Consider the following 55,855-nt stretch of genomic DNA (forward strand, 5'->3'; position numbering starts at 1 on the left):
TTTCAGCCCATTGAACGGCAGGTTCTCCACAAAGTTATCCACAGGGCGCGGGCGGCCTGCGCACCGACGGCTAATCGACTTTCTCCCGCCGCGCGACTTGCCCGGCGACACGCCCGCGCGCTAGAGTGGCGGGTTCAACAGCAGGTCGGGCGGTCGCGGCGGGTGGTGTTGCGGCAACGACGCGGCAACTGCGTGCCGACTGGGTGGACAACCGCGTGCCGACTGCGGCGGCCCAACCGCGAAGTCGCCCGGTTGCCCGTTGCACAGCGCTCTTGCATGTGCGTGACGCGCTGCACTGCGCCATTCTTGCCCTCACCTTCCATTCTCCGGAGAACTGCGTCGATGCTGAACCCGCGTACTGCGCACGGCGCCTCCACGTTGCCGTGCCGCCCCGTCGCTGCGAACCGCGTGCCGCTCGGCGCGGCCACTTGCCCATGAGCGAACTGAAAGGCCGTCTCGAAGCCCGCCTCGCGCGCGAGTGGCAACAACGCGGCGCGTTCGCGTGGGCCCTCACGCCCTTTGCCGCCGTGTTCGGCGCGCTCGCCGCCGCGCGCCGCGCCGCGTTTTCGCTCGGCTGGTTAAAGGCCGTGCGAGTCGGCGTGCCGGTGGTGGTGGTCGGCAACGTGACCGTCGGCGGTACCGGCAAGACGCCCACTGTGATCGCGCTCGTCGAAGCGCTGCGCGCTGCCGGCCTCACGCCCGGCGTCGTGTCGCGCGGCTACGGCGCGCGCGTGAGGACGCCGACGCCGGTGACGCCCGCGTCGGCGGCGCGGGTCGGCGGCGACGAACCTTTGCTGATCGCACGCCGCACCGGCGCGCCGGTCTGGGTGTGCCCGAACCGCGTCCGCGCCGCCCAGGCGCTCTGCGCCGCGCATCGCGAAGTCGACGTGATCGTCAGCGATGACGGCTTGCAGCATTACCGGCTCGCGCGCGAGGCAGAACTGGTCGTGTTCGATCACCGGCTCGGCGGCAACGGCTTTCTGTTGCCGGCCGGTCCGTTGCGCGAACCGCTGTCGCGCCGCCGCGACGCGACGCTGATCAACGATCCGTACGCACGCAGCCTGCCCGCGTGGCCCAATACGTTCGCGCTGCAACTCGCCCCCGCCGACGCGTGGCATCTCGAGAACCCCGCCCTGCGCCGTCCGCTCGCGCAGTTCAGCGGCGAGCGCGTGCTGGCCGCGGCCGGCATCGGCGCGCCCGAGCGCTTTTTCGCGACATTGCGCGCCGCAGGCCTCGCGCCGGCCACCCGCGCGCTGCCCGATCACTATGCGTTCGAGCGCAATCCCTTCACCGACGTCGACGCCGACGCGATCCTGATAACGGAAAAGGATGCGGTAAAATTGGGGTCCTGGCACGATGCGCGCATCTGGGTTGTCCCGGTCGAAGCCGCGCTCGATCATCGCCTCATCGCATTAGTCGTGGAGAAAGTTCGTGGACGCTCGCCTGCTTGAAATTCTCGTCTGCCCGATCTGCAAGGGCCCGCTCAGCTACGACCGTGCCGCGCAGGAGCTGATCTGCAATGCCGACAAGCTCGCCTATCCGATCCGCGACGGCATCCCGGTGATGCTCGTCGACGAAGCGCGGCAGACCGTCGAAGGCACACCGGTCGACCTGAATCCGGGCTCGGTCGCCTGAGTCGGCTTTGTCCGCGCGAGCACGCGTCAACCACCAGCGCCCGCGCCGCGGGTTGGCATCAATCGCCGTGGTTTGTTCATCGCTGTTGTTCATTGCTGTTGTTCCCGTTTGCGTCGCGCTCGCTGCACGCTGAGCACTTACCCCAGTTGTTCCGCCGCCCTTCTTTTCGATGACCCACGCCAATCCCGCCGCTGCCCTCACCGCACCATTTATCGCCGTCGTGCCCGCCCGGCTCGCTTCAACGCGTCTGCCGAACAAGCCGCTCGCCGACATCGGTGGCAAGCCGATGGTGGTGCGAGTCGCCGAGCGCGCGCGCGAATCGGGCGCGCAGCAGGTGCTGGTCGCCTCCGACGCACAAGCGGTGCTGGACGTCGCGCGCGAGCATGGCTTCGAAGCCGTGTTGACGCGCGCCGATCATCCGTCGGGCACGGACCGTCTCGCCGAAGTGGCGACCCGGTTCGGCTGGAGCGACGACACGATCGTCGTCAACGTGCAAGGCGACGAGCCGCTGATCGATCCGGCGCTGGTGCGCGGCGTGGCATCCCACCTCGCGGCAAGCACCGGCTGCGCGATCGCGACCGCCGCGCACCCCATCAGCGATTCGGCCGAAATTTTCAATCCGAACGTCGTCAAGGTCGTGCTCGACGCGCGCGGTGTGGCGCTGTACTTCTCGCGCGCGCCGATCCCATGGGCCCGCGACGCCTATCTGCCGCACTGGCCCGACGTCGCGTCGATGCCCGCGCCGCCCGGACCTGCGGTGGTTCACCGTCATATCGGGCTGTACGCCTATCGCGCGCAATTCCTGCGCACATACCCCGCTCTCGCAATCTCGCCGATCGAACAGGCCGAAGCGCTCGAACAGCTGCGCGCAATGTGGCATGGCGAGCGCATCGCGGTCCTCGTCACACACGACGTGCCGCTGCCCGGCGTCGACACGCCCGCCGATCTCGCACGCGTACGGGCGTTATTCGGGTCTTGAGCACAAAATCCCATGGCATAATCGGACGGTTCAGCGCACCTCCCGTTACCAACGAAGCTCGGGTTTTACCCGGTCGCACCGTTGCGCGTCTTGCAGCGCCGTCGTCATCGGATCGATGTAGACGTGCAGCGCGGCTATCGCAACGGCAACCGATGCGGGTCCTTGGGCAAATCGTGGGAGCATGCCGCGTCCCCAAAGAATTCACATAGATCTGGAGATATCACATGCGTTTGATCCTTTTGGGTGCTCCCGGAGCGGGGAAAGGCACCCAGGCAAACTTCATCAAGGAAAAATTCGGCATTCCGCAAATTTCCACGGGTGACATGCTGCGCGCGGCGGTCAAGGCCGGCACGCCGCTCGGTCTCGAAGCAAAGCGCTTCATGGACGCGGGCGAGCTGGTCACCGACGAGCTGATCATCAACCTCGTGAAAGAACGCCTGCAGCAGCCGGACTGCGCAAACGGCTATCTGTTCGACGGTTTTCCGCGCACCATTCCGCAAGCGGAGGCAATGAAGCAGGCTGGCGTCGCGATCGACTACGTGCTCGAAATCGACGTGCCGTTCGAGGAGATCATCGTACGTATGAGTGGCCGCCGTTCGCACGCCGCTTCGGGCCGCACCTATCACGTCAAGTTCAATCCGCCGAAGGTCGAGGGTTTGGACGACGTAACCGGTGAGCCGCTGATCCAGCGCGACGACGACAAGGAAGAAACGGTTCGCAAGCGCCTGGAAGTGTACGAAGCGCAAACCAAGCCGCTGATCGAGTATTACAACAACTGGGCCACGAACGGCGATCCGTCAACCGCGCTCAAGGCGCCACAGTACCGCCGTATTTCGGGCCTTGGCAGCGTCGATGAAATTCGGGCTCGCGCGTTGGACGCGTTGAAGTAGCTCGCTGCCGACTGTTTGCGTCGTATAAAAACCCGCCCGCGCCGGCGGGTTTTTTTCGCAGTGCGCGGCGCGCGTTGCGGGCACGCGGTACGCATCCCGGCATCGGTTAGTTAGGTCTGCGTATCGGTTTGCGTTCGATCCGCCCGACACCGCGCGCCACTCGCGCCCACTGATGCGTCGCTTTCCGCGCCGCAACATAGCCGCTACAATCGACCATCGAAAAGATATTCCATCGAGACATAGCTGAATAACCGTAGCCAAGGAGAAGACATGGAGATTCGCGACAATGCATTCCTGATCACCGGTGGTGCTTCGGGCCTTGGCGCCGCCACCGCGCGCATTCTCGTCGAAAACGGCGGCAAGGTGGTGCTCGCCGACTTGAATCAGGCGGCTGGCGAGGCGCTCGCGAAGGAACTCGGCGGCGTCTTCGTCAAATGCGACGTCAGCCGCGAAGACGACGGCATGCAAGCCGTCGAAACCGCAACGAAGCTCGGCGCGTTGCGCGGCCTGATCAACTGCGCGGGCGTCGCGCCGGCCACCAAAACCGTCGGCAAGGACGGCCCGCATCCGCTCGACTCCTTCGCGCGCACCATCTCGATCAATCTGATCGGCACGTTCAACATGATCCGGCTCGCCGCCGCGGCCATGTCCAAGAACGAGCCGAATGCGCTCGGCGAGCGCGGCGTGATCATCAATACCGCATCGGTCGCCGCATATGACGGCCAGATGGGCCAGGCCGCCTATGCGGCGTCGAAGGGCGGCGTGGTGGGCATGACCCTGCCGATCGCGCGCGACCTGTCGCGCAGCGGAATCCGCGTAATGACCATCGCGCCGGGCATCTTCGAAACGCCGATGCTGCTCGGCATGCCGCAGGAAGTGCAGGACGCGCTGGGCGCCATGGTGCCGTTCCCGCCGCGCCTGGGCAAACCGGCCGAATACGCGATGCTGGCCAAGCAGATCCTCGACAATCCGATGCTCAACGGCGAAGTCATTCGTCTGGACGGCGCGATCCGCATGCAGCCGAAGTAAGCCGCGCGGCGCCTGCGCGTTGCCCGAGCGCGGCGCACGCAAAAAAACGCCTGCCCATGAATCATGAGCAGGCGTTTTCCGTTTTGGGGCTCTCGCAGCGTAATTCAGCTAGTCGCGATCGTCGTGCTGCGTGCGTTGGCGCAACTCGTGCAACTGCGACTCCACTATGGTTGCGTCCTCTGCATCCGGCCGGTCGCACAGATAGCTTTCCAGGTCTTCGACCGCCGGACGCAGGTAGTCGAGCCGCGCATACGCAAAGCCGCGATCGCGCACCTCTTCGATGTTTTCGGGCAGCAGGATCACAAGCCGTTGCTGGACGCCCAGCAAGCGCTGCCAACGCTCCGTCTGCAGATAAATGGACTTCAGGTTGCGCAGCATCCGCGCGATGATCTCGCGCCGCGTGGCCGGTTGCAGGAGCATGCGCAGCGCCCGGCTCACCGACTCGCCCGCCGACGCCACATAGGGCTCCAGCATCTCCACCATCTGAGCCTCGGTCAGCGAATGGCCGGTGGTAGGGTCGAGCATCACTTCGCCGTCGGGTGTGGTGACACGCAGCAGGAAGTGCCCGGGGAACGACACGCCGCGCACCGGAATGCCGATCTGCTCGGCCATCTCCAGGTACAACACCGCGAGCGAAATCGGAATGCCGCGGCGGCGTTTGAGCACCGCATTCAGATGACTGTTATCGGGGTCGTAATAGTCGTTGAGATTGCTGGCAAAGCCCAGCTCGCGGAAGAAGAACCGGTTCAGTATGCCCGCCTTCTGCCTGATGTCGGCGTCGTCCGGCATACGCCGCCGCAGACGGACCACCAGCTCGTCGATCTCGGCCAGCGCGGCTTGCAGGTCGAGATCGGGATAAGCGTCCTGCGCCAGAGAGAGCGCCGTCTCGGTCAACGGCAGGCTCTCGTCTTCGGCCACGAGCGTGCTGAAATAATCGAGAACTCGCGTCATCGTGATCACTTCACTCGCCTCTTGAAATACGCGTACTTAAAGCCCATCAGCCACAGCATACCGAAATATAACGCTGCGAACAGCACGAGGCACGCGCCCAGCAGCGCCATGCGCTCGACCGGCTGCTGATGCATCGCGATCCAGTCGAAACTGATCGCGAGCCAACGCATCGCGCCCGCCAGCACCAGACAGGCGCCGAATAATTGCACGAAAAATTGGAGCCAGCCGCTCGACGGCATATAGATGCCGCGCTTGCGCAGGCCGAGAAACAGCAGCAATGCATTGACGCAAGCGCCGAGCCCGACGCTCAGCGTGAGCCCCGCATGCGCGAAAACCGGCACGAACACCAGGTTGCTCAACTGCGTGACGATCAGCACGCCGATGCCGATTTTCACCGGCGTCTTGATGTCCTGCTTGGCGTAGAAACCGGGTGCGAGGATCTTGATCAGAATCAGGCCGATCAGACCGACGCCGTACGCGGCCAGCGCGCGGCTGACCATCACGACCGAGTTGCCGTCGAACTTGCCGTAGTTGAACAGCACGGCGGTCAACGGTTGCGCGAAGAAGAACAGCGCCACCGCGCTTGGCGCGGCCAGCAGGAACGTAACGCGCAGCCCCCAGTCGAGCAGCGATGAATACTCGTGTGAATCGGCGTCGACGTGAGCCTTCGAGAGGCTCGGCAGCAGGATCGTGCCGAGCGCGACGCCGAGCAGCGCGGTCGGGAACTCCATCAGCCGGTCGGCGTAATTGATCCACGACACCGCGCCCGGCCCGATGCGCGACGCGATGTTGGTGTTGATGATCAGGCTGATCTGCGCGACCGACACGGCGAACATCGCCGGCACCATCTTCGACAACACCCGCTTCACGCCGCGATGCGCGAGCGCCCGCACCGGGTTCAGGCCGATGCGCGGCACCATGTCGATCTTCTTCAGACCGGGCAGTTGCACGATGAACTGCAGGATGCCGCCGGCGATCACCGCCCATGCGAGCGCATAGACCGGCGTTTGCAAACGCGGCGCGACGAACGCAGCCGCGACGATGAACGCTACGTTCAACAGCACCGGCGCGAACGCGGGCAGCGAGAAGTTCTTGTACGTGTTCAGGACGCTCGAGGCCAGCGAGGTCAGCGAGATGAAGATGATGTACGGGAACATGATGCGCGTCATCGTGACCGCGAGCGCATACGCATGGCCTTCGTGGGCGAGACCCGACGCGACTGCGAACACCACGGCCGACGCGCCCGCCACGCCGAGTAGCGAAAGCACCGCCAGCGCCCATGCGAGCACGGTCGAGGTTGCGTCGACCAACGCCTTGGTGGCGTCGTGGCCTTGCTGGTTCTTGAACTCGGCGAGGATCGGGACGAAGGCCTGGGAGAACGCGCCTTCGGCGGAGATGCGGCGCAGCAGGTTCGGGATTCGGAAGGCGACGTAGAATGCGTCGGTGTATTGACTGGCGCCGAACGCGCGAGCGATCAGCGTTTCGCGGGCCAGTCCGGTCACGCGCGACAGCAGCGTGAAGCCGCTGACCGTCAGCAGGGCTCGGATTAGATTCATGGGGCGCTTATTATACGGGTGCCGCAAGTGCGGACGACGAGCTGGAACGCGAATCGGACCGATTTGCTTCGCATACGTTCGATCGGCCGGGCAAATCGCCGCACTTTTTGCGGCTTGCCGGCTCATGGCGCCTCGCACGAGTTCGCGCGAAGCACCTATGCCGTTTCGCGCCACTGCACTGTCAGGGCCTGGTTTACCGCACGCCCGCCGACCGGCGCGCGACGGCATCGCGCGGTGCCGAGCAGTCCCGGTGCGCAGTGCCGTTGCCACATGACTGATTTTGTTGCTATAATCGCCGGTTTCGAAGCTCGCTCAGTTTTCGGACGCGCCCACGGGTGCAGAGGAAGCAGACAAGGGGTTGGTCTCACGCAGCCTCGCCGAGATCCTCCAGAAGCTGAAAACGCCGGCAAGCCTTCGCGTAGTTTCGATCGAATTTTTCGACACTTTTTGCGCTCTTGGGCAATCGCTTCCAGGAGTTCGGATTAAAAGCAGCACCTCACCACTTGAAGGTCAGGTACTGGAAACAGGAACAGGATAAGGAACCGTCATGGCTAACTCCGCACAAGCACGCAAGCGCGCCCGCCAGGCCGCCAAGGCAAACTCGCACAACTCGGCACTGCGCTCGAAGTTCCGCACGGCCATCAAGGCTGTGCGCAAGGCGATCGACGCCGGCGACAAGGCCAAGGCCGCTGAAATCTTCCTCGCATCGTCGAAGACCATCGACATCATCGCCGACAAGAAAATCGTTCATAAGAACAAGGCTGCTCGCCATAAGAGCCGTCTGGCTGCAGCCATCAAGGGTCTGCAGGCGTCCGCAGCCCAGTAATTGCGGTCAGCCCGCTTCGGTGGGCGACCTCCTGTTTCCGCTGCACAGAAAGGCCCGCTTCGGCGGGCTTTTTTGCTTGGTACTCGGCGCAGACGTGGCGAGGCTCGACTGCCATGTTGCTCGCCGCCGCCCCACGGAACGCCTCGCCTCAGGTACAAAAAAACCCGCCGTTTGCGGGTTTTTTCTTTTGCCTGGCGGGAAGCTTGCGTTAAATCACGTGCCTTTTGGCCTTCGGCTCGGGGTGCTCGAGTTGTAACTCGCACGCTTGCGTCACCACTAGATCGTTGTCTTTCGCAAAATTGAGGACGAAATCGAATGCCATGGGTTCGATGTCGCGCAAGCGCGAATCCAGAATCACGCACTTGAGATCGCCGATCATGGTCGGCCGCACATACGGCGAGTACTGCATGTACGCGTTCGGCCCCTTTCTCACACCGGTACCAAAAGACGCCATCACGCCTGCGAGCCGCTCCGACCAGTCGCTCGGCCGAAACTTTTTTCCCGTCGACGTGATGCCCTGAATGAAATATTCGATTGGAGCTGCTTCGGCCATGTAGGAATACCTGTGTGACTGCCCAACGGGATGACGCAAGCCGACGAGGCGCCCGCTCAACACAAGCCGCCGCCGGTCGCGCCGGGTCGCCGCGCTGGCTATACACCGCGATGCCGAACTGCGCTATCGGGAGAATCGAGGGCGGGCGGCGCCGTCCCTGCGCTGGTCATGACGGTGCACCGCGAGCAAGCCTGGCGCGCCTGCCGAGCCGTCTCCCGCAAACGAAGTACCACCCTGCTGGGCTTTGGGATAACCCGTAGATTATAGCGCAGCGAGGCTTTTTCCGCAGCGCACACAAGCTTCGGCGGAGCGCCTCAAGAGCCTTTCAGACGGCTTGCGCAGCCTTTTGGCCGACTCGTCAAACGTGGCGAAATCCTTTATGCTGCATTGAGTTACCACATCCGACGGCGGCGCCGTCCGGCAATCGTGCCGGGTGAGACCGCCGTATTTTGTTTCATGACCGCCAAGAAAATTCGCCACTATCTGCAGTTCAAGGATTTCTCGCTGGACGACTACGAGTACGTCCTCGAACGCACGCGCATCCTGAAGCGCAAGTTCAAGAACTACGAGACTTACCATCCGCTGCACGACCGTACGCTGGCGATGATCTTCGAGAAGAATTCGACGCGCACGCGCCTGTCGTTTGAAGCGGGCATCTTCCAGCTGGGCGGCCACGCGGTCTTCATGAATACGCGCGACACGCAGCTCGGTCGCGGCGAACCGATCGAAGACGCCGCGCAGGTGATCTCGCGCATGGTCGACATCATCATGATTCGCACGTTCGGTCAGGACATCATCCAGCGCTTCGCGGAGAATTCGCGTGTGCCGGTGATCAACGGGCTGACCAACGAATATCACCCGTGCCAGGTGCTGGCCGACATCTTCACGTACTTCGAGCATCGCGGTCCGATTCGCGGCAAGACGGTCGCTTGGGTCGGCGACGCGAACAACATGCTGTACACGTGGATCGAAGCGGCGCAGATTCTCGGCTTCAAGCTGCGCCTGTCCACACCGCCGGGCTACAAGCTCGACCGGGCGATGGTCGCCGCAGAAAGCGCGCCGTTCTACGAAGAATTCGACGACCCCAACGAGGCTTGCGCGGGCGCCGACCTGGTCACGACCGACGTGTGGACCAGCATGGGCTTCGAAGCCGAGAATGAAGCGCGCAAGAAAGCCTTCGCGGACTGGTGCGTCGACGCGGAAATGATGGCGCGCGCCGATCCGAATGCGCTGTTTATGCACTGCCTGCCGGCCCACCGTGGCGAGGAGGTCAGCGCGGAAGTGATCGACGGGCCGCAAAGCGTCGTATGGGACGAAGCGGAAAACCGTCTGCACGTGCAAAAGGCACTGTTGGAATATCTCCTGTTGGGCAAGCTGAATCACTGAGCGAGCCGCTCTGAGCATCTGCGTGAAGCGTCAGCGGGCCCTGGATAAGAGGCCCGCGTCCTCTTCGGCGCTGCGCATGGAGCCGCGGCCCTCTGTTGCGAAACGGACCCGGCCGCATGGCCGAATCTCAAAAGCGCGGGCACGAGTCGTTTTAGTGTCAAAATAGCGCCTTTCCGCGCTCCGGGAACCGCCCGTGCGCGTTGTTTTCCCGCTTTTTCCAGTCACGAGTTCACCATGAGCGATATCAAGAAAGTCGTGCTCGCCTATTCGGGCGGCCTCGACACCTCCGTCATTTTGAAGTGGTTGCAGGACAATTACGACGCCGAAGTCGTCACGTTCACGGCCGACATTGGCCAAGGCGAGGAACTGGAGCCGGCGCGCAAAAAAGCCCTGCAGCTTGGCATCAAGCAGGAAAACACTTTTATCGAAGACCTGCGCGAAGAATTCGTGCGCGACTTCGTGTTCCCGATGTTCCGCGCTAACACCGTCTATGAAGGCGAGTATCTGCTGGGCACCTCGATCGCGCGTCCGCTGATCGCCAAGCGTCAGATCGAGATCGCGCGCGCCACCGGCGCGCAAGCGGTGTCGCACGGCGCAACCGGCAAGGGCAACGACCAGGTTCGCTTCGAACTCGGCTACTACGCATTGGAGCCGGGCATCAAGGTGATCGCACCGTGGCGCGAGTGGGATTTGCTGTCGCGCGAAAAGCTGCTCGCGTACGCGGAAAAAGCCGGCATTCCAATCGAAATGAAACACAAGCAAGGCGGCGCGCCATACTCGATGGACGCGAACCTGCTGCATATCTCGTTCGAAGGCCGTCACCTGGAAGACCCGAAGGCGGAAGCCGAAGCGGATATGTGGCGCTGGACCGTGTCGCCGGAACAGGCGCCGGACCAGGCTGAATACCTCGACATCGAGTACGAGCACGGCGATCCCGTCTCGATCAACGGCAAGCGTCTGTCGGCGGCGGAAATGCTGACTGAGCTCAACCGCCTGGGCGGCAAGCACGGTATCGGCCGTCTGGATCTGGTGGAGAACCGCTATGTGGGCATGAAGTCGCGCGGCTGCTATGAAACGCCGGGCGGCACGATCATGCTGAAGGCGCACCGCGGCATCGAATCGATCACGCTCGACCGTGAAGTCGCGCACCTGAAAGACGATCTGATGCCCCGCTACGCATCGCTGATTTACAACGGCTACTGGTGGAGCCCGGAGCGCCGTGCGCTCCAGGTATTGATCGACCACACGCAAGAGAAAGTCAACGGCTGGGTGCGCGTGAAGTTGTACAAGGGCAGCGTCTCGGTGGTCGCGCGGGATTCGAAGGAAACCTTGTTCGACAAGACCATCGCCACGTTCGACGACGACGGCGGCGCATACAACCAGGCGGATGCCGGCGGTTTCATCAAGCTCAACGCACTGCGTATGCGGATTGCGGAGAACGCTCGCCGTCAACGCGGCTGATAGCGCTTCGCAGTGAAGGCTGAACCTGCGGCAGGCTCGGTCAGCCGCCATAACGCGCGGCCCTGGCCAGGAAGCGCACGATAAAAGGCGCCCGGAGTTTTCTCCGTGCGCCTTTTTCCATTTCAAAGGTCTGTAACTTCCTCGAGCCGCGCATTCAGCAAGACCAACGCGCTCACAAACACACCGGCTCGGCCTCCAACTCCACGCCGAATCGCTCCGACACGTCGCGCCGGATCGCGCCAGCGAGCGCCAACACTTCCGCGCCGCTCGCCCCGCCGCGATTCACGAGCACCAGCGCCTGCCTCTCGTGCACGCCGGCCGCGCCCATCGCACGGCCCTTCCAGCCGCACCGGTCAATCAGCCAGCCTGCGGCGAGTTTCACCGTGCCGTCCGGCTGAGGGTAGGACACGACGTCCGGCTCATTGCGCTTTAACGCATCGAACTGCGCCGCGTCGACGACCGGATTCTTGAAGAAGCTCCCAGCGTTGCCGAGGTGCAGCGGATCGGGCAGCTTCGCGCGCCGCACGGCCACCACCGCGTCGAAGATGGCCTGCGCGGTCGCCGGCTTGCAGGCGTCACCGGCATAGCCGGCAGCGGCCAGCTCGCGCGCCAGATCGGCGTAACCGGCGCGCGGCTGCCAAAGCTTCGGCAACCTGAACGTCACTGCGGTGATCACGAACCGCTCACGCCCTTCGCGCTTGAAGAAACTGTCGCGATAGCCAAAGCGGCAAGCGTGCGCGTCCAGTTCGACGGCCTCGCCCGTGGCCAGCTCGACCGCGCGCAGCGACGCGAAGCGCTCGCCCATTTCCAGACCGTACGCGCCGATGTTCTGGATCGGCGCGGCGCCCACGGTGCCCGGAATCAGCGCGAGGTTTTCGAGGCCGGGCATCCCTTGCGACAACGTCCAGGCGACGAACTCGTGCCACGGTTCGCCGGCGGCCGCTTCGACGTACCAGGCGTCGTCGTCCTCGCGCAGCACGCGGCGGCCGCGCAGCGCCACGAGCAGCACCAGCCCGGCGAAATCGCCGGTCAGCACGACGTTGCTGCCGCCGCCCAACACGAGTCGCGGCAGCCCGGCCGCGCGCGCGTCGCGCACCGCGGCCATTAATTGCGCTTCGCGCTCGATCCGGCACGCGAACTGCGCACGCACATCGAAGCCGAAGGTGTTGTGCGCCTTGAGCGGATAGCTGGCAGTGAACGCGGCAAAATCGGATTGGGACATCGGAATCGGAACAATGAACCAGCGAATGAAAGATAAAGACCAGATCGCAACCGGGCCGCGCGACAATGCTGCGGGCTTGGGCAAAAGGAGGCGGCGTCGGTAAAATGACGTCCGGTCCGTGATTATAGCGAGTGGCCCCGTGCGTGGCCGACCGGCTGCGTCACGCAGCTCAGCACTATTGGGAGAATGCAATGCCATCGTTCGACGTCGTCTGCGAAGCGAACATGATCGAAGTGAAGAACGCGATCGAGCAGTCCAACAAGGAAATTTCCACGCGCTTCGACTTCAAAGGGTCGGACGCGCGCGTAGAACATAAGGAAAACGAAATCACCGCTTACGCCGACGACGATTTCAAGCTCGGCCAGGTGAAAGACGTGCTGCTGTCGAAGATGGCCAAGCGCAACGTGGATGTGCGCTTCCTCGACTACGGCAAGATCGAGAAGATCGGCGGCGACAAGGTCAAGCAGGTGATCAAGATCAAGAAGGGTGTTTCCGGCGACCTGTCGAAGAAAATCGTGCGCCTCGTGAAAGACAGCAAGATCAAGGTGCAGGCGAGCATTCAGGGCGACGCCGTGCGCATCACCGGCGGCAAGCGCGACGACCTGCAAAGCGTGATCGCGATGTTGCGCAAGGACGTGACCGATACGCCCCTCGACTTCAACAACTTCCGCGACTGACCCAAGGGGCGCTGTGTCGATGCGTGTTCTGGGAAACGGGTGGCGCCGTAACCGTAAAAGCACGCCGAGGGCCGCGCCAGTTTGCTAGTGACCCACCGGTTCGCGGTGCCCGCGCGCCCAGGACGAAGCGCCCGCTATCTGTCGGCGAGCCGCCCCAATGGCATCTGGTTCTCGCGAGGTGGTCCTGCGGCGCGCCACCCGCGCCGAATCTGCTATTGACGCGAGCAAACCGCATCCTCACGGCACCGCCTCGCCGATACACGGCACCCGGCGTCCGAAGACCCCAAAGCCTCGAGCGTCGAAAGCCTCAAGCTTCAAAAGCCCCAGATCGGAACGCTGTCAATTTCAGAGATCGTTCTGCGCCGCCGTACTGGCCGCCTTCTTCTTATCCCCTATCCGGCTTTCCTGCCCGTGCATCAGCTTGGCGATGTTGCCGCGATGACGCCACACCAGAAACGAACTCATCACGACGATCGCCAGCGCGATCACCCGCGGCCCGAACAGGAACGCATAGAAGAGCGGCGCGAATACTGCGGCGGCCAACGCTGCCAGCGACGAATAACGCGTAGAGAACGCGACGATCAGCCAGGTCAGCAGCGTCGCGACGCCGAGCGTCGGATTGATTGCGAGCAGCACGCCCGCCGCGGTCGCCACGCCCTTGCCGCCTCTGAAACGGAAAAACACCGGATACAGGTGACCGAGAAACACGGCAACCGACACGAGCGCCACCGACGTATCGTCGAGTCCGTAGCGTGCGCCGAAATGCACGGCCAACCATACTGGGAGCCAGCCCTTGAGGGCGTCGCCGATCAGCGTGAGAATCGCCGCCGTCTTGCTGCCGCTGCGCAGCACGTTGGTGGCCCCCGGATTGCCCGAGCCATACGAGCGCGGGTCGTCCAGGCCCATCGCAGCGCTCACGATCACGGCGAACGACACGGAACCGATCAGATAGGCAACGACAGCAGCGATCAGGTTTTGCATCTGGGACTCATATAAAAAACCGCGGTCTGAACTTCGACACCCCGACCGCAACGGGGAGCACAGCAGAACATGCAAGTCGAAACGAAGCGGCGCATATTCTACCGAACGCGGCCCCCCCGTAAGACATCCGCGCAAACGTCAATCGACGCTCGCGCACTCGACCGTCTGCGCGCGCAGCAGTTCGGTCAGCACCGTCGGCTCGATGCTGACGAGAAAACCGCGCCGGCCGCCATTCAGCCAGATCCGCTCCATCTCGAGGATGGTCGACTCGACATAGACGGGCATCGACTTGCGGGTGCCGAACGGCGACGTGCCGCCGATCAGATAGCCGGAATGCCGGCTCGCCACCTCGGGCTTGCATGGCTCGACGCGCTTCGCGCCGATCTGTCGCGCGAGGTTCTTGGTGCTGACGGTGCGGTCGCCGTGCATCAGCACGATCAGCGGCTTGGCGTGCTCGTCCTCCATGACCAGCGTCTTTACGACATGATGTTCGTCCACGCCGAGCTGGCGCGCCGACTCGCCAGTGCCGCCCTGCTCGACATAGTCGTAAGGATGCTCGCCGAAGGCGACGCCATGACGGCGCAGAAACTGTGTGGCGGGCGTTTCGGAGACGTGTCTGAGTTTGCTCATCGGCGCATTGTAATGGCCAGTTTGCGCAACGGCTATTCGCCGAACGGCCGATTGTGCGGGTCCGGCGGCTGTGGCACGATCGTTCGGAAATGCGGCGCACCGCGCGCCGCGCAAATCGTTTTCAGGAGACAGCGTTGAGCCCCGTTTCGTCCATCCGCTCCACCATCGACGTCCCTGCCCTGCTGGCCGCGCTGCCCGCGCGCATCGCGGACATTCCGGCGCTCGCCGCCGCGCGCGATCCACAGCACATTGCGTTGATCGAGGATGCGCGCCGACTGACCCGCGCGCAACTGCTGCAAGCCGTCGACGCCGTCACCGCGCTGTTTCGCGAATGGGGTGTGCGCGGCGGCGATCGTGTGATGATCGTCGCGGAGAACAGCATCGCGCAGATCGTGCTGCTGTTCGCGACCGCTCGGCTCGACGCGTGGGCGCTGGTGTCGAATGCGCGGCTGTCCGCCGCTGAACTCGACTCGATTCGCGCCCATGCGCAGCCCCGCGTGGTCGCCTACGCGGCGCAAAGCTCCGCCGATGCCCGGCGGCACGCCGAGCGCCATCGGGCAACGGACGCGCCGTCCTTCACCCCGGACATCGGCGCATGGTCGTACACGGTCGACAAGGCGGTCCAGGCCGAACCGGTCGAAGCCGCGAGCGACCGCCAGTGCGCGGCGCTGATCTATACCACCGGCACCACCGGCGCACCGAAAGGCGTGATGCTGTCGCATCGTAATCTGCTGTACATCGCGGCGGTCTCCAGCCGCCTGCGCAAGGTCGGGCCAGACGACGTGGTCTACGCGGTGCTGCCTATCTCGCACGTGTACGGCTTCGCGTCTGTTTGTCTGGGCAGCCTGCAAGCAGGCGCGTCCTTGCGGCTCGCGCCGCGCTTCGACCCAGAGGCCGTGCGCCGCGCGCTCGCCGACGAACGCGTCTCGATCTTCCAGGGCGTGCCGGCCATGCACGCCAAACTGCTCGAGCATCTGCGCGAGCATGGGCTCGCATGGTCCGCGCCACATCTTCGCTTCGCTTATTCGGGCGGCTCGCCGCTCGACGCCGCGCTCAAGGCGCAGGTCGAAGCCGTCTACGGTCTGCCGCTGCACAACGGCTATGGGATGACTGAGAGCAGCCCGACGGTTTCGCACACGATGCTCGACGCGCCGCGCAGCGACTGCTCCGTGGGCGAGGTCATTCCGGGCGTCGAAGTGAAGTTCGTCGGACTCGACGGCGTGGCTGCCGCGCAGGGCGAGATCGGCGAGTTATGGGTGCGCGGGCCGAACGTGATGCTCGGCTACTACCGCAACCCGCAGCAGACGCGCGCGGCCGTGACCGAAGACGGCTGGCTCAGGACCGGCGATCTTGCGCGGCAAGACCCGGACGGTGCGCTGCATATCGTCGGGCGCAGCAAGGAACTGATCATCCGCTCAGGGTTCAACGTCTATCCGGCCGAAGTCGAACAGGTGCTCAACGCGCATCCGCAGGTTGTGCAGTCGGCGGTGATCGGTCGTCCAGTCGAGGGCAACGAGGAAGTTGTCGCCTTCGTGGAATTGTCCGCGGGTGCGGACGTGACACCCGCTGAGTTGATCGCGTGGTGCGGCGAGCGTCTCGCGCCATACAAGCGGCCCGCCGAATTGAAGGTGCTCGCCGCGCTGCCGGCTGCGTCGACCGGCAAGATCCTCAAACATCGCTTGCGCGAGCTCGTCTGACTCCCCGTGCGTCACCCCCGGGGATGATGCGCCGCATGCAGCGACTTCAACCGTTCGCGGGCCACGTGCGTGTAGATCTGCGTGGTCGAGATATCGGTGTGGCCGAGCAGCAGCTGCACCACGCGCAGGTCGGCGCCGTGATTGAGCAGATGCGTGGCGAACGCGTGCCGCAGCGTATGCGGCGACAACGGCGCATGCACCCCGGCCGCCGCCGCGTGTCGCTTGACGATGTTCCAGAACTGCTGGCGCGTCATGCCTTCGGCGCGGCTCGTCACGAACAGCGCGTCTGCCGCGCGTGCGCCGAGCAGCGCCGGCCGGGCCTCGCGCAGATAGCGTTCGATCCACCCGTGCGCTTCTTCGCCGAACGGAATCAGGCGCTCTTTCGAGCCCTTGCCCATCACGCGCACCACGCCGTCGTTCAACCCCACTTCCACCGTCTTCAGCGTGACCAGTTCGGTGACGCGCAGACCGCTTGCGTACATCAACTCGAGCATCGTGCGATCGCGCAGACCGAGCGGCGTGCCGATGTCGGGCGCGCCGAGCAGCGCTTCGACCTGCGCTTCGCTCAGCGTCGACGGAAAACGCGGTGCTTGCCTGGCCGAGCGGATGCGCAACGTCGGGTCGACTGTCGCGCGATGCTCGCGAACCGCCCACGCGTAATAGCGGCGAAACACGGAAAGCCGCCGGTTTGCCGACGTCGATTTGTCCTTGTACCGCGCCGCACTGTATGCGTTCAGGTCCGCCTCGCTGGCGCTGTCGAGCGACGCGTTGCGTCTGGCCGCGAGCCATTCGCAGAAGAGCCGCAGATCGCGGCGGTACGCGTCGAGCGTGTTGCGCGATAGGCCGTGTTCGAGCCACAGCGCGTCGCAAAACGCGTCGATCGACGCATGGCTCGTCACGAGTTCGGGTGAGGAAGACGACGCGACGCTCGCGCCTTCAGCAGTGATATCGCTCATGTGTAGGGAATGCCTTCATGCGCCAGCAGCCAGCGCTTGACGTTGCGGTAGAAGCCCTCTTCGGCGTGATGCGCGAACCCGCCGATACCGCTGGAACTCACCACCCGGTGACACGGAATTACGATTGGAAAGTCATTGGCGCCGCAAGCCTGGCCCACCGCGCGCGGCACGCTGCCCAACTGCCTGGCCAACTGCCCGTAGGTCATCACGACGCCGGGCGCAATGTCGCAGAGCGCCTGCCACACGCGTCGCTGGAACGGGGTGCCGAGCGGCGCCAGCGGCAAGTCGAACCGCGCGGATGCGCAGTCGAAATAACGCTCGATCTGCTCGACCGCCTGCTGAGCCAGCGGCGTGTTGGGCGCGACGCTTTGCACCGAGCCCGGCAGATAGACGATCTCGCGCACGGCCGCGCCAGCGACTCGAATGCCGACCTTGCCGAACGGCGCATCGATCACTGCGTTGAACATGATTGCCTGCTCCTCATTGATGCGGCGTTCCGGCTTGCAAGCTGGCGGACTTGCGCGCGACGCTGGTGTCGCAGACCAAACGCACCGCCCACACGCCTCGTGCAAACCACTTTCGACAATCGCAGCTCGCCGGTCTGCCGCTACTCTACGCCGCTTCCAACGCCCATTGCACATGCTCGCGCACCACGGCGGACGGGTCGTCGACGCGCTGGCGCAACGCGCGCACGATCGCCTCGCGAGCGTCGGCACTCAAGCTGCCGGGCGGGGTGCGAAGCGCATTGCCCATCCCCACCGCGAGATTGCGCAGCCAGCTCTCATAGCCGATGCGGCGAATCGCACTGCCTTGCATGCGCGTGTCGAACTCGTGCGCGCTCCACGCAAACAACTCGACCAGCGACGCGCGATCGAGCCCATGCCGCACATCGAAATCGGCGACCGGCGCGGCCTGCGCGAACTTGTTCCACGGACAAACAAGCTGGCAATCGTCGCAGCCATACACACGATTGCCGATCAACGGCCGCATTTCCAGCGGAATACTGCCCTTCAGCTCGATCGTGAGGTAGGAGATGCACAGTCGCGCATCGACCTTGTAAGGCGCGACGATCGCGCCGGTCGGACACGCGCCGATGCAGCGCGTACAACTGCCGCAATGTGAGCCCGGCGTTTCGGGTGCCACCTCGGGCACGGTTTCGGCATCGGTCGGCAGCGGCACGTCGACATAGATTTCCCCGAGGAAAAAGAGCGACCCCGCATCGCGTTGCAGCAGCAGCGTGTGCTTGCCGCGCCAGCCGATGCCCGCCTTCTGCGCCAGTTCGACTTCCAGCACGGGCGCGGAATCCGTGAACACGCGATGGCCGAAAGGACCGATCTCGGCTTCGATCTTCTCGGCGAGATGTTGCAAACGGTTACGCATCACCTTGTGATAGTCGCGGCCGCGCGCATAGATCGACACGACCGCCGCGGACGGGTCCGCCAGCCGCGCCTGCTCCGCTGTACGCCAGTCACGCGCGAGCGGGCCGTTGCCGGTCGTGCTTTCGGCGGCGGCACCGTGCAGTGTCTGGGACGGCAAATAGGCGATGCGCGCGGTGATCACGCGTAGCGTGCCGGCCACAAGCTCGGCCGGCCGTGCGCGTTTCATCCCGTGTTTCGCCATATAATCCATCTCGCCGTGGCACCCCGCTTCGAGCCACGCTGCAAGCGGCGCTTCGGCCGTGGAAAGATCGGTGTCGCTAATGCCGATCGCGCCGAAACCCAGTTCACGGCCCCAGCTTTTGATGTTCAGCGCGAGCGCATCGAGCGCCGCTTCATCGAAACGACGCGCGGCACCCGCGGCGTCGACAGACGCGGGCGTGCTGGAAACAGGGGACTCCGGACTTCGGTTCATCACGCCATTTTACGAGAATGCCTGTCAATCCCGATCACGCGATTCAACCGCCCGCCACCGCCCTGCTCGAACGCTACTTCGTGCTCGCGGACGAGGCCGCCACGCTCGCGTTCGGCGAGCGCTTCGCGAAGGCGATCGAAAGCCTGCGCGCGGCAATCGCAGGCAGCGGCGTCGCGTTCCACGGACTGCAGGTACAGCTCGTCGGCGACCTCGGGGCGGGCAAGACCACGCTCGTGCGCGCCACTTTGCGCGGCCTCGGCCATACCGGCCGCGTGCGCAGTCCCACTTACACGCTGGTCGAACCTTATGTGCTCGAGCGGCCCGCAGGGGAACTCGCGCTCTATCACTTCGATCTGTACAGATTCACCGATCCGGCCGAATGGGCCGACGCGGGCTTTCGCGAATATTTCGACAGGGGCGCGATCTGCCTCGTCGAATGGCCGCAACGCGCGGGGCGTCTGCTAGGCGTGCCGGATCTCGTCTTCTCGCTCGACCTGGACAGCGAGAGCAACGGCCGCGTACTCGTCGCACGGGCATACAGCGAATCAGGAAAGGCATGTCTCGAAAGATGTTGATCAAACCGTTCCGCTCGATCGAATCGGCGGCCACCGCAACGCATAACTGGCGGCGCCGGCAGATTCTGCGGGCGGGCGCATCCACGCTCGTGCTGGGTCTCGTCGCCCCGCGTCTGGCCATGGCCAGCTCGGTGCTCGGCGTGCGGGTGTGGCCGGCGCGCGACTACACGCGCGTGACCATCGAATCGGACCAGCCGTTGCAGAACGCCCAGCAACTGTTGCAGGGACCGGACCGGCTGGTGGTCGATCTGAGCGGGCTCGATCTCGATCAGGCGCTCAAGGATCTCGTCTCGAAGATCACGCCGAACGATCCGCAGATTTCATCGGTACGGGTTGGGCAATATCAGCCGCACGTGGTGCGCATGGTGTTCGACCTGAAGGGTTCGGTGAAACCGCAGGTGTTCACGCTGCCGCCGGTGGGCGCCTACAAGTACCGGCTGGTGTTCGACCTCTATCCGGCAGTCGCACCCGATCCGCTGATGGATCTGCTCGCACAAACCGAGCGCAAGCAGCAAACGCTGGACGAAGAAAACGGCGTGCCGCCCGCTACGCTGAGCGGGCCGGGCACGACGCCGCCGATCGCCGACAACAGCGAAGCGTTCTTCGAACGCTATGCGCAAAACGGCGGCGGCAACGACGTTGCGCCGCGTGCGCCGGCGCATGGCGCGCCCGCGCCCGGCGCGCCCATCATCGCCGGCAAACCGGTGGCGCCGGGCGCGCCCTTCGCGCCGCTCGCGCCGCCCACCGCGCTTGCACGCAACAAAGGTAGCAGCGGCAACACCGCGCGCAATCCGGACAGCGGCGACGCAGGCGGCGACGACACGTACGCGTTCAGCACGCCCAAGTCGAGCAAGAGCAACACGGTGCGCCTGTTGACCGTCGCGATCGATCCGGGCCATGGCGGCGAAGATCCGGGCGCGATCGGCGGCTCAGGCACTTACGAAAAGCATGTCGCGCTCGACATAGCGAAGAAGCTGCGCGCGAAGATCGACGCCCAGCCGAACATGCGCTCGATGATGACGCGCGACGCCGACTTCTTCGTGCCGCTGAACGTGCGCGTGCAGAAGGCCCGCCGCGTCGGCGCGGACCTGTTCGTGTCGATCCACGCCGACGCGTTCACCACGCCGGAGGCCAAAGGTTCGTCGGTGTTCGCGTTGTCGGAGCACGGCGCGTCGAGCGCCGCGGCACGCTGGATGGCGAACAAGGAAAATGCGTCGGATGAGATTGGCGGCATCAACGTCAAGTCCGCCGACGCCACCGTGAACCGCGCGCTGTTCGACATGTCGACCACCGCGCAGATTCGTGACTCGATGCGTTACGGCAACTTCGTGCTCAAGGAAATCGGCGGGATCAACAAGCTGCACAAGGGCGCAGTAGAACAAGCCGGTTTCGCCGTGCTCAAAGCGCCGGATATTCCGTCGATCCTCGTGGAGACCGCCTTCATCAGCAATCCGGACGAGGAGCGCCGTCTAAACGACGACGCATATCGCGACAAGATGGCCGACGCGATCATGAACGGCATCAAACGCTACTTCGCGGCCAATCCGCCGCTGGCGAAAAACCGCATGACATGATGCTTCGGCGCGCACGCTGCAGCAACGCAATAAACAAACGGCCGCTCGATGCGGCCGTTTGTTCGTGCAGCGCGTGCACCGGGGCCGGCGTTCAGCGCGCCGGCATCAGCCGCTGCACGACCCAGCCGCCGCCGAACACGTTCACCGCAAGCCCTGCCATCACCAGCAACGCGCCGGCAATTTCCACCGCGTTCAGCTGCTCATCGAGAAAAAGCCATGCCGACGCCAGCCCGACGATCGGCACCAGCAGCGAAAAGGGCGCGACCTGGCTCGCCGGATGGCGCGACAGCAGACGGCTCCACAAGCCATAGCCGAGCAGCGTTGCGATGAACGCCAGATACACGACCGCGAAGATCGACACGACACTGATGCCCGAGAGCGCGGCAACGATGCGCTGCGGCCCTTCGAACAGACACGACGCGGCAAGGAACGGCAGAGGCGGGATCAGACTGCCCCACACCACCAGCCCGACCAGATCGACGTTGCCGACTTTCTTGGTGACGATATTGCCGAGCGCCCACATGCATGCCGCGCACAGCGTGAGCGCAAAACCCGCGACGGTCATCGCGCCCCCGCCTTGCAGGCCGATCACCGCGAGTCCGCCCGCCGCGATCAGCAAACCCCCGATGTTGCGCAAGCGAAAGCGCTCATGCAGAAACAGCGCCGCGAACATCAGCGTGAAAAATGCCTGCGCCTGCAGCACCAGCGAAGCGAGCCCCGCCGGCATGCCGACGTACATCGCCGAGAATAGAAAGGCGAACTGACCGAAGGAGATCGTCGCGCCGTACGCGAACAGCCAGCGCCACGACAAGTTCGGGCGCTTGACGAAGAACACCGCCGGCACCGCGGCGAGCGTGAAGCGCAATGCGCCGAGCAGCATCGGCGGCACGCCATGCAGACCCACCTTGATCACGACGAAATTGACGCCCCACGCGAGGACCACCACAAGTGCGAGCAGCAAATCCTTGGGTGACATCCCGTTCTCCATCTGGTTATCCGATGCGGCAGTTTACCGGAGCCGGCCGCCCCGCGGGATCGCGCGTGCGGCGCGCGCTCAGGGCGCCGGTGGGCGGCGAGCCGTCGACATCACGCGCTGCGCAGTAGAATCGTTCAGTGTCGAGAATCTTCCCTCACCCTTCCAGCCGAGCCGCCCATGACTTCCTCGATCAAAGCAGTCCTCAAACCGCATCTGCGCGACGTCGGCAGCCTGAGCGTGCGGCGCGTGCTGCCCGCCATGGCCGCGCGCCTGATCGGCCCGTTCATCTTCTTCGATCACATGGGTCCCGCCACCCTCGAACCGGGCGTCGGGCTCGACGTGCGGCCGCATCCGCACATCGGCCTTGCCACCGTGACGTATCTCTTCGAAGGCGCGATCATGCATCGCGACAGCCTCGGTTCGGAGCAGAAGATCGTCCCCGGCGACGTCAACTGGATGACGGCCGGACGCGGCATCGTCCACTCCGAGCGCACGCCCGCCGAAGACCGCGCGAGCGGCCATACCATCCACGGCATCCAGACGTGGGTCGCGCTGCCGCTCGAAGACGAGGAGATCGAGCCGTCGTTCGCGCATCACGCGGCCAACACGCTGCCGGTCGTCGAGCGCAACGGCGTCACGCTGCGGGTGATCGCGGGCACGGCGTTCGGCGCGGTGTCGCCGGTCACGACCTTTTCCGGCACGCTGTACGTCGCCGCCGACTTCGCGCCGGGTAGCGCGTTCGCGCTCGAACCGGAACACGAGGAACGCGGCGTTTATCTGGTCGACGGCGATCTGGAGATCGACGGCGCACCGCTCGAGCTGGGCCAGATGGCGGTGCTCGCGCTCGACGAGACAGTCACGCTCGCGAGTACGCACGGCGCGCGCGTGATGCTGCTCGGCGGCGAAAAGCTGGACGGCGAACGTTTTATCGAGTGGAATTTCGTCGCGAGTTCGCGGGAAAGAATCGAGGCGGCGAAACTCGCGTGGACCCGTCAGGAGATGGGTACGGTGCCGGGCGAAACCGAATGGATTCCGCTGCCGGAACGCAAATAGGCACAAGCGATGCGCAATGCCCGGCAAACGGGCGGGAACGGCGCCGATTGAGCACCAGCACGCGCGCCGCATTGAATTCGCGCGGTTCACCCCCACCTCATGACAAACCGTTTTATCGACGAGGAAGCAATGGACACCACTCTGGCCACTTTTGAACAGGACGTCATCGCGGCGTCGACGCTGGCCCCCGTGCTGGTCGATTTCTGGGCGCCCTGGTGCGGCCCCTGCAAGAGCCTCGGCCCGATGCTGGAAAAGCTGGAAGCCGAAGCGGGCGGCAAATGGAAGCTGGTGAAGGTCAACGTGGACGAGAATCAGGAACTGGCCGCGCACTTCCAGGTGCGCAGCATTCCGCACGTCGTGGCGTTTGCCGACGGCCGGCCGGTCGATCAGTTCATCGGCGTGTTGCCTGAGGGACAGTTGCGCGAGTTCATCGACCGCCTGCTGCCGCAAGGCGCTGACGCGGCGCGGCTCGACGCACAGACTGCGCTCGCCGAAGGCCGCCGCGACGATGCGTACGAAGCGCTGGAAGCCGCGCTCGCCTTCGACCCGGGCTTCGACGAAGCACGCATGGACCGCATCGAAATGCTGCTCGAAGACCACCGCATCGACGAAGCGCGCAATGAGGTCGACCTGCTGTCGCCGAAAACGACGCAAGGCATCGATGCGCGCTTCAACGCGATCAAGACGCGCCTCGACGCAGTGGACGCTGCCGCGGACCTGCCGCCCACAGATGCGCTCGAAGCCAAAGTCGCCGCCGCGCCGGACGACCTGGAAGCGCGCTTCGATTTGGCGAGCGCGTTCATCGCGCGTCGCAAATATGCGCAGGCGCTCGAACATCTGCTGGCGATCGTGCAGCGCGACCGGTCGTTCCGTGAGGACATCGGCCGCAAGACGATGTTGTCGGTGTTCGACCTGGCCGCGCATCAGCCCGAACTCGTGTCGCAGTGGCGGCGCAAGCTGAGCGCGTCGCTGTTCTGATTCCGGGCGCATTCAGGCCGCTCGGGGCCAGTCAGATCGATGCGGCGGCCGCCGCGCCTGAAGAAGAAGCACTGCGGGAAGCACTGCGCCGGGCAGTGCGCAACGGCGCCGCGCAGTCTTCGCGCTGTGCCGCAGGTAGAAGCGCCGCACGGTGCCGGCGGCGCTCAGCGTTTCAAGCCACCGCCTGCTTCGCCAACGCCCGCAACACATGCGCGGCCGCCGCAAAACCGAAGCTCGCGGTCACACACACGCTCGAACCAAACCCCGCGCAGTTCAAACCGACCGGTCCCGTGTGGCCCGGCGACGTGCTCACGTGTTCGGCTTGCTCGTCGATATCGCATACGGCGGCTTCCGGGTAGATCAGCGGCTCATCCGAGTACACCGCGCTCACCTTGAACCTGGCCTTCGGCCCGCGCGGAAAACCATGTTGCTTGCGCAACTGGCCGCGTACCTTCGACAGCAACGGGTCCTGAATGGTCAACGCGAGATCGTCGATGCGAATGCGCGTCGGGTCGAGCTGCCCGCCCGCGCCGCCCACGGTGATCAACGGCTGTTTGCGCTCGACGCACCATGCGATCAGCGCGGTCTTGGTGCGCACGCTGTCGATCGCGTCGACGACGTAATCGAAACCGTTGCCAAGGGTGGCCGCAAAATTCTCTGGCTCGACGAAATCTTCGACTAGCCGCACATCGCAGTGCGGATTGATCGCCGCGATGCGCTCGGCCATCGCTTCGACCTTTGGTTTCCCGTAGTTGCCGTCCAGCGCATGGATCTGCCGGTTCGTGTTGCTCTCGGCGACGTTGTCGAGATCGATCAGCGTGAGCGTGCCGAGCGCGCTGCGCGCGAGCGCCTCGGCCACCCAGGACCCCACCCCGCCGATGCCGATCACCGCGACGTGCGCAGCTTCGAACGCAGCGAGTGCAGGCGCGCCGTACAGGCGCGCGATGCCACCGAAGCGCCGCGCGCGGTCGACGGTTTCGCTCCCGTCGAGGCTGGTAGTAAGATCGGATTGCGCGGTCGTGCTGGACATGGTGGCAGGGCTCGGTAAGAACAGGCAAAAACTGGCAAGAAAGGCAACAAGCGGGCAAGACCGAAAGCGTCACCGCCGGCGCGAACATGGCGGTTCAAACGGAATCAGCCCGTATTTTGCCTGAACGCGCCGGGGCTCATGCCGCTGCATCACGCAGCCGAAACGGCGCGCCGCCTTGCGCGGGTCGCGCGCAAAAAACCGGCTCCTTAGCTATACTTGCCTGACTGTAGCGTTTGCATAAGAAGATGACTTCACTCGCGGAACTTCGAAAAAATTATTCGCTGGGTTCTTTGGACATCGCCGATGTCGACCGCGATCCGATTCGTCAATTCGGCAAGTGGTTTCAACAGGCGGTCGACGCCAAACTGCCCGAACCGAATACCATGACGCTCGCCACCGTCGACTCGCGCGGCCGGCCGTCCGCGCGCATCGTGCTGATCAAGGGCATCGACGAGCGCGGCTTCGTGTTCTTCACCAATTACGAAAGCCGCAAGGGCCGCGAGCTTGCCGCCAATCCTTACGCAAGCCTGTTGTTTTACTGGATAGAGCTGGAGCGCCAGGTGCGCGTGGAAGGCCGCGTCGTCAAAACCAGCGCTGCGGAAAGCGATGCGTATTTCGCTTCGCGCCCGCTCGGTTCGCGCATCGGCGCATGGGCATCAAATCAGAGTCAGGTGATTGAAAGCCGCTCGCAGCTCGAAACGCGCGAACGGGAATTCAACCTGCAGTACGGCGACCAGCCGCCGCGCCCCCCGCACTGGGGCGGATATCGTTTGGTGCCCGAAGCGATCGAATTCTGGCAGGGCAGGCCCTCGCGCCTGCACGACCGTCTGCTCTACACTCGCGCAAGCGAAACCGGCGACTGGCACATCTCCCGCCTGTCGCCCTGAATCGGAATCTAGCGCCAGCAGCGCGCCGCCAACGCAGCAGTGCGCGCCGGCCTGATCGTGTCTTGCGGCATGGGAGTTGCGCCGCGCCGAGCCACGATCGACACGAGCTTTGCTTTAATTCAACGGACACGGAGAGATCACATGTTCTGGGAGAAGAAGCTGGCCCAGTGGGTCGAAGAGGTCAAAACCAGGGCTAACCTGCCTGCACGCCTCGTGCTATGGGATGGCCAGCAACATGACTTCGGACAGTTCGCCGCCCCGCAGGTCACCCTGCATGTCAAAAGCGCCACGGCACTGCCCTATCTGCTCGAACCGAGCCTCGACAATCTCGGCGAGGCCTACGTGAAAGGCAAGATCGACATCGAGGGCAAGCTGTCGGACATCATCAATATCGGCTATCAACTGGCGCGCAGCACCGTCACCAGTGCGAGCAAGCTGGCGCGCGTGCGGCGCTACTTCAATCATTCGAAGGCGTCGGACAAGAAGGCGATCCAGTACCACTACGACGTGTCGAACGAGTTCTACAAGCTGTGGCTCGACGAGAACATGGTCTATTCGTGTGCGTACTTCGAGAACGGCAATGAAGATCTCGCCACCGCACAACTCAAGAAGATCGACCACATCCTCACCAAGATCCAGTTGCAGCCGGGGCAGCATCTGCTCGACATCGGTTGCGGTTGGGGCGCGCTCGTGCTGCGCGCGGCGCAGAAATTCGGTGCGCGATGCGTCGGCGTGACGCTGTCGCAGAACCAGTTCGAGCTCGCCACTTCGCGCGTGAAAGCGGCGGGTCTCGAAGGACAGATCGAAATTCGCCTGCAGGACTATCGCGAGATCACGGGGCAATTCGATCGCATCACCAGCGTCGGCATGTTCGAGCACGTCGGCCGCAAGAATCTGCCCGGCTACTTCCAGAAAATGCGCGAGCTACTGGCCGACGACGGCATCGCGATGAATCACGGCATCACGTCGAGCGACTCGGACAGCGGCGAGACCGCGCTCGGCGGCGGTGAATTCATCGACCGCTATGTATTCCCGGATGGCGAGCTGCCGCACATCAGCCTCGCGCTCGAGGCGATGCAGCGCGGCGGGCTCGAAGCGGTTGACGTGGAAAGCCTGCGCCGTCACTATGCGCACACGCTGAATCTGTGGGCCGAAAATTTCGAGGCGCACGCGGACGAAGCCCGCAAGCTGGTCGACGACGAAAAATTCCGCATCTGGCGGGTGTACCTCGCCGGCTGCGCGTACGCGTTCGAAACCGACGACGTGTCGATCTACCAGGTGGTGTGCCGCAAAGCCGGCCGCAGCGCGAAAACCTTGCCGTGGTCGCGCCGCTACATGTACGAAAAGCCGCTGTGAGGCCGGTTGCGTCGCGGCGCCGTGCATGATGTGCGGACGGGCGCGGCGCAATCCTGTTTCGACGATCAGGCCGAATAGTGATGGACCAGTGCAGGACAAGCGAAGTCGAACAGCCGGAAAGCGGCATGAATGACGGCGATGACGCCAGCGGTAAAGCCGCGCAGTTCGACCTGTTCGGGATGCCGGCGGAACCGGCACCTTCGCACGCTCATGACGCACAACCGCGCCGCGCGGCGCCTGTCGATGCGCCCCGCCCTGCCGTGCAAGCGCCTGTCGCAGCGGCAACAACCGGCACCGCGCCGCGATCCGGGCGGCGAAGCCCCTCGCGCGGCCAGTCCCACGAGGCCACGCTCTGGCACGACGAAGACCCACCGGAGCGCACCGCGCCGGAATCTGCCGCGAGCGCGGCCCCTGCCACCGCCGATACCCCACGAAAACGCCGCGCACGCGAAATCCTCGCCGCGCCGCCATCGCCCGAATGGCTCGCGCTCGCGGCAAAGCTGCCGCCGCAAATCCACCTCGGCACGTCCACCTGGTCTTTTCCGGGCTGGAACGGCATCGTCTATGGCGACGATTACAGCGACAGCAAGCTCTCGCGCGACGGTCTCACGGCTTACGGTGCGCATCCGCTGCTCAGGACGGTCAGCATCGACCGGTCGTTCTATCAGGCGCTGTCAGTCACCGACTACCTGCGCTACGCGCAACAGGTCCCCGAGCATTTCCGCTTCATCGTCAAGGCGCCGATGACGGTCACCGAGGCCACCGTGCGCGCCGAACACGGCGAACCGGTCTCGCTGAACCCGTGTTTCCTGAGCGCGCAAATCGCCATCGACGAATTCGTCACGCCCTGCGTCGAAGGGCTCGGCGCCAAAGCCGGCGCGCTCGTGTTCCAGCTTTCGCCGCTGCCTGATCAGATGCTCGCGCAGCCGGCGGTGTTCATCGAACGCCTCGCCGAGTTCCTGACGGCCTTGCCGAAGCTGCCCGACGGCACCTGTTACGCGATCGAAATCCGCGATGCGAGTCTGCTCACGCCGCGCTTCATCCGCATGCTCAAAGCGTCGGGCGTGCGCTATTGCGTGGGCATTCACGCGCGGATGCCGGACCCGCTGCGCCAGGCCGCCGCGCTGGCGCTGCTGGACGGCGAGCCGGCCGGACCGCTCATCGTGCGATGGAGTCTGCACGGCGGCTTCAAATACGAGCAGGCAAAGGCCAGGTACGAGCCGTTCAACCAGTTGATCGACCAGGACCCGGCGACTCGCGCGTCGCTCGCCGAGCTGGCCGTGCGCTATGCGCTGGCCGGTCAGCCGGTGGTGATCGCGATCAACAACAAGGCGGAAGGGTCGGCGCCGTTGAGCTGCGTGGAACTGGCGCGCGAGATTGTCGAAGCGTATGCGCGCCAAGCGCAGGAACGCGAACCTGAGAACGAAGGGCCGTCTCAGCACGAGCGGGAACCACAGCCAGGCGATGACGGTGAGCCCGGCGACGAACGCGGTTTCCAGGTCGGGTAGGCTCGTGCGGCACGGCGGCAGATCGGGGCACGCTCGCTTGCGCTTGCGCTCGTACTTGCGCGACCTACGTCGATTGCCTGCGCCGCGCACGCGACCAACGCAGACTGCGAAGCGCTCGATCGCGCGTGACCAGTGGTGCCGCGCCCCGAGCACAGCGGCGCGCAGCTAGTCGCCCGCTGGCCCGGCCTCACCTCGCCTTGATTCTGTGCGCGAACTTCTGGCGAAACTTCGCCACTTTCGGCGCCACCACGAACGAGCAATATCCTTGATTCGGATGCTGCGCAAAATAGTTCTGGTGATACGCCTCGGCAGGCCAGTAGTTGTTGTCGAGCGGCAGCACCTGGGTGACGATCCGCCCGTCGTAGATCCCTTGCTCGCCGATCTCGCGGATCGCCTGCAGCGCCGTCTCGCGCTGCGCATCGGAATGCGTGAAGATGACCGACCGGTACTGCGTGCCGACGTCGTTGCCCTGCCGGTTGAGCTGCGTCGGATCGTGAATCGCGAAGAAAATGTCGAGAATCTCGCGATAGCTGATCTTCGCCGGATCGAAGTCGAGTTTCACCACTTCGGCGTGACCGGTCTCGCCGTCGCACACCTGCTCGTAGGTGGGATGACGGGCGTGGCCGCCCGCATAGCCCGACTCCACTGCGTTCACGCCTTCAACGTCCAGATACACCGCTTCGAGGCACCAGAAACATCCGCCGCCAAGCGTGGCGACTTCGCCTGTCTGACTCATGCTGCTCGCTCCTTCCTTCATACTGATGGTCGGCCTGTGCCGTCTGTCTATCGGCACCGCGCTGATGCCGCGAACGGGAGGCTTACCAGCTTAGCGCGTTTTACGCTGACTGGCTGATGTCGCGGCCAATGCGCCGCGATTGCAGTTAAAATTGGGACAAATCGACGATTTTCACTATGACTTTCGAATCATTTGTTTCCGACCACGCGCGCTATGGGTTCAGTCCGGCGGTCCCGCTAATGCGAGGAGACGCCTTCCAATGAAGCGCGCCAGCCCGCCCAATTTCGACCAGAGCGCCTTTAAACAGGCGCTCAGCCAGTTCGCCACCGGCGTCACCGTCATCACGACGCGAGCAGAGTCGGGCGAACTGATCGGCATCACGGCCAGTTCGTTCAACTCGGTGTCGCTCGATCCGCCGCTGGTGCTATGGAGTCTCGCCACCCGCTCGGCGTCGATGCGGGTGTTCCAGGCCAACAGCCACTATGTCGTCAATGTGCTGGCCGCCTCGCAACTCGATCTCTGCAAACGCTTTGCGACCGTGAAGGGCGACCGCTTCGAAGGGGTCTCGCACGCGCAAGGCGATACCGGCATGCCGGTGCTCGACGGCGCGCTCGCCTGGTTCGAATGCCATAACCGCAGCCGCTATCAGGAAGGCGATCACGTGATTTTCGTCGGCGAAGTGGAGCGCTGCGGCGTGCATGACAAAGCGGCGGATCTGGTGCCGCTGGTGTTTCAGAACGGGCGGTTCCACGGGCTCAAGCCGCTGTGAACTTACGGCCGCGCTTGCGCGCCGCGAGCCCCGGCCTCTAGCGGTCGTTATGCGCCGCGCCGTGCCCGGTCTTCTTCACGAGCGACACCGGCACGCCCGAATCCTCCTTCAGCGTCTGCAGCACGATATTCGAGCGAATATCCATCACGCCCGGCGCCTTATACAGGCGCTGCAGCACGAAATCCGAATAGTGCTTGAGGTTGTGCGCGAGAACCCGCAGCAGATAGTGGGTCTCGCCCGTCACGACGAACGCGCCGACCACCTCCGGCCAGTCGCGCACCGCCTCGGCGAAACGCTCGTGCCAGTTCTCCTGGTCGTTGCGCATCGACACCTGGACGAATGCCTCCAGTTCGAAGCCCAGCACTTCGCGGTTCAGACACGCGCGGTAATGTTCAATCACACCTTGCTCTTCCAGCAGACGCAAGCGTCGCAGGCAAGCCGACGGCGACAGCGAGATGCGCTCCGCCAGATCGAGATTGCTGATTCGTCCTTCCTGCTGGAGCACCGCCAGGATACGGCAATCGGTGGCGTCGAGCGAGATCGCGCTCATATTCGGTCTCCCTTTCCTGTTTGGCTCAAATTATGTTCCAAGACAGCGCTTAGAAGGTGATTTTTTCGCAATCACATTTTTCGCCATGCCGCCTATCATTTCCGCATAGCGACCATTCATCGACAGGGACATGCAAACACTTTGGGACATCACGCCGGCCGTCAATACGGCGACGCCCGTGTGGCCGGGCGACACGCCGGTCGGGATCGAGCCGATGTGGCGCATCGATGCGGGCTCGCCGGTCAACGTCGCGCGGCTGACCCTGTCCCCGCACACCGGCGCGCACGCCGATGCCCCGTTGCACTACGACGCCGACGGCGCGGCGATCGGCGAAGTGCCGCTCGACGCCTATCTGGGGCGCTGCCGGGTGATTCATGCCATCGGCGCGTCGCCTGTTGTGACGCCACAACACCTGGCCGGCTCGCTCGACGACCTGCCGCCGCGCGTCTTACTGCGCACTTACAAAAACGCGCCGACGACCGCCTGGGACAGCGCGTTCTGCGCGGTCGCGCCTGACACGATCGACCTGCTCGCGTCCCGAGGTGTGCAACTGATCGGTATCGACACGCCGTCGCTCGACCCGCAGGAGTCCAGGACGATGGACGCGCACCGCCGCATTCGCGCGCACCGGATGGCGATTCTCGAAGGCATCGTGCTGGATGCCGTCGCCGCGGGCGACTACGAGTTGATCGCGCTTCCGCTGAAGCTGACCACGCTCGACGCGAGTCCGGTGCGCGCGGTGTTGCGCGCACTGCCAGAAACGTGACACGCGCTGAGCCCGCCGAACCCGGCCGCTGCGCTGAACCCCACTGATCCAACCGACGGAACCACCATGAATCATCGTGACGAAGCACTGGCGCTCGACCGCGCCGATCCCATCGCCGCGCTGCGCGACCAGTTCGCGTTGTCGTCGACCACCATCTATCTCGACGGCAATTCGCTCGGCGTGCCGCCGGCCGCCGCCGCGCAACGCGCGCAGACGGTGATCGCGGCCGAATGGGGCGAAGGGCTGATCCGTAGCTGGAACAATGCCGGCTGGTTTGCGCTGCCGCGCCGTCTCGGCAACAAGCTCGCGCCGTTGATCGGCGCGGACCAGGACGAAGTGGTCGTCACCGATACGATCTCCATCAACCTGTTCAAGCTGCTGTCCGCCGCGGTGCGCGTCGCGCAGGCGCGCGATCCGAAGCGTCGCGTGATCGTCTCCGAGCGTTCGAATTTCCCGAGCGATCTGTACATCGCGCAAGGGCTGATCGAGCAGCTCGACCGCGGCTATGAATTGCGCCTCGTGGACGATCCGTCCGAGCTGCCCGAGGCGATCGGCGACGACACCGCCATCGCGATGATCACGCACGTGAACTACCGCACCGGCTACATGCACGACATGGCCGCGCTGACGAAGCTGATCCATGACAAAGGCGCGCTCGCGCTGTGGGATCTCGCCCATTCGGCGGGCGCGGTGCCGGTCGATCTGAACGCCGTCGGCGCGGACTACGCGGTCGGCTGCACGTATAAGTATCTGAATGGCGGGCCGGGCTCGCCCGCGTTCGTGTGGGTGGCCAAGCGCCACCAGAACGAATTCGCGCAGCCGCTCTCCGGCTGGTGGGGTCATCGCGCGCCGTTCACGATGGACCCGGCGTATCGGCCGGATGACGGTATTGGCCGCTTCCTGTGCGGCACGCAGCCGATGGTGTCGATGGCGCTCGTCGAATGCGGGCTCGACGTATTCCTGCAAACCGACATGCAGGCGATCCGCAAGAAGTCGCTGGCGCTGACCGATCTGTTCATCGAACTGGTCGAGGCGCGTTGCAACGAGTTTCCGCTCAAGCTCGTGACGCCGCGTGCACACAGGCAGCGTGGCTCGCATGCGAGCTTCGAACATCCGCATGGCTACGAAGTGATGCAAGCGCTGATCGCGCGCGGCGTGATCGGCGATTACCGTGAGCCGCATGTGTTGCGCTTTGGTTTTACGCCGCTCTACACGCGCTTTGTCGATGTATGGGACGCCGTCGAAGCCTTGCGCGAAGTGCTCACGCAAGAGACCTGGCGGGCACCGGAATTCGCCGCTCGCGGCGCCGTGACCTGAGGAGCGCGCAATGACCGATCACATGCAAACACCGGGTTTGCCGGAAGAACCCGTCACACAGGGCTGTCCGTTCGGACATGGGCGCGGGGAGGCTGCGGTTGCCCAAGCTGCCATTGCCGCGGACGGCGGTTGGCATGACGCGCAGCTCGACTTCGCCGAATCGATGAGCTACGGCGATTATCTGTCGCTCGGCACGGTGCTGGCTGCGCAGCACCCATTGTCGCCGGATCACAACGAGATGCTATTCATCATCCAGCATCAGACGAGCGAGCTATGGATGAAGCTCGCGCTGTATGAACTGCGCGCCGCGTTGAAGGCGGTGCATCGCGACGAACTGCCGCCGGCCTTCAAAATGCTCGCGCGCGTGTCGCGAATTATGGAGCAGCTCGTCCAGGCGTGGAGCGTTCTCGCGACGATGACGCCGTCCGAATACACCGCGATGCGGCCTTATCTCGGCAGTTCGTCGGGCTTCCAGTCGTACCAGTATCGGCAGATCGAGTTTCTGCTCGGCAACAAGAACGAGCAGATGCTCAAGCCGCACGCGCATCGCGCAGAGGTCTACGCCGACGTGAAGGCCGCGCTCGAAGCGCCTTCGTTCTACGACGAAGTCGTGCGCTTGCTGTCGCGCCGCGGCTTTGCGATTGCACCTTCGAGGCTCGAGCGCGACTGGACTCAGCCCACGACTCACGACGCGTCGGTCGAGGCCGCCTGGCTCGAGGTGTACCGCAATCCGTCGCAGCATTGGGAGCTGTACGAGATGGCCGAAGAACTGGTCGACCTCGAAGACGCGTTTCGCCAATGGCGTTTCAGGCATGTGACCACCGTCGAGCGGATCATCGGCTTCAAGCAGGGCACCGGCGGCACGAGTGGCGCGACGTATCTGCGCAAGATGCTGGACGTGGTGCTGTTTCCCGAGCTTTGGCATGTGAGAACGCTGTTGTAGCAAGCGTAGCGCGCCTTTGCCGGGCCACATTCAGCGCCGACTATCCGCCGTCGATCGAGCGGCCGGAAAAATCAAAGGTCGTATTCACGACGATTGCAATCGATGCATGATCGGTTTGAGCGCCGGATAGAGATCCGTATAAACGCTAAAGCGCTGCTCGTATAAAGCCATCCGCTGCGCGTCGGGCTGCGCGCGTTCGATCAACGTCGCCCAACCGGCCTCGGCCGCTTCACGCGTGATCAGTCCGACACCGAGCGCCCCGAGCAGCGCCGCGCCCATCGCGGCTTCCACTTCCTGTTCGATCGTATAGACCGGGTAGCCGGTGACGTCCGCGATGATCTGCATCCACAAATCCGAATGCGCGGCCCCGCCCACCACGATCAGCTTGTCGTCGAGCGATTGCGCGCCTTTGCGGCCGGCCTCGATGTTGTGCTTCAGCGCGAACGTCACGCCCTCCAGCACCGCGCGGTACAGATGCGCGCGCGTGTGAAACAGACTTAGGCCGACGAACGCCCCGCTCGCCTGCGCATCCCAGACCGGGCTGCGCTCGCCCATCAGGTACGGCAGGAACATCACGCCGTCCGAACCGGCCGGCACGTGCGCGGCGCTCTCTTCGAGCAGGCGATGCGGATCGCCGTGCGGCAGCGCGCGCGCGGCCTGGATCTCCGCGTGACAGAACTGCTCGCGAAACCAGGTGACCGACGCGCCCGCCGTGATCGCGCCGCCGAACACGTAGATATCGTGCAGGCCGTTGAATACGTGAGGCATGCTGACCAATCCATGCCGCGCGTCGACGCTCTGGTTGATATAGCCCCAGCACATGCTGGTGCCGATCATCGCGACATGCTGCCCGCCGCGCGTGACGCCGGCGGCGAACGTCGCCACGGCCGCATCCACGCCGCCCGCGACGACCGCCGTCCCGGCGTCCAGCCCGAGCTGCGCAGTCCACTGCGATAACAGCCCGCCGACCACCTCGGACGATTCGACGAGCCGCTCCGGCATCATCGTCGCGGGAATGCCGAGCATGTCGAGCGCTTCATCCGACCAGTCGCGCTTCGCGATGTCGTAAATGCCGCCGATGTTGCCGGCCGAACTGTGATCGACCGCGACCTCGCCGGTCAGCATGTAGATCACGTAGGCGTTCGGCGGCAGGAAGTAGCGCGTGCGCGCCCATATGTCCGGCTCATGCTCGCGCAGCCACAGCATCTTCGTGTAGCCGTAATAGCTGTCGAGGCCGTTGCCGGTGATCGCCTGGAGTCGTTCGAGGTCGACGTTGCCGCGCACCCATTCGACTTGCGCGGTCGCGCGGCGGTCCATCCAGATCAGGCACGGCGCGAGCGGCCGCATGTCGTTATCGACGGGTATGCCGGAGCCGCCGTACAGACTGCTCACGCACAGCGCCTTGATCGACTCCGCCGCAATGCCCGCCTGCTTCGCTTCGCTTACGCACGCCGCGACGCATTCCACCACCGCCTTCAGCCACACCGCCGGCCATTGCTCGGCCCACAGCGGCCTGGGCGTATCCGGCTGATAGCTCGACGCATGCTGCGCGACGATCGCGCCCTTCTGATCGACCAGCAGCGCTTTCGTGCTCTGCGTGCCGATATCGACGCCGATGACGTAGTTCATACTGTCTCCGTTCGTGGGCCGCGTGTGACGCCGATACGCAGGTTTCACGTTCCAGGCTCACGCATGCGGCTTCATCAACACCTTGATCGAATCGAGGGAATCGGCAAGCTTTATTGCATTGTCCTGCAAAGGAGAAGTGGGCGGAGAGAATTACTTTCTGCGCTCGCGGCCGCTGTAGATCGCGAGCAGAATGACTGCGCCCTTGATCACGTTCTGCCTATACGGATTCACGCCGACCATGTTCAGGCCGTTGTTCAGCACGCCGGGCAGCAGCGCGCCGATCAACGTGCCGATGACCGAGCCGCGCCCGCCCGGGTTCGGAGTGCGCGGCCCAGCCGGAGCGCACCGGTGCGCGAGGCGGAGTGCTGCCGACTGTCAAAATTTTCGGTGCGAAAGACCGCGCGCCGCCTGCCGGTTACGTGAACGGATGAGCCGCAGCGACGCTGCCCGGCAGCCCCGGCGCGAGTACGATGGCCGGCGCGTCCTCGATGCCCGTGCCACGCGCCGCGGCTTCTTCGGACGCGTCGCGGCTCGCGTCGTTCAGTTGCTGATAGCGGCGGAATTTCGACGGCGTCATGCCCTTCACCGCGAGGAACTGCCGGTTGAAATTCGACAGGTTGTTAAAGCCCGCCTTGAAGCAGATATCGGTCACGCTCAGTTCGCCGTCGGCGAGCAACTGGCACGCGAGATTGATGCGCATCCGGTTCACGTACTGCACGAACGGCAAGCCGCTATGGCGGCGGAAATACCGCGAAAATGCGCTGACGCTCTGGCCCGCGAGTTGCGCCAGATCCGCTTCGCGCAACTCGTTCGCGAGGTTCTTGCCGATATACGACAGCACGTGATTGATACGGGTCGACGCGAAGCCGGTCGGATCGACCTGATACGCGGGGCTCGCAAGCGTCTGCCGGTGCTCGGCATTCGTGAGGACTTCTAACATCGACATGAACAGTACGAGTCGGCGCAGCCCGCGCGCCGCCAGCAATTCCATGAACAGTGGCTGGATCGCCGCGCTGGTGTGCGCGCCGAACGACACGCCGCGGCGCGAATCGGCCAGCAGCGCTTCGACCTGGCGCCACTCCGGAAAGCTGTCGACGCAGCTCGCCACGAACGCCTGCCCGAATTGCACGACCAGGTTGCGCTGCGCGATGGTCTCGCCTTCCGGTACGTCACTCACCCAGTTATGCGGCAGGTTCGGTCCCATCAATACCAGGTTGCCGGGCGCAAAGCTGCTGATGTGATCGCCGACGAACATCTTGCCGGTGGTCGCGACGATCAGATGGATTTCGTATTCGGGATGAAAGTGCCAGCGCACCGTTCGGTACGGATAGCCATGCGACCACACTTTGAACGATTCGTCGCGGCGCACGGCCACGAGTTCCAGATCGGGTTGCACTGTCTGCCTCCATGGAGCGGCCTTCGATGCGGCCACTGATCTTCGTCTTGTAGACCGAAAAGTAGCCTTCAAACGCCCGGGCCACCACCAGAAATGACACCTTGGACCAATACTTTTTTGCATCGGGGGTTATCCTGGCGCGATGGGCGGGATATTTGACGCAATGCAACAAGGACGGGGAGGCGCTTCTGCTCACGCGGCAAGCGCTAGCGGACCATCTGCCAGTCGTCGCCACGCCGCGCTGCGCCACGAAATGCCCGGCGCGCCGCCTTGACTTTCGTGTCGCCCGGTACGATCATTCGCTCACACATAGAGCAAATGCTCCACTCAGGACGCGCACGCGCTCGTCGCCGTGCGGGCAGATGCAAAGGTCGTGGAGCGGGAGTCAGTAAGCGCTCAGGCGCTAACTCCGGTCGACAGATCATGGGAGACATACATGAACAGCGGGCAAAGCAGCGGCGCAGCCGCCAACGTCATCCTGCACATCGGCGCCGGATCGTTTCATCGCGCGCATCAGGCCTGGTATCTGCATCGCTTGAACGAGGCAACGCCGGCCGGCGAGCCGCACTGGTCGCTCACGGTCGGCAATATCCGCAGCGACATGAACGCAGTGCTCGAAGCACTCACCGCGCAAAACGGCGTGTACACGCTCGAGACGGTCACGCCTCGAGGCGAGCGCGCCTACGAGACGATCCGCTCGATCGAGCGCGTGCTGCCGTGGACCGAAAACCTCGATGCGCTGATCGAAGCAGGCGCCGATCCAGCCTGCAAGATCATCGCGTTCACCGTGACAGAAGGCGGCTATTACCTCGACGAGCACGACCGGCTCGACACCGCCAATGCCGACCTCGCAGTCGACCTGAAAGGCGGCCACACCACGATCTACGGCGCGCTGGCGGCGATTCTCGACGCGCGCATGCAACGCGGCGCGGGCCCCGTGACGCTGCAGACGTGCGATAACCTGCGCCGCAACGGCGAGCGGTTTCACGCGGGCATGAGCGAGTTTCTCGAACGGCGCGGCGCGGCCGGGCTGGCGCAATGGTTCGACGACCACACCGCGTGCCCGAGTTCGATGGTCGACCGCATCACGCCGCGTCCGACGCCCGACGTGCGCGAACGCGTCAAGGCCGCAACCGGCGTCGACGATGCCTGCCCCGTGATGGGCGAAGCGTTCATCCAGTGGGTGATCGAAGACCGCTTCATCGCCGGCCGCCCCACATGGGAGAAAGTCGGCGCCGAACTGGTCGACTCGGTTCTGCCGTACGAGGAAGCGAAGATCCGCATTCTGAACGCGCCGCATAGCTGCATCGCGTGGGCCGGCACGCTGCTCGGGCTGAACTACATCCACGAAGGCACGCTCGACCCGGACATTCGCCAGTTCGCATTCGACTACGTGACCGAGGACGTGATCCCGTGCCTGTTGCCGAGTCCGCTCGATCTCGAACGGTATCGCGACGTGGTGCTCGAACGCTTCGGCAATCCGTATATCCAGGACACCAACCAGCGCGTCGCCGCCGACGGTTTTTCGAAGCTGCCGGGGTTCATCGCGCCGACGCTCGCGGAGTGTTTCGAACGCGGCGCCACGCCCGCTGCGACGGCGGTGCTGCCCGCGCTGTTCTTCCGCTTTCTGGAACGCTGGCACGCCGGCCGGCTGCCGTACGCGTATCAGGACGGCGTGATGGACGAGCGCGTGGCGCACGGCTTCTTCGCAGCGCCCGATCCGTTGCAGGCGTTCGCCGCCGATCGTCTGCTATGGGGCAGCATGGCGCAGACGCCGGAGCTGGAAGCGGCGCTTGCGGGCGCGCTCGCGCGCGTCGATGCCTGGCTCGCCCGACGCGGCGCGCTTTGAGCGCCACACCGCGCCGTCTTTCGAAGCCAGCAGGCGCGCTGCCAGGCTTAATGCGCATGGCAGCGCGCGTCCCGTGCGGCTAAAGTAGCGCATCCCTATCGACGAAGGTTTCGCGCCCATGTATCTCGGCATCGACCTCGGCACGTCCGAAGTGAAAGTCCTGCTGCTCGCCTCCGATGGTCGCGTGATCGGCACGGCAGGCTCACCCTTTACGGTTTCGCGTCCGCATCAGCGTTGGGCCGAACAGAACCCCGAGGACTGGTGGACGGGCACGCGCGCGGCGCTCGCCGCATTGCGCGCACGCCACCCCGACGAGTTCGCGCGGATTCGCGGCATCGGCCTGTCGGGGCAGATGCACGGCGCGGTACTGCTGGATGCCGAGGACCGCGTGCTGCGGCCCGCGATTCTCTGGAACGACATGCGCAGCGACAAGGAGTGCGCGGAGCTGAGCGAGCGCGCGCCGGACCTGCACAGCGTCGCGGGCAATCTGGCGATGCCCGGTTTCACCGCGCCCAAGCTGTTGTGGGTCGCGCGCCATGAGCCGGAGATCTTCGCGCGGACCGCCTGCGTGCTGCTGCCGAAAGATTACCTGCGCCTGCAACTGACGGGCGGCAAGGTGTCGGACCCATCGGATGCGGCCGGCACCTTGTGGCTCGATGTCGCCCGGCGCGACTGGTCCGAGTCGCTCCTCGCCGCGTGCAACATGACGCGCGCGCAGATGCCGGCGCTCGCCGAAGGCAGTGCGCCGTCCGGCACGTTGCTGCCGGCAGTGGCGCGCGAATTCGGTTTGCGCGACGGCGTGATCGTCGCGGCCGGCGGCGGCGACAACGCCACCAGCGCGATCGGCATCGGCGCGACGCAACCGGGCGACGGCTTCGTGTCGCTCGGCACGTCGGGCGTGCTGTGCGTGGTCGGCGACAGTTTCCGGCCGAACCCGGCATCCGCCGTGCATGCGTTCTGTCATGCGATTCCCGACCGCTGGCATCAGATGAGCGTGGTGTTGTCGGCGGCGAGCTGCCTGCGCTGGGTCTGCAAGCTCACCTCGACCGACGAGCCGACCCTGCTCGCCGAAATCGAAGCGCTCCCGGCGCAGGCGTTGACCACCGCGCCGCTCTTCCTGCCGTATCTGTCCGGTGAACGCACCCCGCACAACGACCCGTATGCGCAAGGCGTGTTCTTCGGCATGAATCACGCGACCGATCGCGCGCTGCTTGGCTATGCGGTGCTCGAAGGCGTGACGCTCGCGCTCACCGACGGCCTGGACGCGCTGCGTGCGGCCGGCACCGAAGCGAAGGCGCTCTCGCTGCTCGGCGGCGGCGCGCGCAGCGATTACTGGGCGCAATTGCTGGCCGATGCGCTCGACACCGCCACGCGCAAGCACGGCGGCGGCGAAACCGGCGCGGCGCTCGGCGCGGCGCGGCTCGGCTGGCTGGCCGCGGGCGGCGATCCGGCCACGGTGCTGGCCAAGCCGCCAATCGAAAAAGAGTTCACGCCGAACCCGCGCCGGCATGCGGAGCTGCGCACGCGGCTGCAAGCGTATCGCGCGCTGTACCGTCACGTGCGGCCGCTGTTCGACGCGGCGCGAGCCCCGCTCGCCTGAGCCCGCGGCAAACCACGGCCGGCCGGCGTTCTGAGCCGCACACCGGCTGTTATCATCGGCGCACTTCAAGCGAGCCGTTACCGTGCCCAAGTCCACAGAAAAACTAGATCTCGCCACTCGCGCGGCGTGGCTTTACTACGTCGCCGGCAACACCCAGAACGAAATCGCCGAGAAGCTGCAGGTGTCGCGCCCGGTCGCGCAACGGCTGGTGGCGTTCGCGGTGGAGAAGAACCTGATTCGCGTGCGGGTCGATCACAAACTGGCCGACTGTCTGTCGCTTGCCGATCAACTGTCGAAACGCTATGGCCTGAGCCTGTGCGAAGTCGTGCCGATCGACGGCGATACCTCCGAGGAGGTCGACCGCAAGCTGGCGGTGGCCGGCGCACAGGTGATGGAACGCTATCTCGGCGCCGAGAAGCCAATGGTGGTCGCAGTCAGCAGCGGCCGCACGCTGAAGGCGGCGGTCGATCAGATCGCGCAGCTCGATCGTCCGCAGCATCGGCTGGTGTCGATGGTCGGCGCGATTGCTCAGGACGGCTCGTCGAACCGCTACGACGTCGCGCTGCACATATCCGAAAAGACCGGCGGCAAGCACTTCCTGCTGCCCGCGCCGCTGCTCGCCGATAGCGAGGCCGAACGCGCGCAGTGGTGCAATCACCGGCTGTACCGGATCGTCGAATCGCTGTCGGCGCAAGCCGATGTCGCGTTCGTCGGGATCGGCGATATCGGGCCCAAGTGTCCTCTGCACGAAGACGGCTTCATTACGTCGGCGGAAGTGAAGGAATTGATGCGCAACGGCGCGGTGGCGGAAATGCTAGGACTGCCAATCGATGCCGCCGGCGCGCACGTCGAGTCGCCGACCGGCCGGCGCGTGACCAGCATCGCGCTGGATGCGCCGCCGCGCCGCCCGACCATCGGTTTCGCCGGCGGGCAGCGCAAGCGCGCAGCGCTGATCGCGGTGCTCAAGGGTGGCTGGCTGTCGGGACTGGTGACTGACGAGTTGTGCGCGCGGGCGGCGTTGGAAGCGTGAGCGCAGCGGTGTTGCGGCTTCACGCACGCGCTAAACGGGCGGTCATGGGTCGTGCGTGAAAGAACGCGAAGCGAGAATGCAAAGCGAGACCGCAAAGCGGCGCCCCCGCCGCTTTGCGAACCTCACGCGGCCAGCACCTCCACGATCTTCCGCTGGAATGCTTTCCCGTCGCTGTCAAACAGATGGCAGTGATCGGGCGTGGTGCCAAGCTTTTGCGTGTCGCCCTTCGCGTGCCGTTCCAGCGGCGGAATCCGCGCGATCAAACCGTCCGGCGCGACGCTGGACTCCGCATACAGATACGCCGCATCGCCGAGCGATTCGACGGCCATGGTACGGGCCGACACGCCGTCGTCGGTGGTGCCCACATGCAGATGCTCGGGCCGGATGCCGACCGTCACCTTATCGCCCGGCTTGACCGAGCCCGGCTCCACCGCGACGCGTTGCGTTTCGCCGGTCTCGTAGCGCACCGTGACGCCGTCATGCGTGACCGACTGCACGACGCCTTCCATGAAGTTCATTTTCGGCGACCCGATGAAGCCCGCGACAAAACGGTTGGCCGGCGCGTGATACAGCATCGTCGGGCTGCCGACCTGTTCGAGATTGCCCGCCGACAGCACGACGATCTTGTCGGCCAGCGTCATCGCTTCGACCTGATCGTGCGTCACGTAGATCATCGTGGTCTTGAGTTCATCATGCAGACGCGCGAATTCGAGGCGCATCTTCACGCGCAGCGCGGCGTCCAGGTTGGACAGCGGTTCGTCGAACAGGAACACTTTGGGCTTGCGCGTGATCGCACGGCCGATCGCCACGCGCTGGCGCTGGCCGCCCGATAACTGCTTGGGCTTGCGATCGAGCAGATGGTCGATGTGCAGGATCTTCGCGGCGTTGCGCACGGCCGCGTCGATCTCCGGCTTCTTCGTGCCCGCGAGCTTCAGGCCGAACGCCATGTTGTCGTACAGCGTCATGTGCGGATACAGCGCGTACGACTGGAACACCATCGCGATGCCGCGCTTGGCGGGCGGCACCTCGTTCATGCGCGCGCCGTCGATGGTCAGGTCGCCGCCGCTGATGTCTTCGAGGCCGGCGATCATCCGCATCAAGGTCGATTTGCCGCAGCCGCTCGGGCCCACGAACACGACGAATTCGCCGTCGGCGATGTCGAGGTTGATGTCGCGCATCACTTCGTTGTCGTCGTAGGCCTTTCTGATGTTGCGCAGAGTTACGCTTGCCATGATGTGTCTCCGTGTATTGCCTGTGTGTTGCGCATGTGTTGCGTATGCATGCAGTTTTCGTCGCCGTGATATGGCGCGCTCACGGCGCCGCGGCCGTCGCGCTCAGCGTCCATTGCGCGACCAGGTCCGGCAAACGCCGCATGTCGTCGAATACGTGACGCGCGCCGGCCGCATGCAGCTTGTCGATCTGCGCGCCGCTTGCATGAGTGCCGCCGACAAAGCCAAGCACCGTCATGCCCGCCGCACTCGCCGCCGTCACGCCCGCCACGCTGTCCTCCACCACGAGGCACGCGGACGGCGGCAGTTCAAGCCCTTGTGCTGCGGCCAGATAGACATCCGGCGCGGGCTTCGGATTAGGCACCGCGTCGGCGCAATAGAGGCGCTCGCCGAAGAACCGCACGAGGCCCGTACGCGCGAGAACCGTCTCCACGTAGGGCCGGAAACTATTGCTCGCGCAGCCTTTGACGAGCGGCACCCGGGACAGCGCGGCCTCGATGCCTTCGACCACCGGTGCCTCGATCGCCGCCGCTTCCACCGCGCGGCGGATCGCGTCGATCTCGGCGACGCTCAGGCTTTTGCCGAGCTGGCTCGCCGTGCCCTGCAACACTTTCTCGATGCGCAGGCCCAGCAGCGGCAGCACCACCGGCTCGACCTCCGTGTCGGGCCAGCGCGCCTCGAGTTCGTGCACCAGCATTCGCGCCGCCACGGCTTCGCTGTCGATCAGCACGCCGTCGCAATCGCAGATCAGCGCGAGCTTGCCTGGTGTCATTTGACCGCCCCGAACGTGAGGCCGCGCACCAGTTGCTTCTGCGACAGCCAGCCGACGATCAGGATCGGCGCGACCGCCAGCAGCGATGCCGCCGACAGCTTGGCCCAGAACAACCCTTCAGGACTCGAATACGACGCGATGAACACGGTCAGCGGCGCGGCGTTCGAGCTCGACAGGTTGATGCTCCAGAACGCTTCGTTCCACGACAGAATCACGAGCAGCAGCGCGGTGGACGCGAGCCCCGGCAGCGACATCGGCATCAGCAGATAGACGATTTCCTGCCACGTCGCCGCGCCGTCGATGCGGCCCGCTTCGAGAATATCGCGCGGAATCTCGGCGAAGTAGGTGAACGACATCCACACCGCGATCGGCAGATTGATCAGCGTGTAGACGATCACCAGACCCGACACCGTATCGAGCAGCCCGCTGTTTTTCCACAGCAGATAGATCGGCACCAGCACGCCGACCGACGGCATCATCTTGGTCGACAGCATCCACAGCAGCACCTTTTGCGTGCGGCGCGTCGGGAAGAAGGCCATCGCATACGCGGCCGGCACCGCGAGGATCAGGCACAGCAGGGTGACGCCCACCGAGATCAAAATCGAATTCCACGCGAACGCAAAGTAATTGCTGCGCGCGAACACCTCGCGGAAACTGTCGAGCGACGGCGTGAAAAAGAGCGACGACGAGTAAGCCTGCTGCTCGGTCTTGAAGGCGGTAATCGTCATCCAGAAGATCGGAAAGAACAGCAGCAATGCGACGAGCCAGGCGATCACGCCGGGCAGCCCGCGGCGGATCACGTCGAACGGCGACTTCGCCGGCACGGTCATGGGCGTCGCGGACGACGCCGCAGTGGTGGCAACATGACTCATTTTTCGTACTCCCCTTTCAGGTTCTTCGCCAGCATCCGCACGAGGAAGAACGACACGATGTTGGCCAGCACCACAGCCAGAATGCCGCCCGCCGACGCGAGACCGACGTCGAACTGTTGCAGGCCCAGCGAAAAGATCAGGTACGACAGGTTGGTGGTCGCGTTGCCCGGACCGCCGCCCGTGGTCGTATAGATTTCGGCGAAGATCGACAGCAGGAAAATGGTCTCCATCATGACCACCACTGCGATCGCCCGTCTCAGGTGGGGCAGCGTGATGTAGAAGAACATCGAGAACGGACCTGCGCCGTCGATGCGCGCAGCCTCCTTCTGCTCCTGGTCGAGCGACTGGATCGCCGTAAACAGAATCAGGAACGCGAACGGCAGCCACTGCCACGCGACGATCATGATGACCGCCGTGAGCGGATAGACGGCGAACCAGTCGATCGGCTGCAGCCCCACCGCGCGCATGCCCTGCGCGACGAGGCCGTAGACCGGATGCAGGATCATGTTCTTCCAGATGAGCGCGCTCACCGTGGGCATCACGAAGAACGGCGCGATCGCCAGCAGCCGCGCGACGCCCTGACCGTAGAACTTGCGGTCGAACAGGATCGCCATCAGGACGCCGCCCCCCACGGTGATCACCAGCACCGAGAGGATCAGCTCCAGCGTGTTCGCGATCGACGGGCCGAACGACGGGTCACTCGCGAGGTACCGGTAGTTGTCGAAGCCGGCGAAACCGCGCAGGTCCGGGTTCAGCAGGTTGTAGTGCGAGAACGAAAACCAGATCGTCATCGCCAGCGGAATCGCCATCCACAGCACCAGCACGGCGACCGACGGCGAAACCAGCCAGCGGGCCGAGTTGGCTTTGCGGATTTCGCGTTCTTTTTCTGTCTGGGGATGGGCATGCATGAGAGGTAGGCGCAAAGGACGCATGATTGACCACCTGTTCAGTAATGCGCGGGGCGTCCGCCTGAATGCGTATGCCGCGCGAAGCGCGGCCTGAACGGCCCGCTGTGCTGCGTGAGCCGGCTGACGGGCGTCAGCCGGCGCGTGCCACCTCATTGAAGTGGCTGAATCGACCGCTTCATTCGTGCATGACTTCTGCACTATTGCTGCATGACTTCCACACTACTTCTGATACCCGGCCTGCTTCACCGCGCGATCCGCGGCGGCATTGCCGGCTGCCAGCGCCTGGTCGACCGTCATCTGGCCGGCAACCGCGCCGGAGATGCTTTGACCGACTACGGTGCCAAACGACTGAAACTCAGGAATCCCAACGAACTGAACACCGGTGTACGGCACCGGCTTGAGGGTCGGGTGCTCGGGGTCGGCCGTCTGGATGGCCTTGAGCACGAAGTCGCCGAACGGAGCGGCCTGCTTGTACTCGGGGCGAGCATACGTCGACTCGCGCGTTCCCGGCGGCACCGAGGCCCAGCCTTCATCCTTCGCGACCAGTTCGATGTAGTCCTTCGACGTGGCCCACGAGATGAACTTCTTCGCCGCGTCGGGCTGCTTCGACGATTTCGGAATCGCCAGCGCCCAGGCCCACAGCCAGTGCGAACCCTTCGGCGTGACCTGGGTGGGCGCGGCGGCAAAACCGACCTTGTCCGCGATCTGGGACTGCTGCTTGTTGTACAGCATGCCGGCGGCCACCGTCGCGTCGATCCACATCCCGCACTTGCCCGAGGACATCAGCGTGAGGTTTTCGTTGAAGCCGTTCGAGCTGGCTCCCGGGGGGCCGTCCTTCTTCAGCAGATCGACGTAGAACGTGACCGCCTTCTTCCATTCCGGCGATGTTAGCTGGGCGTGCCACTTATCGTCGAACCAGCGGCCGCCGAAGGTGTTCACCACCGTCGTGGCGTACGCCATGTTTTCGCCCCAGCCCGCCTTGCCACGCAGGCAGATGCCATAAATGCCGTTGGCCTTGTCGGTGAGCTTGTCGGCGAACTGCGCGATCTGGTCATAGGTCGGCTGGTCGGGCATTTTCAGGCCAGCCTTGTCGAACAGATCCTTGCGGTAATAGGTCATCGAGCTTTCGACGTAGAACGGCAGCGCGTACAACTGGCCGCCGCTCGACAGGCCGTCGCGCGCCGTCTTCACGACGTCGTTCAGATCGTAGCTGGCGGGCAGGCCGGTGAGCGGCGCGAGCCAGCCGCGCTTGCCCCATTGCGGCGTTTCATACGCGCCGATCGTCATCACGTCGAACTGGCCGCTGCCGGTCGTGATGTCGGTCGTGGCGCGCTGACGCAGCACGTTTTCCTCGAGAATCACCCAGTTCAGCTTGATGTCCGGATTCGCCTTTTCGAATGCGGGCGAGAGCTTCTTCAACTCGATCATGTCCGGGTTGTTCAACGTGGCGATCGTCACGGTCGCTGCGGACGCGCTCAACGCAAAGCACGCAAGCGCCCCGGCACTGACGGCCTTGAGCGTGGATTTAAAAGCTGGTTTCATGTGTTGTCTCCTTTCTCGTACGTTATGTGATGCTGCGTTTGTTCTACGAAACGACGGGGACCGCGCAGGCTTGCGCGACCAGGTTCAGCTCATCCAGTTGCCGCCGTCGACGTTCAACGTCTGCGCGGTGATGTAATCGGCGTCGGCCGACGCGAGAAACAGCGCGGCGCCGGTTAGATCTTCAGGCACGCCCATGCGGCCGAGCGGCACCGCTTCGCCGACCAGCCGCTTCTTCTCGCCGAGCGGCCGGTTCTCATAGCGGGCGAAGAGCGCGTCGACTTCGTTCCACATCGGCGTGTCCACGACGCCCGGCGCGATGCCGTTCACGTTGATCCGGTGCGGCGCGAGCGCCAGCGCGGCGGACTGCGTGTAGCTGAGCACGGCCGCCTTGGTCGCGCAGTAGTGCGACACGAGCGCCTCGCCACGCCGCCCGGCCTGCGACGACATGTTGATGATCTTGCCGCCGTGGCCCTGCTCGACCATCCGGCGCGCGACCGCCTGCATCAGAAAGAACATACCCTTCACGTTGACCGCGAACAGGCGGTCGAACACGTCCCAGGATTCGTCGAGAATCGGGCGCATATCGAAGAGCGCCGCGTTGTTGAAGAGAATGTCGACCTGGCCGAAGCGCTCCAGCGTGCTCGCCACAATGCGCTCGATGTCGTCGCGGCGCGTGACGTCGGCGCTCACGCTCAGTACGCGCTCGCCGTGAGCGGCACGCAGCGCGTCGCCGAAACTGTCCGCCGACTTCACGTCGACCAGCACGCAGCGCGCGCCTTCGTCCAGATAGCGCCGCGCCACCGCTTCACCGATTCCACTGGCCGCGCCGGTGAGAATGGCCACCTTGTCTTGCAGTCGTGCCGCCACCGCATGTCTCCGTTCATTGTGCTTCTCGAGCTTTTCGATTCGCAGGGAGCGAACGCTCGTCACACGAACAATTGCTCGGTTGGTGATCGAATGATCGGATACGGATGGGGTCATGTCAAGGCGCTCGACGAGATTTCGATGGTGCAGCGCGCAACGACGGGCGCGCCGCCGAGTCTTTCGGCAACACTAGTACGTGAAACCGACGATAGCCAGTTCGCGTTGCGCGCAGGCCGCTGACAAAAATGCGAGATACGTTATATCATTGCGGCCGTGCTTCGCTTCGAAGCCCTTGTCGTGTGATTGCCGCTTTGGCGGGAGGTCAATTTCGATGGCTACCTCGATTGCAGAACACCAGGCCGTGCGGCTCGCGCATGCCGATGCGCACGCCGCCGCGCAGGGACTCGCGCTGACGCCGTTGCGCCGTCAGGTGTACGCGGCGATCGTCGCCAGCGAGCGGCCGGTCGGCGCATACGAGCTGCTGGACGCGCTCGAACCCAAGCGCGGCCGCATGCCGCCGACCACCATCTACCGCGCGCTCGACTTTCTGCTCGCGCACGGCTTCGTTCACCGGATCGAATCCAGGAACGCCTACGTGGCGTGCTGCGAGGTCGGCGTGCCGCATCGCAGCCAGTTCCTGATGTGCGACGGCTGCGGCGCGACCGTCGAGATTCCCGGCGACGACCTCGCCGACCGGTTGTCACATAGCAAGCCCGCGAACGGCTTTGAAGTGCATCGCCAGGTGATCGAACTCAGCGGCCTGTGCGCGCCGTGCGCCCGCGCGGCGCGTCCCGCGCGCGGTACTTCATGAAGCCGCGCGCGGGCCGATGCACGCAGCCACGCTGTCCGCGAGTCGGCATAGCCCCCTAACATTTGCAGTTGATTCAACTTTCACGCAGCAGGAAACAACGATGAAAAAGACCGGCTGGACGGGATTCGCGGCGCGCCATGCGCTGAAACTGTCGAAGGGCGTGGCCGCGGCCGCGTTGGTGTTGGCGTTCGGCCACGGTGCATTTGCGGCGGACGCGAAAATCCAAGTGGTCGCCGCGGAGAATTTTTATGGCGACGTGGTGCGGCAGCTGGGCGGCGATCGCGTCGACGTGACGAGCATTCTCAGCAGTCCGGAGCAGGACCCGCATCTGTTCGAAGCCAGCCCGAAAACCGCGCGCGCGTTGCAGCATGCGAGCCTCGTGGTCTACAACGGCGCCGACTACGATCCGTGGATGGCAAAGCTGCTCGCCGCGTCGAAAGGTGCACAGCGCACCACGATCGTCGCCGCCGATCTCACCGGCAAGAAGGGCGGCGACAATCCGCACCTGTGGTACGACCCGGCGACCATGCCGAAGGTGGCGCGCGCGGTGAGCGGCGCGCTCGTCGCGGCGGACCCGGCGCACAAGTCGGCATACGAGGCGAACCTCGCGACGTTCCTCGGCTCGCTGAAGCCGATTGACGCCAAGGTCGCCGAACTGCACGGCCGCTACGCGGGCCTGCCGGTCACGGCGACCGAGCCGGTGTTCGGCTACATGACGGACGCGGTGGGCCTGACGATGCGCAACCAGCGCTTCCAGCTCGCGACCATGAACGACACCGAAGCCAGCGCGGCCGATATCGCCGCGTTCGAACGCGATCTGCGCGACAGGCGCGTGCGCGTGCTGATCTACAACAGCCAGGCAACGCAAGCCCTGACGCAGCGCATGTTGAAGCTCGCGCAGCAATCGCACGTGCCGACCGTGAGCGTCACCGAAACACAGCCGCCCGGCAAGAGCTATCAGACATGGATGCTGACCGAGCTCGACGCGCTGGGCGCGGCGCTCGCCGCGGGCGATGCGAACCGCGCAGGCGCAGGCGCAGGCGCAGCGAACAGCGTAAAGGCCGCAGCCGGCGCCAAGGGAACAACGCAATGACCTCGACTGGCCCCAATCCGCCAGCTAGCGCTTCACCCAGCGCACGCGCGAGCGCACTCACGAGCGAGCGCCGCGGCGCGCCTGTGCTTGAACTGGAACACGTGAGCCTTCAACTCGGCGACCGCACGATCTTGCGCGACACCGGCTTCGTGGTGAATCAGGGCGAATTCATCGGTGTGCTCGGGCCGAACGGCGCGGGCAAGACCACGCTGATGCGCGCAGTGCTCGGCCTCGTGCCCGCGGCCCACGGCGCGATCCGCGTGCTGGGGCGAGCGGTCGAGCGCGGCAATGCGTCGATCGGTTATATGCCGCAAACGCGCAGCGCGCTCGCCGGCCGCCGCGTGCGCGGCCGCGATTTCGTCGCGATGGCGGCCGACGGCCATCGCTGGGGTTTGCCGCATGCGGATGCGCACACCCGCGCGGACGTCGAGCGTGTGCTCGATCTGGTCGGCGGGCGCAAGCTGGCGGAGCGGCCGCTGTCGGAACTCTCGGGCGGCGAACGTCAGCGGCTGCTGCTCGCGCAATGCCTGCTCGGCAGCCCGAAGCTGCTGCTGCTGGACGAACCGCTGATCAGCCTCGACCCGCATCATCAGAAGAGCGTGGTCGAACTGGTGCGCAGCGTACAGCAGGAACTCGGCATCGCCGTCCTGTTTTCCGCGCACGAACTGAATCCGCTGCTGAACTCGCTCGATCGGGTGCTCTATCTGGGCAGCGGCGTGGCGGCGCTCGGCACCGTCGACGAAGTGATCACGCGGCCGGTTCTGTCGCGCCTCTACGGCTCGCCGATCGACGTGATGCGCGTGAACGGCCGCATCTTCGTGATGTCGGGCGGCGTCGAAATCGAGAAGCACGATCACGAGCATGAACACGACGAGCGTGGCGGCCACGGTCACACGCACTCGCATTCACACGGGCATTCGCACGACCACGGCGACGCGCACGGTCACACGTACCAGCACGACTCACGCGACGGACACACGCACGATGCTTGAATACGATTTCATGGTGAACGCATTCGCGGCCTCGGGGATCGTCGCAGTGCTGTCCGGCGTGGTGGGCTATTTTCTGGTGATGCGCGGACAGACCTTCGCCGGCCACGCGCTCTCGCACGTCGGCTTCACCGGCGCGACCGGCGCGGTGCTGATCGGCATCTCGCCCATCTGGGGGATGATCGGCTTTACGCTCGCCGCGGGCGTCGGCATGGGGGCGTTGGGCGAGCGCCTTGCCGGCCGCGACGTGGCGATCGGCGTGGTGCTGTCGCTGTCGCTTGGCTTCGGCTTGCTGTTTCTGCACTTCTTCACCGCGTACGCGACGCAGGTCACCGCGCTGCTGTTCGGCAACGTGCTCGGCGTGAACGCGGCGACCCTCGGCGTGCTCGCTGCGTTGGGCGTGGTCAGTCTGGGCGCGCTGGCGGCGATCATGAGGCCGCTGCTATTCGCATCACTGCAGCCGGAACTGGCCGAAGCCAAGGGCGTGTCGCTGCGTCTGGTGTCGATGCTCTTTTTGACGATCGCCGCGCTTGCCGTCGCGGCGTGCACGCAGATCGTCGGCGTACTCCTGGTGTTCACGCTGATGGTCGGGCCGGCCGCCGCGGCGCAAAACCTGACGACGCGCCTGTCCGCCGGCCTCGTGCTCGCCGCGGTATTCGCGCTGGCGCAGGCATGGCTCGGTTTGACGCTGGCGTTCTATACCGATTGGCCGACGAGCTTCTGGATCACCGTGCTGTCGGCTTTGGTGTATGGCGGCAGCCTGATGAAGCGGCGTTGAGCGAGCGCTGCGTCGACGGCTTGCAGATGGCGGCAGCAAGTTTGCCTGCGGCCATCTGCGTTGCGAACTGCAACGGCGTCACCCGTTCAGCACCTTCGCGTGATGCGCGATGTGATCCTCGATGAACGTCGAGATGAAGTAATAGCCATGGTCATACGCGGCATGACGGCGCAGGGTCAGCGGCTGCCCCGCGGCCTTGCACGCCGCCTCGAAAACGTCCGGATGCAGTTGCTCGGCGAGGAACTGATCCGCGAGTCCCTGATCGACCAGGATCCCTTGCGAGAATTTGCGCGACGCATGCGCCACCAGCTCGCTCGCGTCGTACTGCTTCCACGCTTCGCGGTCCTCGCCCAGATAGCCGCTGAACGCCTTCACGCCCCACGGGCATCGTGAAGGCGCCGCGATCGGCGCGAACGCCGACACCGACCGGTAGATCTCCGGATTGCGCAGCGCCAGCATCAACGCGCCATGCCCGCCCATCGAATGCCCGAAGATGCCGAGCCGCGCGCCGTCCACCCGCAGATTCGCGAGCACCGTTTCGCGCAGTTCGTCGCGCACGTACGAGTACATGCGATAGTGCTGCGCCCACGGCTGCTGCGTCGCGTCGACATAGAACCCCGCGCCCACGCCGAAGTCCCACGCCGCGCTTTCGCCCGGCACGCCCGCGCCGCGCGGACTCGTATCCGGCGCGATCAGCGCGATGCCGTGCTGGGCCGCGAAGCGCTGCGCGCCCGCCTTGGTCGGAAACGTCTCTTCCGTGCAGGTCAAGCCGGAAAGATAGAACAGCGCGGGCACGTTCGCGTTCGGCTGCAAAGCCTGCGGCGGCAGATACACGGAGAAGCGCATCGGCAGGCCGATGGTCTGCGAGTCATGCCGGTAGATGCGCTGCTCCCCGCCATGGCACGCGTGCGCCGATATCAGTTCAAGCATCGCGACGCTCCCGTTTAGTACAGCACGACCGAGCGGATCGACTCGCCCTTCTTCATCAGATCGAAGCCCTCGTTGATGCGTTCGAGCGGCAGGCGGTGTGTAATCAGATCGTCGATATTGATCTTGCCTTCCATGTACCAGTCGACGATTTTCGGCACGTCGGTGCGACCGCGTGCGCCGCCGAAGGCCGAGCCCTTCCACTCGCGGCCCGTCACCAGCTGGAACGGACGGGTGCTGATCTCCTCGCCCGCCGCCGCCACGCCGATGATGAACGACTGCCCCCAGCCCTTGTGCGTACACTCCAGCGCCTGGCGCATCACCTTCGTGTTGCCGATACATTCGAACGAATAGTCCGCACCGCCGTCGGTGAGTTGCACGATATGGTCGACCACGTTCTCCACTTCGTTCGGGTTGATGAAGTGGGTCATGCCGAACTTCTTCGCCAGTTCCACGCGGCCCGGATTGATGTCGACACCGATGATCTTGTCAGCGCCGACCATCTTCGCGCCCTGGATCACATTCAAACCGATGCCGCCCAGGCCGAACACGACCACGTTCGCGCCCGCCTCCACCTTCGCCGAGTACACGACGGCACCCACGCCCGTCGTCACGCCGCAGCCGATGTAGCAGATCTTGTCGAACGGTGCGTCTTCACGCACCTTCGCGACCGCGATTTCCGGCACCACGATGTAGTTCGAAAACGTGGACGTGCCCATGTAGTGAAACAGCGGCTTGCCGTCGAGCGAAAAGCGCGACGTGGCGTCGGGCATCAGGCCCTTGCCTTGTGTCGATCGAATCGCCTGGCAGAGATTGGTCTTGCGCGACAGGCAGAATTTGCACTGGCGGCACTCTGGCGTGTACAGCGGAATCACGTGATCACCCTTCTTCAGCGTGCCGACGCCCGGACCCGTATCGACGATCACGCCCGCGCCTTCGTGGCCGAGAATCGCCGGGAAGATGCCTTCCGGATCGGCCCCCGACAGCGTGTAGTAGTCCGTGTGGCAGATGCCCGTCGCCTTCACTTCGATCAGGACTTCACCGGCACGCGGCCCTTCCAGATCGACTTCTTCGATCGTCAACGGGGCGCCGGCTTTCCATGCGATTGCTGCTTTGGTTTTCATCGTCAATGCTCCTGTGAGTCTGTGAATGCGATATGTCGCGGCGCGATGCGTCGCGGCTTGGGGGTGTCCTGGGGTGTCCTGTGCGTATCGTCGTTTGCTCGCTGCCCGTGACCGGCGCCCCTATGCGGGCGGTTCTCGTTGCTGCCGCCCGCGTGGTCCCGAGCGGCCAGCAGCGCGCCGGGTTCCAGCTTAGCGTGCGAAAAGCGCTATGGTATTGCAAAGCGCGCCACGGCATTGTCCCAGGCTGCCATGGCTTCGGCTAGCGAGGCGTCCCGTCGCCGAACCAGCTTTCGACGCGGCCGTACAGATCCAGAAAGCGCGCGTAGCGTGCGGCAAGCGCCGCATCGTCTCGCGGACTCGCCACGCGCGTCGCACCCGGCGCGAGCGCGGCGAGATCGGCTGCGTGCCAGTGGCCGCAGGCGAGGCCGCCGAGAATGGCCGCGCCACGCGGCGCCGCATTCGGACAATCGACCGCATTCAGTTCGACGTTCAGCGCATCGGCGAGCAACTGACGCCAGCGCGCGTCGACGGAACCCCCGCCGGCGAGCTTCAACGCCCTCACCGTCGCGCCGCTCGCGCGAATCGCATCGAGCCCGGCGCGCAGCGAGAATGCGACGCCTTCGAACGCGGCGCGCATCATCGCGCCGCGTGGATGATCGAGCGCGAGCCCGAGCCAGCCGCCGCGCGCCTGCGGGTTGAGCCAGGGCGTGCGCTCGCCCGTGAGGTACGGCAGGAAGATCAGGCCCGGCGCTCTGCCGTGGCTGCTGTCCGCGATCGACTCCGTTTCATCGCCGAACGCATCGCGATAGGCATCCGCCCATTCGTACGACAGCCAGCCGCGCACCCGCTCCAGCGCGATGCCGACGTTCTGCATCGCCGCCATCCGATACCAGTGATCGCTCGCTGCGCGGTAGCGATGCAAGCCCTTCGCCGCAGTGGGGGCTTGCGACGCGAGCACGACGATCTGCCCGCCCGTACCGGTGGTGAGCAACGCGTCGCCGTCGTGCGCGAGTCCGCTGCCGAGCGCCGCGCACGGCGTATCGGCAGCGCCGGTCGCGAGCACGATGCCGGCGCGCAAGCCGAGCGCTTGCGCCGCGCTCTGCGACAGCACGCCCCCCGCCGCATACGATGGCGCGAGCGGTGCGAACCATTCGCGGGGAATCTGCAGGCGTTCGAGCAGCGCCGTATCCCATACGCCGGCGGGATCGGCGAGCGCGGTCGCGCAGGCGTCGGACGGATCGGTCGCCACCGCGCCGCCCAGCGCCACGCGCAGCCAGTCCTTCGGTTGCAGCGCCCAGCGCGCGCGGCGCGCGGCCTGCGGTTCGTGCAGTACGATCCAGCGCAGCAACGGACCGGCCATGCCGGGAGCGACGGGATTCGGCTGCGGCTCGGGCCACGCGTCGAGCAGCGCCAAGGCGCGCGTGTCAGGCCACAGCATCGCGGGACGCACCGCTTCGCCCGCCGCATCGATCAATACGACGCCATGCATCTGGCCGGAGAAGCCAATCGCCTGCACGTCACGGCGCAAATCGGCGGGCAAGCGCGTCATCGCCTCGCACAGTGCGCGCCACCATGTCTGCACGGATGTCTCCGCCCAACCGGCATGCGGCGTGTCGAGCCCGTACGCGACGCTCGACACCGCCCGCTCGCGGCCGTGGGCGTCGACGATTGCCGCTTTGAGGGAGCCGGTGCCGAGGTCGATGCCGAGAAAAGTCATGAGCGATGGGTCGTGGATCAAATGAAGATGAGGAGGCCCGTTGAGCGCGCGGAAGCGGTGCGCGAAGCGAACGCGAAGCACGCACCAGCCACTTGGCAAGCGCCCGCGGAGTGCGCAAAGCGGGCGCAAAAAACCACGCGCAAATTGCCTCGCGAAGCGCGTCGGTTGCCATCGGTTCGTGGCTTCACACACGCGCCTCGCGACATGACAAGAATCCCCGAATCGCGGGTTAACCCCGCCGTCCCGCGGGCCGCGCGAAAAGAGGACTATGCGTGAGCCGCCATAGACCGCATTGATTCTCACATATATTCGTGCGCGTCGGCCATGCGCGGCGAGCGACGCCGCGCCCCTGCTGCAAAGGGCTGAGCGCCGCGCATCCGCGCGGACGCCTTTAATCCGGCTTTCAAACGACGCGCTCGCATATCGG

At 64.9% G+C, this 55,855-nt stretch carries 53 protein-coding genes and 1 pseudogene; 29 read left to right on the forward strand and 25 right to left on the reverse strand.

The window, feature by feature from the left end:
* Positions 1-434: 434 nt before the first annotated feature.
* The 5 genes from lpxK (at position 435) to ABQJ48_RS10900 (ending at position 4,533) form a co-directional block, all read left to right on the forward strand.
* Positions 435-1,451 carry a tetraacyldisaccharide 4'-kinase gene (gene lpxK, locus ABQJ48_RS10880; protein WP_367837933.1) on the forward strand — a complete coding sequence of 339 codons (1,017 nt, stop codon included), beginning with the start codon at positions 435-437 and terminating at the stop codon, positions 1,449-1,451.
* Positions 1,432-1,635 carry a Trm112 family protein gene (locus ABQJ48_RS10885; protein WP_007180583.1) on the forward strand — a complete coding sequence of 68 codons (204 nt, stop codon included), beginning with the start codon at positions 1,432-1,434 and terminating at the stop codon, positions 1,633-1,635. The genes lpxK and ABQJ48_RS10885 overlap by 20 nt, the downstream gene beginning before the upstream one ends.
* Positions 1,636-1,804: 169 nt before the next feature.
* A complete protein-coding gene (gene kdsB / locus ABQJ48_RS10890) occupies positions 1,805-2,614 on the forward strand; it encodes a 3-deoxy-manno-octulosonate cytidylyltransferase (RefSeq protein WP_367837934.1) in 810 nt (269 codons plus the stop codon).
* A gap of 224 nt (positions 2,615-2,838) precedes the next feature.
* Positions 2,839-3,504, forward strand: coding sequence for an adenylate kinase (adk, locus tag ABQJ48_RS10895; protein WP_367837935.1), 666 nt, complete (start codon positions 2,839-2,841; stop codon positions 3,502-3,504).
* Positions 3,505-3,774: 270 nt separating this feature from the next.
* The gene (locus ABQJ48_RS10900; protein ID WP_367837937.1) at positions 3,775-4,533 is read left to right on the forward strand and encodes a 3-hydroxyacyl-CoA dehydrogenase; all 759 of its coding nucleotides are present in this window, start codon (positions 3,775-3,777) and stop codon (positions 4,531-4,533) included.
* Between the two features lie 108 nt (positions 4,534-4,641).
* On the opposite strand, the gene ABQJ48_RS10905 is transcribed toward ABQJ48_RS10900, so the two are convergent.
* Both ABQJ48_RS10905 and murJ read right to left on the reverse strand, forming a co-directional pair.
* Positions 4,642-5,484: a SirB1 family protein gene (locus ABQJ48_RS10905; protein ID WP_367837938.1), complete on the reverse strand. Its 843-nt coding sequence runs from the start codon at positions 5,482-5,484 to the stop codon at positions 4,642-4,644.
* A 5-nt stretch (positions 5,485-5,489) separates the two neighbouring features.
* A complete protein-coding gene (gene murJ / locus ABQJ48_RS10910) occupies positions 5,490-7,040 on the reverse strand; it encodes a murein biosynthesis integral membrane protein MurJ (protein ID WP_367837940.1) in 1,551 nt (516 codons plus the stop codon).
* A gap of 547 nt (positions 7,041-7,587) precedes the next feature.
* On the opposite strand from murJ, the gene rpsT reads away from it, so the two are divergent.
* The gene (gene rpsT, locus ABQJ48_RS10915; protein ID WP_367837942.1) at positions 7,588-7,866 is read left to right on the forward strand and encodes a 30S ribosomal protein S20; all 279 of its coding nucleotides are present in this window, start codon (positions 7,588-7,590) and stop codon (positions 7,864-7,866) included.
* A 208-nt stretch (positions 7,867-8,074) separates the two neighbouring features.
* On the opposite strand, the gene ABQJ48_RS10920 is transcribed toward rpsT, so the two are convergent.
* The gene (locus ABQJ48_RS10920) at positions 8,075-8,419 is read right to left on the reverse strand and encodes a DUF3579 domain-containing protein (RefSeq protein WP_367837944.1); all 345 of its coding nucleotides are present in this window, start codon (positions 8,417-8,419) and stop codon (positions 8,075-8,077) included.
* Positions 8,420-8,875: 456 nt separating this feature from the next.
* Here ABQJ48_RS10920 and argF point away from each other — a divergent pair, with 456 nt between their 5' ends.
* Together argF and ABQJ48_RS10930 are read left to right on the forward strand one after the other, a co-directional pair.
* Positions 8,876-9,805, forward strand: a complete 930-nt coding sequence (gene argF, locus ABQJ48_RS10925) for an ornithine carbamoyltransferase (protein ID WP_367837946.1) — start codon at positions 8,876-8,878, stop codon at positions 9,803-9,805.
* Positions 9,806-10,039: 234 nt separating this feature from the next.
* Positions 10,040-11,266, forward strand: coding sequence for an argininosuccinate synthase (locus tag ABQJ48_RS10930; protein WP_367837948.1), 1,227 nt, complete (start codon positions 10,040-10,042; stop codon positions 11,264-11,266).
* A 172-nt stretch (positions 11,267-11,438) separates the two neighbouring features.
* Here the strand turns inward: ABQJ48_RS10930 and murB are convergent, their stop codons facing one another.
* Entirely contained in the window at positions 11,439-12,488 is a 1,050-nt protein-coding gene (gene murB, locus ABQJ48_RS10935) for a UDP-N-acetylmuramate dehydrogenase (RefSeq protein ID WP_367837949.1), read from the reverse strand.
* 191 nt (positions 12,489-12,679) lie between these two features.
* Here murB and ABQJ48_RS10940 point away from each other — a divergent pair, with 191 nt between their 5' ends.
* On the forward strand, positions 12,680-13,165 hold the full coding sequence (locus tag ABQJ48_RS10940) for a YajQ family cyclic di-GMP-binding protein (RefSeq protein ID WP_007180572.1): 486 nt from the start codon (positions 12,680-12,682) through the stop codon (positions 13,163-13,165).
* Between the two features lie 345 nt (positions 13,166-13,510).
* Here ABQJ48_RS10940 and plsY read toward each other — a convergent pair whose 3' ends face one another.
* The gene (gene plsY / locus ABQJ48_RS10945; RefSeq protein ID WP_367837951.1) at positions 13,511-14,146 is read right to left on the reverse strand and encodes a glycerol-3-phosphate 1-O-acyltransferase PlsY; all 636 of its coding nucleotides are present in this window, start codon (positions 14,144-14,146) and stop codon (positions 13,511-13,513) included.
* 138 nt (positions 14,147-14,284) lie between these two features.
* Positions 14,285-14,776: a Cys-tRNA(Pro) deacylase gene (ybaK, locus tag ABQJ48_RS10950; protein WP_367837953.1), complete on the reverse strand. Its 492-nt coding sequence runs from the start codon at positions 14,774-14,776 to the stop codon at positions 14,285-14,287.
* 134 nt (positions 14,777-14,910) lie between these two features.
* Here ybaK and ABQJ48_RS10955 point away from each other — a divergent pair, with 134 nt between their 5' ends.
* Complete coding sequence (locus tag ABQJ48_RS10955) at positions 14,911-16,473, forward strand: class I adenylate-forming enzyme family protein (protein WP_367837955.1); 1,563 nt, start codon at positions 14,911-14,913, stop codon at positions 16,471-16,473.
* Positions 16,474-16,484: 11 nt separating this feature from the next.
* Here the strand turns inward: ABQJ48_RS10955 and xerD are convergent, their stop codons facing one another.
* The 3 genes from xerD to queG all read right to left on the reverse strand — a co-directional run bounded on the left by xerD (position 16,485) and on the right by queG (position 19,280).
* Positions 16,485-17,429 (reverse strand): site-specific tyrosine recombinase XerD, encoded by a 945-nt coding sequence (gene xerD, locus ABQJ48_RS10960; protein ID WP_367837956.1) that lies wholly within the window; start codon positions 17,427-17,429, stop codon positions 16,485-16,487.
* Complete coding sequence (locus ABQJ48_RS10965) at positions 17,426-17,896, reverse strand: methylated-DNA--[protein]-cysteine S-methyltransferase (protein ID WP_367837958.1); 471 nt, start codon at positions 17,894-17,896, stop codon at positions 17,426-17,428. The genes xerD and ABQJ48_RS10965 overlap by 4 nt, the downstream gene beginning before the upstream one ends.
* Positions 17,897-18,041: 145 nt before the next feature.
* The gene (gene queG, locus ABQJ48_RS10970) at positions 18,042-19,280 is read right to left on the reverse strand and encodes a tRNA epoxyqueuosine(34) reductase QueG (protein ID WP_367837960.1); all 1,239 of its coding nucleotides are present in this window, start codon (positions 19,278-19,280) and stop codon (positions 18,042-18,044) included.
* A 17-nt stretch (positions 19,281-19,297) separates the two neighbouring features.
* Here queG and tsaE point away from each other — a divergent pair, with 17 nt between their 5' ends.
* Positions 19,298-19,855: a tRNA (adenosine(37)-N6)-threonylcarbamoyltransferase complex ATPase subunit type 1 TsaE gene (gene tsaE / locus ABQJ48_RS10975; protein WP_367837962.1), complete on the forward strand. Its 558-nt coding sequence runs from the start codon at positions 19,298-19,300 to the stop codon at positions 19,853-19,855.
* Complete coding sequence (locus ABQJ48_RS10980) at positions 19,837-21,429, forward strand: N-acetylmuramoyl-L-alanine amidase (protein WP_367837963.1); 1,593 nt, start codon at positions 19,837-19,839, stop codon at positions 21,427-21,429. The genes tsaE and ABQJ48_RS10980 overlap by 19 nt, the downstream gene beginning before the upstream one ends.
* A 91-nt stretch (positions 21,430-21,520) precedes the next feature.
* On the opposite strand, the gene ABQJ48_RS10985 is transcribed toward ABQJ48_RS10980, so the two are convergent.
* Positions 21,521-22,405, reverse strand: coding sequence for an EamA family transporter (locus tag ABQJ48_RS10985; RefSeq protein ID WP_367837965.1), 885 nt, complete (start codon positions 22,403-22,405; stop codon positions 21,521-21,523).
* 177 nt (positions 22,406-22,582) lie between these two features.
* Here ABQJ48_RS10985 and ABQJ48_RS10990 point away from each other — a divergent pair, with 177 nt between their 5' ends.
* Complete coding sequence (locus ABQJ48_RS10990) at positions 22,583-23,458, forward strand: pirin family protein (RefSeq protein ID WP_367837966.1); 876 nt, start codon at positions 22,583-22,585, stop codon at positions 23,456-23,458.
* A gap of 129 nt (positions 23,459-23,587) precedes the next feature.
* Positions 23,588-24,436, forward strand: coding sequence for a thioredoxin (gene trxA, locus ABQJ48_RS10995; protein WP_367837968.1), 849 nt, complete (start codon positions 23,588-23,590; stop codon positions 24,434-24,436).
* A gap of 172 nt (positions 24,437-24,608) precedes the next feature.
* Here the strand turns inward: trxA and tcdA are convergent, their stop codons facing one another.
* A complete protein-coding gene (gene tcdA / locus ABQJ48_RS11000) occupies positions 24,609-25,466 on the reverse strand; it encodes a tRNA cyclic N6-threonylcarbamoyladenosine(37) synthase TcdA (RefSeq protein ID WP_367837970.1) in 858 nt (285 codons plus the stop codon).
* Positions 25,467-25,711: 245 nt separating this feature from the next.
* Here tcdA and pdxH point away from each other — a divergent pair, with 245 nt between their 5' ends.
* The 3 genes from pdxH (at position 25,712) to ABQJ48_RS11015 (ending at position 29,217) form a co-directional block, all read left to right on the forward strand.
* Positions 25,712-26,353: a pyridoxamine 5'-phosphate oxidase gene (pdxH, locus tag ABQJ48_RS11005; RefSeq protein ID WP_367837972.1), complete on the forward strand. Its 642-nt coding sequence runs from the start codon at positions 25,712-25,714 to the stop codon at positions 26,351-26,353.
* Between the two features lie 141 nt (positions 26,354-26,494).
* Positions 26,495-27,709, forward strand: coding sequence for a class I SAM-dependent methyltransferase (locus ABQJ48_RS11010; RefSeq protein ID WP_367837974.1), 1,215 nt, complete (start codon positions 26,495-26,497; stop codon positions 27,707-27,709).
* Between the two features lie 80 nt (positions 27,710-27,789).
* Positions 27,790-29,217 (forward strand): DUF72 domain-containing protein, encoded by a 1,428-nt coding sequence (locus tag ABQJ48_RS11015; protein WP_367837975.1) that lies wholly within the window; start codon positions 27,790-27,792, stop codon positions 29,215-29,217.
* 187 nt (positions 29,218-29,404) lie between these two features.
* Here ABQJ48_RS11015 and msrA read toward each other — a convergent pair whose 3' ends face one another.
* Entirely contained in the window at positions 29,405-29,953 is a 549-nt protein-coding gene (gene msrA / locus ABQJ48_RS11020; protein WP_367837977.1) for a peptide-methionine (S)-S-oxide reductase MsrA, read from the reverse strand.
* Positions 29,954-30,212: 259 nt separating this feature from the next.
* Between msrA and ABQJ48_RS11025 the strand changes: the two genes are divergently transcribed.
* The gene (locus tag ABQJ48_RS11025) at positions 30,213-30,722 is read left to right on the forward strand and encodes a flavin reductase family protein (RefSeq protein ID WP_367837979.1); all 510 of its coding nucleotides are present in this window, start codon (positions 30,213-30,215) and stop codon (positions 30,720-30,722) included.
* Between the two features lie 37 nt (positions 30,723-30,759).
* On the opposite strand, the gene ABQJ48_RS11030 is transcribed toward ABQJ48_RS11025, so the two are convergent.
* Positions 30,760-31,272, reverse strand: coding sequence for an Lrp/AsnC family transcriptional regulator (locus ABQJ48_RS11030; protein ID WP_367837981.1), 513 nt, complete (start codon positions 31,270-31,272; stop codon positions 30,760-30,762).
* A gap of 130 nt (positions 31,273-31,402) precedes the next feature.
* Here ABQJ48_RS11030 and kynB point away from each other — a divergent pair, with 130 nt between their 5' ends.
* From kynB to kynA, 3 genes are all read left to right on the forward strand, one after another.
* Positions 31,403-32,038 (forward strand): arylformamidase, encoded by a 636-nt coding sequence (gene kynB / locus ABQJ48_RS11035; RefSeq protein ID WP_367837983.1) that lies wholly within the window; start codon positions 31,403-31,405, stop codon positions 32,036-32,038.
* A gap of 66 nt (positions 32,039-32,104) precedes the next feature.
* Positions 32,105-33,355, forward strand: a complete 1,251-nt coding sequence (gene kynU / locus ABQJ48_RS11040) for a kynureninase (RefSeq protein ID WP_367837985.1) — start codon at positions 32,105-32,107, stop codon at positions 33,353-33,355.
* Between the two features lie 10 nt (positions 33,356-33,365).
* The gene (gene kynA / locus ABQJ48_RS11045) at positions 33,366-34,298 is read left to right on the forward strand and encodes a tryptophan 2,3-dioxygenase (RefSeq protein WP_367837987.1); all 933 of its coding nucleotides are present in this window, start codon (positions 33,366-33,368) and stop codon (positions 34,296-34,298) included.
* Positions 34,299-34,382: 84 nt separating this feature from the next.
* Here kynA and ABQJ48_RS11050 read toward each other — a convergent pair whose 3' ends face one another.
* The 3 genes and pseudogenes from ABQJ48_RS11050 to ABQJ48_RS11060 form a co-directional block, all read right to left on the reverse strand.
* A complete protein-coding gene (locus ABQJ48_RS11050) occupies positions 34,383-35,927 on the reverse strand; it encodes an FGGY-family carbohydrate kinase (RefSeq protein ID WP_367837989.1) in 1,545 nt (514 codons plus the stop codon).
* Positions 35,928-36,077: 150 nt separating this feature from the next.
* Positions 36,078-36,239, reverse strand: a pseudogene (locus ABQJ48_RS11055) (ABC transporter permease); the annotation flags it as partial.
* Between the two features lie 103 nt (positions 36,240-36,342).
* Positions 36,343-37,323, reverse strand: coding sequence for an AraC family transcriptional regulator (locus tag ABQJ48_RS11060; RefSeq protein ID WP_367837991.1), 981 nt, complete (start codon positions 37,321-37,323; stop codon positions 36,343-36,345).
* A 436-nt stretch (positions 37,324-37,759) separates the two neighbouring features.
* Between ABQJ48_RS11060 and dalD the strand changes: the two genes are divergently transcribed.
* From dalD to ABQJ48_RS11075, 3 genes are all read left to right on the forward strand, one after another.
* Positions 37,760-39,172: a D-arabinitol 4-dehydrogenase gene (dalD, locus tag ABQJ48_RS11065; protein ID WP_367837992.1), complete on the forward strand. Its 1,413-nt coding sequence runs from the start codon at positions 37,760-37,762 to the stop codon at positions 39,170-39,172.
* A gap of 118 nt (positions 39,173-39,290) precedes the next feature.
* Positions 39,291-40,772 (forward strand): xylulokinase, encoded by a 1,482-nt coding sequence (gene xylB, locus ABQJ48_RS11070; RefSeq protein WP_367837994.1) that lies wholly within the window; start codon positions 39,291-39,293, stop codon positions 40,770-40,772.
* 82 nt (positions 40,773-40,854) lie between these two features.
* Positions 40,855-41,802, forward strand: a complete 948-nt coding sequence (locus ABQJ48_RS11075; RefSeq protein ID WP_367837996.1) for a sugar-binding transcriptional regulator — start codon at positions 40,855-40,857, stop codon at positions 41,800-41,802.
* A gap of 122 nt (positions 41,803-41,924) precedes the next feature.
* Here ABQJ48_RS11075 and ABQJ48_RS11080 read toward each other — a convergent pair whose 3' ends face one another.
* The 6 genes from ABQJ48_RS11080 to ABQJ48_RS11105 all read right to left on the reverse strand — a co-directional run bounded on the left by ABQJ48_RS11080 (position 41,925) and on the right by ABQJ48_RS11105 (position 47,992).
* Positions 41,925-43,034, reverse strand: coding sequence for an ABC transporter ATP-binding protein (locus tag ABQJ48_RS11080; protein ID WP_367837998.1), 1,110 nt, complete (start codon positions 43,032-43,034; stop codon positions 41,925-41,927).
* A 79-nt stretch (positions 43,035-43,113) separates the two neighbouring features.
* The gene (locus tag ABQJ48_RS11085) at positions 43,114-43,803 is read right to left on the reverse strand and encodes an HAD family hydrolase (protein WP_367838000.1); all 690 of its coding nucleotides are present in this window, start codon (positions 43,801-43,803) and stop codon (positions 43,114-43,116) included.
* A complete protein-coding gene (locus ABQJ48_RS11090; RefSeq protein ID WP_367838273.1) occupies positions 43,800-44,633 on the reverse strand; it encodes a carbohydrate ABC transporter permease in 834 nt (277 codons plus the stop codon). Before ABQJ48_RS11090 ends, ABQJ48_RS11085 begins: the two co-directional genes overlap by 4 nt.
* A 38-nt stretch (positions 44,634-44,671) precedes the next feature.
* Positions 44,672-45,607 carry a carbohydrate ABC transporter permease gene (locus ABQJ48_RS11095; RefSeq protein ID WP_367838002.1) on the reverse strand — a complete coding sequence of 312 codons (936 nt, stop codon included), beginning with the start codon at positions 45,605-45,607 and terminating at the stop codon, positions 44,672-44,674.
* A gap of 195 nt (positions 45,608-45,802) precedes the next feature.
* Positions 45,803-47,125, reverse strand: a complete 1,323-nt coding sequence (locus ABQJ48_RS11100) for an ABC transporter substrate-binding protein (protein WP_367838004.1) — start codon at positions 47,123-47,125, stop codon at positions 45,803-45,805.
* Positions 47,126-47,209: 84 nt separating this feature from the next.
* Entirely contained in the window at positions 47,210-47,992 is a 783-nt protein-coding gene (locus ABQJ48_RS11105; RefSeq protein WP_367838006.1) for an L-iditol 2-dehydrogenase, read from the reverse strand.
* 90 nt (positions 47,993-48,082) lie between these two features.
* Between ABQJ48_RS11105 and ABQJ48_RS11110 the strand changes: the two genes are divergently transcribed.
* The 5 genes from ABQJ48_RS11110 to ABQJ48_RS11130 all read left to right on the forward strand — a co-directional run bounded on the left by ABQJ48_RS11110 (position 48,083) and on the right by ABQJ48_RS11130 (position 51,660).
* On the forward strand, positions 48,083-48,229 hold the full coding sequence (locus tag ABQJ48_RS11110; RefSeq protein ID WP_367838008.1) for a hypothetical protein: 147 nt from the start codon (positions 48,083-48,085) through the stop codon (positions 48,227-48,229).
* A 91-nt stretch (positions 48,230-48,320) separates the two neighbouring features.
* Complete coding sequence (locus ABQJ48_RS11115; protein ID WP_367838010.1) at positions 48,321-48,800, forward strand: Fur family transcriptional regulator; 480 nt, start codon at positions 48,321-48,323, stop codon at positions 48,798-48,800.
* Between the two features lie 100 nt (positions 48,801-48,900).
* Complete coding sequence (locus ABQJ48_RS11120; RefSeq protein ID WP_367838012.1) at positions 48,901-49,893, forward strand: metal ABC transporter solute-binding protein; 993 nt, start codon at positions 48,901-48,903, stop codon at positions 49,891-49,893.
* Positions 49,890-50,885, forward strand: a complete 996-nt coding sequence (locus tag ABQJ48_RS11125; protein ID WP_367838013.1) for an ABC transporter ATP-binding protein — start codon at positions 49,890-49,892, stop codon at positions 50,883-50,885. The genes ABQJ48_RS11120 and ABQJ48_RS11125 overlap by 4 nt, the downstream gene beginning before the upstream one ends.
* On the forward strand, positions 50,878-51,660 hold the full coding sequence (locus ABQJ48_RS11130) for a metal ABC transporter permease (protein ID WP_367838014.1): 783 nt from the start codon (positions 50,878-50,880) through the stop codon (positions 51,658-51,660). Before ABQJ48_RS11125 ends, ABQJ48_RS11130 begins: the two co-directional genes overlap by 8 nt.
* 78 nt (positions 51,661-51,738) lie before the next feature.
* Here ABQJ48_RS11130 and fghA read toward each other — a convergent pair whose 3' ends face one another.
* From fghA to ABQJ48_RS11145, 3 genes are all read right to left on the reverse strand, one after another.
* Positions 51,739-52,590: an S-formylglutathione hydrolase gene (fghA, locus tag ABQJ48_RS11135; RefSeq protein ID WP_367838015.1), complete on the reverse strand. Its 852-nt coding sequence runs from the start codon at positions 52,588-52,590 to the stop codon at positions 51,739-51,741.
* A 14-nt stretch (positions 52,591-52,604) separates the two neighbouring features.
* Positions 52,605-53,711, reverse strand: a complete 1,107-nt coding sequence (locus ABQJ48_RS11140) for an S-(hydroxymethyl)glutathione dehydrogenase/class III alcohol dehydrogenase (RefSeq protein WP_020069206.1) — start codon at positions 53,709-53,711, stop codon at positions 52,605-52,607.
* Between the two features lie 259 nt (positions 53,712-53,970).
* Positions 53,971-55,428, reverse strand: coding sequence for a xylulokinase (locus ABQJ48_RS11145; protein ID WP_367838017.1), 1,458 nt, complete (start codon positions 55,426-55,428; stop codon positions 53,971-53,973).
* Positions 55,429-55,855: the final 427 nt, after the last annotated feature.

It is taken from the genome of Paraburkholderia suaedae (genome assembly GCF_040812055.1).
In the GTDB taxonomy this organism is placed as follows: Bacteria; Pseudomonadota; Gammaproteobacteria; order Burkholderiales; family Burkholderiaceae; genus Paraburkholderia.

Excerpts from the sequence above, each read along its gene's own strand:
- lpxK (WP_367837933.1), top strand. The coding sequence starts at position 435 with ATGAGCGAACTGAAAGGCCGTCTCGAAGCCCGCCTCGCGCGCGAGTGG.
- kdsB (WP_367837934.1), top strand. The coding sequence starts at position 1,805 with ATGACCCACGCCAATCCCGCCGCTGCCCTCACCGCACCATTTATCGCC.
- adk (WP_367837935.1), top strand. The coding sequence starts at position 2,839 with ATGCGTTTGATCCTTTTGGGTGCTCCCGGAGCGGGGAAAGGCACCCAG.
- ABQJ48_RS10900 (WP_367837937.1), top strand. The coding sequence starts at position 3,775 with ATGGAGATTCGCGACAATGCATTCCTGATCACCGGTGGTGCTTCGGGC.
- ABQJ48_RS10905 (WP_367837938.1), bottom strand. The coding sequence starts at position 5,484 with ATGACGCGAGTTCTCGATTATTTCAGCACGCTCGTGGCCGAAGACGAG.
- murJ (WP_367837940.1), bottom strand. The coding sequence starts at position 7,040 with ATGAATCTAATCCGAGCCCTGCTGACGGTCAGCGGCTTCACGCTGCTG.
- rpsT (WP_367837942.1), top strand. The coding sequence starts at position 7,588 with ATGGCTAACTCCGCACAAGCACGCAAGCGCGCCCGCCAGGCCGCCAAG.
- ABQJ48_RS10920 (WP_367837944.1), bottom strand. The coding sequence starts at position 8,419 with ATGGCCGAAGCAGCTCCAATCGAATATTTCATTCAGGGCATCACGTCG.
- argF (WP_367837946.1), top strand. The coding sequence starts at position 8,876 with ATGACCGCCAAGAAAATTCGCCACTATCTGCAGTTCAAGGATTTCTCG.
- ABQJ48_RS10930 (WP_367837948.1), top strand. The coding sequence starts at position 10,040 with ATGAGCGATATCAAGAAAGTCGTGCTCGCCTATTCGGGCGGCCTCGAC.
- murB (WP_367837949.1), bottom strand. The coding sequence starts at position 12,488 with ATGTCCCAATCCGATTTTGCCGCGTTCACTGCCAGCTATCCGCTCAAG.
- ABQJ48_RS10940 (WP_007180572.1), top strand. The coding sequence starts at position 12,680 with ATGCCATCGTTCGACGTCGTCTGCGAAGCGAACATGATCGAAGTGAAG.
- plsY (WP_367837951.1), bottom strand. The coding sequence starts at position 14,146 with ATGCAAAACCTGATCGCTGCTGTCGTTGCCTATCTGATCGGTTCCGTG.
- ybaK (WP_367837953.1), bottom strand. The coding sequence starts at position 14,776 with ATGAGCAAACTCAGACACGTCTCCGAAACGCCCGCCACACAGTTTCTG.
- xerD (WP_367837956.1), bottom strand. The coding sequence starts at position 17,429 with ATGAGCGATATCACTGCTGAAGGCGCGAGCGTCGCGTCGTCTTCCTCA.
- ABQJ48_RS10965 (WP_367837958.1), bottom strand. The coding sequence starts at position 17,896 with ATGTTCAACGCAGTGATCGATGCGCCGTTCGGCAAGGTCGGCATTCGA.
- queG (WP_367837960.1), bottom strand. The coding sequence starts at position 19,280 with ATGAACCGAAGTCCGGAGTCCCCTGTTTCCAGCACGCCCGCGTCTGTC.
- tsaE (WP_367837962.1), top strand. The coding sequence starts at position 19,298 with ATGCCTGTCAATCCCGATCACGCGATTCAACCGCCCGCCACCGCCCTG.
- ABQJ48_RS10980 (WP_367837963.1), top strand. The coding sequence starts at position 19,837 with ATGTCTCGAAAGATGTTGATCAAACCGTTCCGCTCGATCGAATCGGCG.
- ABQJ48_RS10985 (WP_367837965.1), bottom strand. The coding sequence starts at position 22,405 with ATGTCACCCAAGGATTTGCTGCTCGCACTTGTGGTGGTCCTCGCGTGG.
- ABQJ48_RS10990 (WP_367837966.1), top strand. The coding sequence starts at position 22,583 with ATGACTTCCTCGATCAAAGCAGTCCTCAAACCGCATCTGCGCGACGTC.
- trxA (WP_367837968.1), top strand. The coding sequence starts at position 23,588 with ATGGACACCACTCTGGCCACTTTTGAACAGGACGTCATCGCGGCGTCG.
- tcdA (WP_367837970.1), bottom strand. The coding sequence starts at position 25,466 with ATGTCCAGCACGACCGCGCAATCCGATCTTACTACCAGCCTCGACGGG.
- pdxH (WP_367837972.1), top strand. The coding sequence starts at position 25,712 with ATGACTTCACTCGCGGAACTTCGAAAAAATTATTCGCTGGGTTCTTTG.
- ABQJ48_RS11010 (WP_367837974.1), top strand. The coding sequence starts at position 26,495 with ATGTTCTGGGAGAAGAAGCTGGCCCAGTGGGTCGAAGAGGTCAAAACC.
- ABQJ48_RS11015 (WP_367837975.1), top strand. The coding sequence starts at position 27,790 with ATGGACCAGTGCAGGACAAGCGAAGTCGAACAGCCGGAAAGCGGCATG.
- msrA (WP_367837977.1), bottom strand. The coding sequence starts at position 29,953 with ATGAGTCAGACAGGCGAAGTCGCCACGCTTGGCGGCGGATGTTTCTGG.
- ABQJ48_RS11025 (WP_367837979.1), top strand. The coding sequence starts at position 30,213 with ATGAAGCGCGCCAGCCCGCCCAATTTCGACCAGAGCGCCTTTAAACAG.
- ABQJ48_RS11030 (WP_367837981.1), bottom strand. The coding sequence starts at position 31,272 with ATGAGCGCGATCTCGCTCGACGCCACCGATTGCCGTATCCTGGCGGTG.
- kynB (WP_367837983.1), top strand. The coding sequence starts at position 31,403 with ATGCAAACACTTTGGGACATCACGCCGGCCGTCAATACGGCGACGCCC.
- kynU (WP_367837985.1), top strand. The coding sequence starts at position 32,105 with ATGAATCATCGTGACGAAGCACTGGCGCTCGACCGCGCCGATCCCATC.
- kynA (WP_367837987.1), top strand. The coding sequence starts at position 33,366 with ATGACCGATCACATGCAAACACCGGGTTTGCCGGAAGAACCCGTCACA.
- ABQJ48_RS11050 (WP_367837989.1), bottom strand. The coding sequence starts at position 35,927 with ATGAACTACGTCATCGGCGTCGATATCGGCACGCAGAGCACGAAAGCG.
- dalD (WP_367837992.1), top strand. The coding sequence starts at position 37,760 with ATGAACAGCGGGCAAAGCAGCGGCGCAGCCGCCAACGTCATCCTGCAC.
- xylB (WP_367837994.1), top strand. The coding sequence starts at position 39,291 with ATGTATCTCGGCATCGACCTCGGCACGTCCGAAGTGAAAGTCCTGCTG.
- ABQJ48_RS11080 (WP_367837998.1), bottom strand. The coding sequence starts at position 43,034 with ATGGCAAGCGTAACTCTGCGCAACATCAGAAAGGCCTACGACGACAAC.
- ABQJ48_RS11085 (WP_367838000.1), bottom strand. The coding sequence starts at position 43,803 with ATGACACCAGGCAAGCTCGCGCTGATCTGCGATTGCGACGGCGTGCTG.
- ABQJ48_RS11090 (WP_367838273.1), bottom strand. The coding sequence starts at position 44,633 with ATGACCGTGCCGGCGAAGTCGCCGTTCGACGTGATCCGCCGCGGGCTG.
- ABQJ48_RS11095 (WP_367838002.1), bottom strand. The coding sequence starts at position 45,607 with ATGCGTCCTTTGCGCCTACCTCTCATGCATGCCCATCCCCAGACAGAA.
- ABQJ48_RS11100 (WP_367838004.1), bottom strand. The coding sequence starts at position 47,125 with ATGAAACCAGCTTTTAAATCCACGCTCAAGGCCGTCAGTGCCGGGGCG.
- ABQJ48_RS11110 (WP_367838008.1), top strand. The coding sequence starts at position 48,083 with ATGATCGGATACGGATGGGGTCATGTCAAGGCGCTCGACGAGATTTCG.
- ABQJ48_RS11115 (WP_367838010.1), top strand. The coding sequence starts at position 48,321 with ATGGCTACCTCGATTGCAGAACACCAGGCCGTGCGGCTCGCGCATGCC.
- ABQJ48_RS11120 (WP_367838012.1), top strand. The coding sequence starts at position 48,901 with ATGAAAAAGACCGGCTGGACGGGATTCGCGGCGCGCCATGCGCTGAAA.
- ABQJ48_RS11125 (WP_367838013.1), top strand. The coding sequence starts at position 49,890 with ATGACCTCGACTGGCCCCAATCCGCCAGCTAGCGCTTCACCCAGCGCA.
- ABQJ48_RS11130 (WP_367838014.1), top strand. The coding sequence starts at position 50,878 with ATGCTTGAATACGATTTCATGGTGAACGCATTCGCGGCCTCGGGGATC.
- fghA (WP_367838015.1), bottom strand. The coding sequence starts at position 52,590 with ATGCTTGAACTGATATCGGCGCACGCGTGCCATGGCGGGGAGCAGCGC.
- ABQJ48_RS11140 (WP_020069206.1), bottom strand. The coding sequence starts at position 53,711 with ATGAAAACCAAAGCAGCAATCGCATGGAAAGCCGGCGCCCCGTTGACG.
- ABQJ48_RS11145 (WP_367838017.1), bottom strand. The coding sequence starts at position 55,428 with ATGACTTTTCTCGGCATCGACCTCGGCACCGGCTCCCTCAAAGCGGCA.